Genomic DNA, 57,671 nt, shown 5'->3' with positions numbered 1-57,671 from the left:
CTACGATTATTGAGTCGGGTTTGGATATTCCGCGCGTCAATACAATCTTGATTGAGGACGCGCAGAAGTTTGGTTTGGGTCAGTTGTACCAGTTGCGGGGACGGGTGGGACGCGCGGGGATTCAAGCTCACGCTTGGCTGTTTTATCCCAAGCAAAACCAACTGTCGGATGCTGCAAGGCAGCGGCTGCGGGCAATTCAAGAGTTCGCGCAGTTGGGATCGGGCTATCAGTTGGCTGTCCGGGATATGGAAATTCGGGGCTCTGGTGATGTGTTGGGTACGGAACAGTCTGGTCAAATGGAGGCGATCGGTTTTGATTTATATGCTGAAATGTTAGAGGAGGCGATTCGCGAAATTAAGGGTCAGGAAATTCCCAAGGTTGAGGATGCACAAATCGACCTCAGTTTGACGGCGTTTATTCCTGCCGATTATATTGGAGATCTGGATCAAAAGATGAGCGCTTATCGGTCTGTGGCTTCTGCGAATACTCTCGAAGAGTTGCAACAGATTCGGGCCGATTGGTGCGATCGTTACGGGCAGATTCCTCTACCAGCGCAGCAACTAATTCGTGTTGTCGAACTCAAACAAATCGCCAAGCAAATCGGTTTTTCTCGGATTAAACCGGAAAATAAGCAGCACATTGTCTTGGAAACGCCGATGGAGGAACCTGCTTGGAATTTGCTCAAGGCTAATTTGCCCGAACATCTACATTCTCGTTTTGTCTACAGCAAGGGGAAGGTTACTATTCGCGGAATGGCTGTTTTGAGCGCCGAAAAGCAGTTGGATAATTTGATTGATTGGTTGGGTAAAATGCAGGGCGCTTTGCCGGAAGCAAAGATTTGATTTTAATATGAAATCCCGCTATTTAGCCGGCGGTCGAAATCTCAGAATCATACCGATGGAACCGGAGAAAATATTGCTGCTGCTTTAATAATTGTTTGAGCAGCACAAAGGATTAAAATCGTGAAAAAGTTAGTCTGTGTTTTTTTTGCGATCGCGCTAGCGCAAGGAGTGCCAACGGTGGTTCAATCTCAACAAATAATTGACCCGATCGACCGGGTTGTCAATGCAGGATTGATGAATAAAGATTCTAGCGGCAATTTTAATGCTGAAAGCATTATCAGTCGCGCCGATTTGGCGGTAATTTTACTGAAAACTTTTGGTTTGGAACGGCGGAAAACAGCTCAGAAACCGGATATGGAATTGCCCGACGTACCTAAAAGCTACTGGGCTTACAGTGCGATTCAAACTGCTTTGAAAACGGGAACTATGAGTGGATATCGCGACGGAATGTTTTTCCCAAATCAAAGGGTGACTCGCGCTGAGGCTTTGGCGATTTTTGCTCAAGCTTATGGGGTTTTTCAGTTTCCAGACGCCACCGTTGCCGAGATTTTAGCTAGGTATCCAGATGCAGGGGAAATTCCTAGTTGGGCTAGAAAGTCTATGGCTACTGCACTGTATGAAGGGTTTGTGAATCTTGAAGTCGGAACTAATGCAATTAATCCTTTGAAGCCGATGACTCGCGGTAATATCGCTTACGCTTTGAGCAAGTATTTGGAGCGGCAGGTAAGACCAACTTCTTTGCCTGTCCCGAACGAGGAGCCACCAAATCGGGGGATGGGAAGGTAAATATAGTAAGTTTCATTTGCCTGAGAATCGGTAATTAGTAATTGAGAAGGCCATAGCTCATTCAATTAAAAATTGCTAAGCTGTTCGACATTCAAAATGCACTATTTGTGTGCCAGATCCCATACTGTAAGGGGTTGAGGCAATAAATTTAAATGACTAACAGCTTATAGCAATCCTAACTGAGATGTGAACACAAATATGATAAAATATAAAAAAACTAAGTGCGATCGGGCAACCAAAAACTCCCCAACCACCCAAAAAAGACGACCCCAAAAACCTCGGTTACGTCTCACCCGAATTTGCCGAAAAGGTATCCCAACAGGAAATTGACCAAATCAACGCCAACGTCGAAACCCTGCTCCTAACTAAAAGCTGCATCCGCTGCGACCTCCGAGGTGTAAAATTAGTTAACCTCACCTTAAAAAATCCGATCGTTACAGGAGCAGACTTATCAGATGCTAACCTCAGCGGAGGTACTTTCGAGATATAGCGGTTCTCAGAAAGATGAGGTATGTTGTTGGGCTTCAGCCCTCTTGGTTTAAGCGGTTATATAAGCTGTCAGTCATACCTCATCTTTTTGAGAAAGGCTATAGCAGATTTTGTCAACACTAACCCTAGCACGCACTGATTTAAGTGGCTCAGTTTTAATAGGAGCGAGAATCAGCAATAGTAATTTTAGGAAAGCTAACTTGACCAATACTAATTTAGACGGTGCAGACTTGCGCTTTTCCGACTTGAGAGATGCCAATCTTTCTAATGCGAACCTCCGCAATGCGAACATGGATGGTGCTAGTCTCGATCGAGCAAGTATGGCAGGAACCACCATGTCCGATGGTCGAAAAAATCAATAATATTAAATTCGTCATTCCTGACGGCTAGCTATATTAACCACCATGCAATTAAAGCTGCTGTCTTACCTTTCGCCACTATCGGTTCGCAAGGTTCCACCGTTAGACGTTGTGACATCCCTTGATAAACAGCATCAGAAATAGTAATTGCACCACCAGGCGTGGCACTTTCTAAGCGTTTTGCTGTATTGACAACATCACCAATCACCGTATAAGTCCGAACATCTGCACCGCCAAATAGCCCTTCAATAACGCTCCCGCAATGCACTCCGCATCCCGCACCAATTCCATATAATTCAAGCATTTCTAAAGCAGCTTTACTCATAGATTTAGCCGCAGCAATTCCCTGCTGTGGCGTAGCATAAATCGCCATAATTTCATCGGCTGTAAAAGTTATTCTTAAAGGCTGAAACTTGGCGGCGGCTGGTTCAACACAACGGTAATATTCATTGATAACCGCTGCAACTGTCTCAGGGGAAGTTTTTTCGCACCAACTTGTAAAACCGCGAATATCCATAAATAAAATCGTGCGATCGCACTTTTGAAAAGCCAAACCTGCTGGATTATTAAGCGCTGTGTCTACTACATGACTTCCCATCCCCCATTCTGCCATGTTTCCCAGTAGTTGATCTGTTTTTTGTAGCTGCTTTCTTTGTTTGAAAATCTGTACCGACTGCAACCCCAAAAGCAAACCGATAAATACCATACTCCAAGTAAGAAACCAGTGCGTTGCCGTCCGTGAAAATGTCACTATCAATTCTAAATTAGCAATTAAATATTGAGACTTAATCCCAATCACAACATAAAAAGCTACCACCATCAGAGCCCGTACCACACTTTCCAGTGGAATCAGCCAATCATCAATACCCTTAGCCCAATGGAATCGCAATCCTTGCAAAGTAGCAATCATCAGAGAAAATAACCAAAAGACAACGTGACTAGGATTTTGGAAAAAATCTAGCCCGTCTATCGGCAGATCAATCAGCGTATAGATACCAACGCAGATCAGGTTTCCCCAAAAACGGTGGCATTTCGAGTTCGACAGATACCAAGCCTGAACAAGCATTGCTACTATTAGTAAATATTCAGTTGGGTCTGTGATAAATTTGAAGAAGCCAGCTAATATTAAGTCTGATAAACTCTTCAGAATTAAAAAATGACCGCTGTTACTTAATACTTCACTAAAAAATGTACTGGTGCGACTTCCTTGTAGCAGACTTTTCCATACAATTTTTGACTTAAGACTTGATTTTGCCGTTTCAATACTTCTATTTTTCATCTTAATTAAAGGTCAGCGACCAGAGAATTATTGTATAGCAGTTCCCCAAAAAAGATGCAACTGTAGAGAGAATTAAAACCACGATATTCATCAGTCATTCCCCGAAAAAAAAATCTATTAGCTATCTTCCTCTGTTGTTTGCTGGCGGCGTTTCCGAAAAATACCAGTCATATTGATTCCTGTTACCAGCAGAAAAATCACACCCAAACCTACCAAAAACACATAGATTGGCATCAAAAAATTTCCCAAATATTCTCCTTGGTGGATATTCAGAAAAACTTCTCCTACCTCTTTCGGCATCTTAAACCAACTTTTGCCAACTCGATAGATTACACCTGTGACTGTACTGACTGCTAAAGGCAAGACAATAATCGGTGTAGCAATACGGTGAACCTTACGAAAATCAAGTTTAGCACCTGGTCTTTCAGGGCGTGCGCCACCAAAAAATTTGGTCATCGTCAAACCAGTGACTATCAGCCCAATCACTCCCAAAGCCAGCAAAAGCACATAAAATGGTCTGAGTTCCTTTCCGAGATAGCTTCCTTGGTGAATATTCATAAAAATCTCGGCAGCATCACCTTCTATGCCTAACCAATCTTCTCCCAGCCGATAGGCAACTCCCGTTATGGCAGTCAATAGTAAAGGGATAAAAATAATCGGTGCAACTTGGCGGTGAAGTTTGCGAAAATTAGCGCTAGCCATCTATTTATTCTCCTATTTTTTAGATGTTTTGTTGTTTACAAATCAGATATTCTTGGACGCACGGGTAGGCAGAAACCGGGTTTTTTTGCGAAAATATTTCGTTGTCACCCGCAGATTCGGTAAAAAACCCGGTTTCTTTGGTCAAAGTGGGTAATTCATGTTGCAAAAAAACGGTTTTAGCGCCAGTATTACAATTAGGAATAAGTGAAATTAGTCGCGTTAATATTTCCAGCATTAACTCCTTTCAAGACTGCCAAATATTGACCAGTGCCTGCTATCCTCAACAGAGTATCGCTAGCATAAATTTCTGTTCCTTGAGTGATATTAATGTTAGAAAATCCTAAGCCATCTTTCAGCTTCAGTATGTCTGCGCCTTTTTGAAAGTCCGTGATGATATCAGCGATATCGAGAGTATTTGTAGCCGATCGCCCTTCCAGCTCAAATAAATCCGAACCCATACCGCCGGTCAGAATATCTTGACCCTTCCCTCCTTCGAGAATATCATTGCCTGCACCGCCATCAAGCGTGTCTTGACCCTTGCCTCCTTCTAGTTTATCGTTGCCGCTGTTGCCGCTCAAAATATCATTGCCATTGCGTCCTTTTAAAGCAACATTATTGCCAGGAATTCCTGTCAGGATGTCGTTACCATCTGTACCTTTAATTTCATTCTGATAGAAATTACCGCCGCTTTCGTATCCCTGAGAGCTGATAGACAAACTGTTTATAACTGGGGTATAACTGGAAGAAGCAACAGGTTGATTGACAGAAAACCCCATCTCGTAACCGCTTTCACCACCGCTTTCGTAGCCAGAATTGCTGTTATTAATGTTGTAACGGCTGTCATTCCCACTTTCGTAGCCAGAATTGCTATTACTAATGTTGTAACGGCTGTCATTCCCGCTTTCGTAGCCAGAATTGCTGTTCCCACTTTCGCCACTTTCGCCACTTTCGCCACTTTCGCTAATTGAGAGTTGGTATCTCTCCGATGATGCTCGATCGACATCGATAGAATTGTCTTGTGTCACATAAGACTGTCCCACACCTGTCCAAATTTTAGTTTGGTTGCTCATCTTTTAGATCCTGGTTGTTTAACTCATTTACAATTACTGTGACAAAACAAAGTAAAGAACTCGGAAAGACCTAAAATTTATTTCATCCGCTTCCAAAACCTCCTCAATAGTCCTGGACACACGACATCCATATCTGGTGTGAATCTAGGGGCAATCCCCGTGGTTGCCCCAATCCCTTAGTCTCTTGCGTAAGTCCTGCTCAACCTAAACATCAGCCCATTTTCGCAGCAAATTAGCAATGCTTTTTGATAGCAAGTCAAACTCCGCTGTCTTTCCAGACTTCTGAAAAAGGGTATCGCGAACCGTATCCAAATCAAAGAGAATTTCTCGATTATGAGCATCCCGAACTAAACTCTGCACCCAAGTCACCGCCGCTAGTCTTTCACCTTCCGTTACAGGTTCCACACGATGTAAAGTTGTAGTAGGATAAACAACCATTGAACCAGCATCAAGTTTAAAAGCTTGTTCGCCTTGGGTACTTTCAATCACTAATTCCCCGCCCGTATAAGTTGCAGGATCGCTGAGAAATAGAGTGAGAGACAAATCCGATCGCATTAGTTCTTCATCTCCCATAATCGCATTATCAATATGTGTCCCGTAGTACATTCCTCCCTGATAGCGACTAAACATAATGGGACGAATTGCTTTAGGGCGCGCCGCTATTTGGAATAAAGAATTGCGTTTTAGTGCTTGATTGACTAAATTTATGAGTTCCTGAGTTGGAGCCGCATCATTTTTTAGTTGAGCATTATTTTTTACTTGTTGGGCGTACCAACCTGCTGTTAACTTCCCATCGACAAATTCAGCATTTTTTAGGCGATCGACAATTAATCCTAATTCCTCTGAACTCAGAATATTGGCCATACAGATAATCATTTGGGACACTCCTACAGGTTGCTAATGGACTCGCATTGTAGCAATAAGGTAATGTCTATGCAAACAATTTTTAGAGGTTTTTGGTTCTTTCCGAGTTCTTTACTTTTTTCTGGGATAGTAGGAGTAATACCAAATCCTGCCTTTTTATCTCCTCTATGATTCGGCGGTTGAAACCGCTACTACACAAACGAAGTCCGCCTCCGCGGACTAAGAAATAAAGGGGATTTTTAACCCGGATTTGGTATAATCACCCAGAATAAGGCTTTTTGAAAGATGCAAAGTAAAACTAAGATTTGGCTCGGCATTGGAGCTTGCGTTTTAACCTCTGTAGCTGCTAGTGCGATCGCATCCCAGAATGATAGCAGTGTTAATCAATTTTCCCCTATTTCTCTTTTAAGTAATGCTGCTAATTCATCGATGAGCAACAGCAAGCCGGTTAAACCGATCGTTTTAATGAGTAGCAGTGGTGGCGAACAAGGAGAAAGCGGCGAAGGAAAAAAACCAAAACCCCGGAAAAAAAGTAGTTTCACTTCTGAACTTTACTTGACAGATAGTAATGTCACAATGACAGCTTCGAGGGGCGGGGAAAGTGGAGAAAAAGGTGAACAAGGAGAAAGCGGTGAACAAGGAGAATCTGGGAAGAAGAGTTAAGGTTTTCTATTAATATCAACTCTTAAGCTACTGAGGAGAATTTTACTTGAAAACAGCTACCTACTCCTAGCTGACTGGTAACGCTAATTTCTCCTCGGTGGCTTTGGACAATTGCTTGGGCGATCGCCAATCCCATCCCCAAACCCCCTGCACGGCGATTTCTCGCTCGATCTGCTCTCCAAAATCTGTCGAAAACTAACTTGACATCTTCTGGAGCAATGCCGATGCCAGTATCCTCTACACTAACAATTGTCGATCGGTTCTGTCTGCTCAGAGAAACAGTCACAATTCCGCCCGCTGGTGTGTAATGAATTGCGTTTCCGAGCAAGTTGGAAAACAAACGAGTTAGCTGTGCAGCATCTCCCATTACAGACGTATCAATGGCTAAATTTGACTTGAGAATAACTTGCTTTTCTTGAGCTTGCAGTTCCCACAAATCTAGCAAATCCTCTAATAGTTCGTCTAACGGAACCGCTATCCACTCGCGGGCGATCGTGGCTGCTGGTGCATCCATTCTAGTTAATAAAAGTAAGTCTTCAACTAACTGAGTCATCTGTTTAGTCGCAGAGGCGATCGCCACCATTTTCTTAACATCCGCTGCATGAATTCTCTCAGGATGACTCTGCATCACTTCCACTGAAGTTTTAATCGCCGTCAGCGGACTTCTCAACTCGTGAGAAGCATCAGCAGTGAATTGTTTTAACTGCTGAAAACTATCCTCAATTGGCTTGAGAGATTGCTTAGTCAGCCACAAACCACCAACCGCAGTCAAGCTCAGGAAAATAATACTCCCATAACCCAAATTCCAGCGGAGTCTGCTGAGAACTTCTTCGACTTCTTTAGTAGATTCGCTGGTGCGAATATAACCTTTTAATTCTTGCTTTTTATCATCATAAGAAATGTAAACTGGAATTGTTGCCGACCGAATTTGCCCGTTTTGTATGGTTTGGAAACCCGATTTTATCGTTACAGGCGGTAAAGTTTTGCCGGAATTTCCTAACATTTTACCTGCTTCATTAAACCATTCTACAGATTGATCTGGTTCCCGCAGATTTTGCCAGGGAATGTCTAAGTCTCCGTCTTTGTCTAACTGGCGCGTTACTTTTTCGCGATCGAGTTCAATCTGAAAGTCATCATTGCGCTGTTCACTTTGTTGATGAGATAGATCGCCTTTTTTTTCTGGATGTTCAGAAAGGTGCTGCTTTTCGATCGCAACTAAACTGTGAGAAGCTGCTTGAGCCAAAACCTCCAATCGCTGGTCTAATTCTTGATACAGACTGCTGGCAAATAATTCATAAACAGCAATAGCAGAAGTTCCTAAAATAGCTACCATCACTGTTAAGTAAGATAGCAATAAACGCCATCCCAAAGATTGAAATTGGGGATTAGAGGTTTTGGTTGAGCCGATAACCCATGCCATAAATAGTCTCAATAAAATTAGCTGGTGCGCCTGCTGCTTTCAGTTTTTGTCGCAAACCCCGGAGATGAACTTTTACGGTTTCTTCTCCTGGCGAGTCTTCAAAAGCCCATATATGGTCTAGGATAGCACTCCGTGTTAAAACGCGCCCTCCTGTTCGCAGGAATAATTCTAGCAAACTGTACTCCTTTGGTGTAAAATTAAGCAAATTATCGCGATAAGTAACTTCGCAGGTATTCGGGTTTAAACGCAGATTTTCCCACTCTAATACTGGTGGCAAAGTTGTACTTCCCCGCCGCAGTAAGGCTCTAATTCTTGCTGCTAATTCTGGCAAATCGAAGGGTTTAACGACATAATCATCAGCTCCGGCATCTAGTCCTATGACTTTATCATTGCTGGTGTCTCTGGCTGTTAGCATGAGCACGGGGGTTTTTAAACCTTGTCGGCGCAAGCCCTGACATAGGGTAATTCCATCTATTTTTGGCAGCATCACATCTAGCAGAATTAAGTCATAGGTAAAAGTTTCTGCAAAGTTCCAACCTTCTTGACCGTCGGCGGCTATGTCTACGGCATAATGTTGGTCGGTGAGGGCTTCTGCTAATGCTTGGGCAATGCGATAGTCATCTTCTACTAACAGAATTTTCATAGTTTACTGCTAAAATATTGTTGATTGTTGATTGTGATATCGCATAGTTTTTTTTCGGAATGATTAAACCTTAGTGTCAACAAACACTTCAGATCAATTTCGGCTGCGCCGGAATGATATAGAGGAGACTGCACGTGCCGTTTCCCTACCGTTATGAATTGGGAGACTGCACTGCCGTGTCCTGATTTCGGGTTAATATTAATTCCGATGCAACCGGAAATGATATGAGTCAAAAAGTCGATCGCCCGCCATGCAAAATCCCGGAGCTTTGGTGACTGTAAAAGCAGCCATCAAACCCCCAGGATTTAATGTTTTCCTCTTAAACGAGGCTCAAATTATTGCCAATGGGTATTGACTAATCAGCAGTAGCCAATTCGGTACTGGCTGCGCCGCGCTTCCGCGTCAGGGTATTGAACAGCATCTGACCGACAGCTTTAATCAAATTGCCTTCTAACTCCATAAACATCTTCATGTTCATGCCAAAAGCTGCATTAGCTTCGTCAACAATGCGCTCTGCTGTAGCTTCGTTAATCGGCAATTCATTCATTGCCTGACGGTAGTTAGCTTTGAACTCTTTTTCATCAGGAATATCCTGGAATTCGTAGAAAGCAGTGCCTTCTCCCTCGGTAAGATTCATGCCGCGCTGAGCAATTCCCTTGAGGATTTGTCCGCCGGACAAGTCGCCTAGGTAGCGAGTGTAAGACTGAGCTACTAACAGTTCTGGTGCGGTAGCCGAGATTTCATGAATCCGCTGCACGTAAGCTTTAGCTGCTGGTGACGGGGATATTTGTTCCCGCCAATTGGCGCCGTAGTAGTAGAATAAATCTTGCTCTAAACTTTGTTTGCGATTTAACTCAGAAAAGTAAATTTTTGAAACAACCGGATGCTGCTTTTGGCGTTCCATTTCCTCTTCCATTGCCGAGTAGACAAAGTACAGGTTTCCTACTAACTTCCGGTAAGAAGTTTTTTCTACAACGCCTTTTAAAAAGCATTTGACAAAACCAACGTTTTCTGCCATTGTGTGAGATTTTTTTGTTCCCTCACGCAATTTTGTTGCTAAATTGATGCTCATGCTATATTGTCCAACCTTCTATTTTTGTGGTAGCTGATGGATGCGCCAAAAATCTAAAATTTACCTAAGCATTTACCTTAAAGCAATTTGATGAGAGATTGTATTAATTTTTATAACAAAAGTTGCAGTTGGCCGGAAAGCAGTAGTCAGTTGACAGGAAAGCAGTTGACAGGAAAGCAGTTGACAGGAAAGCAGTAGTCATCAGCCACTAACTAATGACTAATGACTCATCCTCGCCAGCAACTGTCAACTGTCAACTGTCAACTAACTTAGATGTCCAAGTCGAGGAGGTTGAGTTTGGGGCCGTAGGTTTCGATGAATTCGCGGCGGGGGGCGACCCGATCGCCCATTAAGATGGTAAAGATGCGATCGGCTTCAGCAGCGTCTTCAATCTCCACCCGTTTTAGCGTCCGAGTTTCCGGGTTCATCGTGGTATCCCACAACTGCGTGGGCATCATTTCGCCCAAACCTTTGAACCGCTGGATAGTGTAGTTCGCATTGGCGGGGAATTCGTTGCGGACGAGATTGTTCATTTCGCGATCGCTGTAACAGTAGTAGTGATTGCGTCCCCGTTCCACTTTATACAGAGGAGGACAAGCAATATAGATGTAACCTTGTTCTACAAGTGCGCGCTGGTAGCGGTAGAAGAAAGTCAGCAACAGCGTGCGGATGTGGGCCCCATCTACGTCAGCGTCAGTCATGATCACTATGTGGTGATACCGCAATTGACCGGGGTCGAATTCTTCGCCTTTGATACCCAAACCCAGGGCTGTAATTAACGACTGAATTTCGTTATTTTTGTAGATTTTGGCGTCGTCGGTTTTCTCGATGTTGAGAATTTTACCGCGCAAAGGCAGAATTGCTTGGAATTGTCGATCGCGCCCTTGCTTCGCGCTGTTGTGTACAAAAACTCCCGCACCTAGTGCAAAGTTGTGGCTGTTAGGCACTTCGATGTCATAAACATCGTGCCGTTCCTCTACAGCTTCAATCTTCACAACACGGTGGTTGTAATTACGAACCGCTTGGCGAGCATATAATTCTTCACCATTAAAGTAGCGCTTACAAAAAGTCTCGTACTTCAACAAAGACTTATCATTCTTCAGGCGGCGATAAGAATTGTAATAATCTACATCAATCCAGCCCATTTTCATCTGAACAGTCTTCAATGCTTCCAGAGTTTTGCGGTAATAAGTTTCGTCCAAAGCTGCTTTGCGTTGGCGGCGAAACTCCGGTGTCCACTGTTCCTTAGTTTTCTCCCGTCGCCAGTCCAACAAATCCTGATTTTGCCACTGTTCTTTGGCCAATTGTGAATTAGCCTCCCGCGCTTCAGGATTGTTAGCAAAATGATTGCGAACCCGTTGAGACTGAGCTAAGCGGTTTTCTTCGGAACTCCAATACTCTTGTTGGGCTTGGTTGAGCAATTCATTATTTTGCTCGCGATAAGCTTCATTAGTGTCGTAAAACTCACGCCACTTGCTAGTCATGTAAGCTTTATACTCTTCATCTTCCCACTGAGCCTTTGCCTGTTCTGAGAGAATTTGCCTGGTTTCAGGCTGCTGCATCCGCTCTTTCATCATCGCCCGAAATTCATCAGTCATGTGAGCTTGACGGCTCTTTTCAATGACATCCGGCCTGTGCAATGTTTTCTCAAGGTTGGCGCGGTGTAAAGCCAAGTGTTCCTGAGCAGGTAGCCGCTGAATATTGGTCGGATTGTTGTTGAGTTTGTTGAAATCAACATGGTGGCGGTGATTGCCGTCAGATGCTTGATAAACCTCATGTTTCAGGTTGTAGAAATCCGATAACAAATGACTGTAAATCCACTTGTCACTGCTGGGATTCCAAACCATTTCGTAACCGTTAAGTCCCTGCCCGTTTTGGTTCTTTTTCGACAACTGGCGGTTGAGAGGCATTAAGGAATCGTCCGGTGTCAGCATGGCTGCTGCTTTGTAAGTGCCATCCCGCAACATGAACCGATGATCTGGAGTACAAGTAATTGTCTCCCCATTGTCTAATGTCAATTTGATAACCTCAGCATTTGCTTTAGTCATGCGAGCGTTGGTTATCCGCTCAAACCCGATGTTTCCACTCTCGCGAATGGTGTAGCAAAAGTGTTCTTTACCTTCTGCTTGTTCGTCAACTATCTCTTTGAAGGTTTTTGTTGTGCCATCAGCTAATAATATTTTCTCTGAAGAGAGAAAACAGCCGCCGGCTGAATCGCCCTCGACCAGGTATATCTCAGACAGGGCGGGGTCTCTGGAGCTACAGTCCGCTAATTTTCCGGGCAAAGGAGACGATTCTAGGACGGATTTTCGGCGGACTAAATCGCGGGCACGACGGGCGGCTTCTGCGGCTTTAAATGCCTGAATTGCTTTTTCCAAAATAGCGTCTGCTACTTGGGGCCGAAATTCCAAATATTCGGTTAATACTTCGCCTACGAGGGAATCAACAATTCCTCTGACTTCGGTATTTCCTAGCTTTGTTTTAGTTTGGCCTTCAAATTCTGGGTCTGGAACTTTGACCGAAATCACGGCTGTTAAACCTTCGCGGACGTTTTCGCCGGCGAGGTTGGGCTCGTGTTCTTTGATTTTGTTGCGCTTGCGGGCGATCGAGTTCATCGTCCGCGTCAAAACAGCCTTTAAGCCTTCTAAGTGTGTACCGCCGTCGATCGTCCGAATGTTGTTGGCAAAACCCAGAACGTTGTCGCTAAAAGCATCGACGCACCACTGCAAAGACACTTCTACATACACGTTGTTGCGTTCTCCTTGTACGTAGATCACCTCTTCGTGCAGTGGCTGCTTCTCGCGGTTCATGTACATGACATATTCCTTGATGCCACCTTCGTAACAATAGGTTTCGACGCGCGGTTCGCTACTTTTGAGCAATTCCAAGCGACGATCGCCAAAAGTAATTTTCGCACCCGCATTCAGATAAGCCAACTCTCGCAAACGTCCAGAAACCGTAGCGTAATCAAACTCAATCCCAGTGCTAAATATCTGAGTGTCTGGAAGGAAACTAACTGAAGTACCGGTGCGATTTCCTTTGCAGGGCTTGGCCACAAGTTCGCTGACGGGAAAGCCTCTTTCGTAGCGCTGCAAATGTTCTTTTTGGTCGCGCCAAACAGTAACCTCTACCCACTCGGAAAGCGCGTTAACCACGGAAATACCTACACCGTGCAAACCTCCAGAAACTTTGTAACCGCCACCGCCAAACTTACCGCCGGCGTGCAGTACAGTCATTACTGTTTCGATTCCCGATTTGCCAGTCTTGGCAACGATCCCGGTAGGAATACCGCGGCCGTCATCTGTGACAGTGACTGAACCGTCGGCGTTGAAGTCAACCTCGATGTGAGTGCAGTGGCCAGCCAGCGCCTCATCGATGGAATTGTCCACAACCTCGTAAACTAGATGGTGGAGTCCTCGCGGGCCGGTGGTACCGATGTACATCCCCGGTCGTTTGCGGACTGCTTCGAGACCTTCGAGAACTTGAATCTGGTCGGCGCTGTAGCTGCTGGTCATACAAAAATAGCTCCAATAATGAGGCCTAAAGCCCCAAAAGCTTCTAAAATGGGAAAACTCCTAAAATTATAGCACAAAACCGTTAATGGCGATGCTAGGGCTTTCTGAATGGAAATTTATCGGGGGGACGGAGGGGAAGAGTTTTGAGATTGCTTCGCGATTTCCCACCCAGGGCGGTGAATGAGTGAAGCCAGAGAAGGGAAAGTAGGGATGAATAGAGCCTGGGATAGGATTTGAGGGTTTTTCTTGGGAAATGCAATATGTTTTTTAAGTGTGCGACGGCTTATGTTTAGATTGATTACAATTTGCGGGGCGACGGCGACGGGGAAGTCTGGAGTGGCTGTGGAAGTTGCCGATCGACTGAAATCTTCGATCTTGAGCGCAGACTCCCGTCAAGTGTACCGCGAATTTGACATCGGAACGGCAAAACCGACAAAGAGCGATCGCGCTTCTGTACCGCATCACTTAATTGACATTTGCGAGCCGACAGAAACTCTAACACTCGCAGAATACCAGCAGCAAGCTCAAAAAATAATTGCTGATGTCGATTTTCCCGTTTCTCCTCCGCTGTTGTTGGTGGGAGGGACAGGCTTATATATCAAATCGATTGTCAAGGGTTTGAAAATGCCTAGGGTAGCGCCGATGCCCGAATTGCGATCGCAACTTGCGGATCTGGGCCAATCTCAATGTTATGCGATGTTGCAGCAGGTCGATCGCCCGGCCGCCGAGAAAATTCACCTCAACGATTCATTCAGAACCTTACGGGCACTGGAAGTATTTTATGTCACCGGGCGCTCTATTTCCGAACAGCAAGGCGAAAATCCTCCCAATTATCCGATTCTACAGATTGGGTTGGACTGCGAGATGGATGTTTTGGGCGATCGCATCCAACAGCGCACCGAACAAATGTTAGAACGCGGTTGGCTGGCTGAAGTAGAATATTTGTGCAAAAAATACGGCTGCGACTTACCATTGTTGAACACCCTGGGATATCAGGAAATCAAACGATATTTAGCTGGCGACATTACGCTTGAGGAAGCTAAAGAATTAACAATTTTGCACACGAGGCAATTTGCCAAGAGACAGCGGACATGGTTTAGAGCATATCCTGAAATTGAATGGTTTGATGTTAGCGTACCTGATTTACTGGAACGAGTTTGGCAAAGAATACAAAATTTTCTGGTCAAAGGTTCGTAGTGAGGACTTTAGTCCGCAGAAAAGAAAGGACTGAATTCCGAACGATCGAACCTAATAACAAAGGTTCGTAGTGAGGACTTTAGTCCGCAGAAAAGAAAGGACTGAATTCCGAACGATCAAACCTAATAAGTTTCAATTAAAGAAACTATTTGAATATAATCAAAATCATTTGCCAAAAAAGCTAAAGCCTCAGCCACAGATTCATCAAGCTTGCGGATTTGCTCTATGCAACTATCAACTTTAGCCATATCACTGAGGCTGGAAGCTGCCAATAAATCAGCCAACAATTTAGCAGGCAAATTCGCCAAAGCTGACCGACTCAAAGCAGCTTGGATATCCAGTTTCGTCAAATCCTTGTTGCTAGCAGGTTCCTCATAGATAAAATTCACCCCAATATGTTTTTGAAGCGCATCAAATATATCTGCTTCCCGGAACGGTTTGCGGATAAAATCATCGCATCCTGCCGAAGAAACAACCGCTCTTTCTTCTTCTAAAACACTAGCAGTTACAGCAATAATTGCAGTAGCTTGACCTTTAAGAGTACCTTTGATTTGTTTTGTAGCTTCGTACCCGTCCATCACGGGCATTCTCATATCCATTAAAATTAAATGCGGTTCCCAATCATTCCAAATCTCAACAGCTTCTTGGCCGTTACAAGCTTCTTTTAGTTCAAAACCGAGGGGAGAAAGCAGTTTGAGTAGCAGCAAATTATTGCTGGGTTTGTCATCAACAATCAAAATGCGATACCTAGGTTGATTCGGTGCGAGGCAAATCACTTGTAGCGCCGTCTTTTTGCCTTCTATTTCCCTGGGATCGATCGCACTAATTTTAGTATCGAATACAAAAGTTGTTCCCACTCCCAATTCTGAATAGACACTCATCTTGCCACCCATTAACTCTACAAAATTGCGGCTGATTGGCAGTCCCAAACCAGTTCCTTCTTGGGAGTTTTTACCAGTTTGGGTTTGCACAAAAGCTTCAAAAAGACTATCTAATTCATCGGCGGCGACACCTGGCCCAGTGTCGGAGATTGCAAAAATCAGGAAGTACGAAGATCCAGAATCTAAATCGTTAGGATTTTGTAGTGGGCTAATTTTACTACATTTTTCAAGACTCTGATTTGCTGGAATATTTGAATTTTCGCTATTCTCCACAATATTAACAGTTTTAGCGGGCTTTAGACTGCTTGCTTCTGGTTTGAGATTAACTTTTACTGCAACTCCTCCTTCTTGAGTAAATTTGAGAGCGTTACCGATCAAATTTATTAAAACTTGTCGCAATTTGACTTCATCTGTGCGCACGTATCTGGGAACATCAGGGCTGTATTCTACTACTAATTGCAATTGTTTGTCGTCAGATTTGATATGGAACATATCTTCTAGATCGTCCATAAATTGATACAAATCAAAATTTTTATAGTTGAGAATAGTCCGACCAGCTTCAATCTTTGATAAATCTAAAACCTGGTTGATTAAAGTTAGTAAATGGTCGCCGCTGCGAGTAATAATTGCGACATTATCTTGATGCTCTTTGGGTAGATTTTGGCTGCGGAGCATGATTTGAGAAAAGCCGAGGATGGCGTTGAGGGGAGAGCGCAATTCGTGGCTCATGTTGGCTAAAAAACTGCTCTTCGCTTCGTTGGCTACTTCGGCTTTTTTCTTGGCAAGAGCGAGCTCCGATGTGCGTTCTTCTACTTTTGTTTCTAAGGTGCGGTTGGAATCTGCTAGATTAGTATAAAGTCTGGCATTTTCAATGGAGATGGCTGCCGAAGCCGATAAGACTTTCAGCAGTTCTAATCTGTCTGATGTAAATGCTCCAGCAATCAGGTTGTTTTCTAAGTAAATTATGCCGATAAGTTGACCTTGGTTCAGGAGTGGCGCGCACAATATTGATTTGTTTTGATGCTGTTTGATATAGGGGTCGCTGTTAAAATTTTTGCTGGCAAATGCTTGGCTTAAAACTACTGTCTCTCCTGTACGGGCAACATAATTAACAATCGATACTGGTAGGTTATTATCTATAGAAATTGACTGCAATACCGCAATACTCTCCGAATCGATCGCACCCGCAGCTTCGATTAGCAATTCCCCGGAATTGTTGTTGGCAGAATCTGAGGGGGAATGGAAAATTAAATAGCCTCGTTGTGCTCCGGCATTTTCAATCAGTATTTTCATCAAAGAAGCCAGCAACTTATCCAAGAGTATTTCGCCAGAAATGGCTTGGCTGGCTTTCACTACCGCAGCCAAATCTAAAGCTGAACTTCCTAAGCCAGGGGTGTTTAATTGGCTGGCTATAGTTACTGTACTGGCATCATGAAATTGAGTTTCTGATGTGGATTTTATTAATAATTTTGGGTGAGTTGCTTCTAACTTTTCTTGTTTGCGTTTGGCGCCCCAAATTAGATAGTTGTAGTGCGCTTTTTTTAGGTAAATTTCGGCAAATTCTGCTTTACCTTTGCTCAGCCAGAAATTGGCTGCTAATTCTGCGGCTAATGCTTCATTTTGGATAAAATAGCCGTCTCTGGCTGAAGTAATCGATCGATCGTACAAATCGATCGCCTCCATCTCCTTACCCACAATCCGCGCCATCTCCCCAGCTACCAATAAGTATTTATGCTCAAAGGTCTCCGGACAGCTATCAGCCCAGATTTTCATCTGTTTTTGGTTGGCTTTGAGCTTTCTCAGATATTTTTGGCGATCGCCCTTGGAAGCTTGCGGGTAAAGCGCAGTTAAAATTAGAGAATAATAAAAATTATGTTCGGCTACAATAATTGTGCCGATCGCCAAACTCAATTTTTTCTCAGCTTCCACAGCATAGCTGAAAGCTGCTGCATACTCTCCGTACAAATACAAAACCTGGCATTTCAAAATTTGATAGCCGCAGATTGCCAAAAAACTGCCGCGATCGGCACACCGCTCTAAATATTGTCCTTCGCTAATTTCGCCATTAGAAAATACCTCACAATTAGAAGTTTCTCCCAGTAAATTAAACAAAGCTATCTGACAGCCTAGTAAGTAATCAGTAGCAATTTGATTGTTAGTTTTAAAGTTAAATAGCAAAAAATTCCACACTTCTACACGCAGAGATTCGAGATTTTTGCCCTGGGGGATAGAATACATCAATTTGTAAAGCTGAATGTAACCTGCAAATTGCAATTCGCCGGATTCTAAGCCAGCTTGATAGCCATTATGGCTAATCGAATCCGACAGTTTCAGAGGCTGTATCCAGTGATTTAAATGAGCGACAAGCATTTCCGATGCCTTGCATTTTTGCGTCAAATCGTGAAAGCGATCGCTCAAATTGAGAGCTAACATCCCAAACTCGTATCCCGAGCGATAATCAGCCATCGCAGCCGACAAAACCAAGCCGTAGCAAGCATAGCTGTAAGATGATTCCGGCACCGGGCCGTATTTCAGAGAAAGATTGACAGATTTTGTAACAACTAATTGGTAAAGTATCGGATTGGAAAATAAACTCGCGGGAATAATTTTATCCAGAAGTTTCATCGCGGTTCTTTTTTCCGAAATCTTCATTTCCGGTACGTGCAGCAAAGCACCAATTGCCCGATCGCCCAATTGCGCTGTTGCTTCAGCAAATTCGGCTTTGCAAGCTTGCTGCAACTGCTTTTGGGGCAACTCAACCCCCAACAAACGCAAGCCCTGGCGCCCAAATTTAATAGCTTCCTCGTATTCCCCCAACATGGTATGCAGCGTAATTAGGCGATCGAAAAATTCCGCTTTTTCCACCGCCAATTGCAACTGCGATAGTGCCGAATGAATCAAAAATTGCGATTGCTCGAAATTGCCAATCAGATAATTCAATTCCGCAGCTTCCAGGTACAACTCTCGCGTCAAATTATATTCAGTTTCCCAGCTATCCGCAGCCAAAAGTTCGATCCCAAAACAGACATACTTGACAGCAGCCGCATAAGCTGTAGCAGCTTTGGCTTTTTTCCCAGCCAAAAGATTGAGTTTGGCAATTTTATCTCTTTCCGTGCGATCGATCGCCAAGGGCAGCTCCCCTGCTGTCGCCATTTCTATCGCCCCTATCGCCTTTCCTGCCGCCAGATTTAACTGATCGACAATTTCAAAAAGCTCCTCCGACAAATCTTCACCATCGCTATTATCCAATAACAAGCGACCGATTTGCAAATGAACCGCTTTTTTCTGCCCTTCGTCAATCAAAGCATAAGCAGCTTGTTGGACGCGATCGTGCAAAAACTTGTACTCTTCAAACAACAGTTCAATATCCAACTCAGACACCGGAAAAATCAAACCAGCTTCCAGTGCGGGCTTCAAATCTGAGAACACCAAATCCGGAGATCTTTCACAAATTTTTGATAAAGTAGTTAAGTCAAAAGATGCCCCAGCACAAGCTGCGAAACGCAAAATATTTTGAGTTATTTCCGGCAATATTTTTATTTTTTTTACCATCAAATCAACCACATTATCAGTGATATCCCTTGCTTCAATTTGAGCAATATCCCACTGCCAAAATCCTCCACAACCTCTATTTTTTAGAGCCTTTGGTTCCCGAATCGATAGCTCGGAAGATTCCAGAAAACTAAAATTAATCAATTTCTCAGAATGCAGCATTTTGAGAAATTGATTGACAAAAAACGGATTTCCATTAGTTTTGCATAACACCAAGTCAGCCAAAGATTGCACAGACATAGCATCGCTATGCACAGTGTCAGCTATTAAATTACTAACATCTTGGATGGTTAAATTAGCTAAATAAATAAAATCAATTGTAGCGCCTTCTTTTTGCATTTCATCCACAGTAATCATTAAGGGATGATGGGCGCTAACTTCATTGTCTCGATAGGCTCCAATCAGCAATAAATATTGTGTATCACTATCCACTACCATCAATTGAATTAAATTGAGAGTAGCTGCATCTACCCACTGTAAATCGTCAAGAAAAATTACCAGTGGATGTTCCGCCGAACAAAACACGCGAATAAATTTTTCAAACACAAAATAGAAACGAATTTGCGCTTCATTTGGTCTCAACTCTGCTACCTGGGGCTGTTTGCCGATAATTAATTCTATTTCGGGAATTACCTCAATAATTACTTGACCGTTTGCACCCAATGCAATTAAAAGTTTAGTGCGCCACTCATCGAGTTTTGCGGAACTTTCGGTTAGCAGTTGTCGCGCCAATCCCGAGAAAGCGCTAATAATCCCTGAATAGGGAATATCGCGCTGAAATTGGTCAAATTTGCCGGAAATAAAATAGCCGCGTTTTTCAGTAATTGGTTTGTAAATTTCTTGTACCAGCGATGATTTCCCCATGCCCGAATAACCGGCAACTAGCATCATTTCGCTTCCAGAAAAACTATGTTGTGGGTTCGCAACTCGCTCGAATGCTGCTAGCAAAGCCTGGACTGGCGCCGCCCGCCCGTATAGTTTTTGAGGGATTTGAAATCGATCGGAAATATCTTCTTTAGCTAAAGCAAACTCTAAAATAGTTCCTGTTGTCTGTAATTGACGCAGACATTCTTCTAAGTCTGCTTGAATTCCCCAAACACTTTGGTAACGGTTTTCAGCAGTTTTTTCTAAAAGTTTCATGACTATTGCTGACACAGCCGGAGGAATTTGTGGATTGATTTTGTTGATGGGCAATGGCTGTTTTGCAATGTGACAGTGTACCAATTCCATTGCATCTTTGGTCTCAAAAGGCAATTGGTTGGTTAGCAGTTCGTAAAAAGTAATGCCGAGGGAATAAAAATCTGTACGGTAATCTAGAGAACGGTTCATTCTCCCTGTTTGTTCTGGTGAAATGTAGGCTAAAGTTCCTTCTAAAATATTGGGATTTTTTATGGTAGGAGTTTCGCGGGTTAACAGGGTGGAAATTCCGAAGTCAATAATTTGGATTTTTCCTGTGGCTGGGTTGAGAATAATGTTGCCGGGGTTGATGTCTTTGTGGATGATGTTTGCTGCGTGAATTTGTCCTAATATTGCGGCGGCTTGAATGCCGATATTGAGAAATTCAAACAGGCTAAAGCTTTGCTGTTCCTGCATTTGTTTCAATGAGAAACCGCCAAAATCTTCTAAGATTAGAAGGAGAGTGTTGCGATATTTTTGTAAGTCGTAAGCTTTGATGACTCCTGGCAGGTTGAGGATTTGAAGAATTTTGTATTCCTGTCGGTAGCGGACTATTTCGCCGGGAGTTGGATAGTCTTCGTTGAGCAGTTTGAGAATAATTGGCTGTTGATTTTGTTCTCTAATACCTCGATAAACTGTTGAAATAGAATTTTCGTGTATTTTATTTAATGTTTGAATGCCGGGAATTTCAAGCATTGCATATTTTCCTTTTTTATTAACTGGAAATTAACTTAGAATAAGACTGGGCGGTTTCAACCGCGTCTGTAAAGGCAAAACCCGGATGGTGCGCGGGTTGAAGAGTCGGCGCGGTTTCAACCGTACGTCTTATCTGAGTGTGAAATTTTTCTAACTGTAAAGACTTGCGACATATTCGCCGTAACCGTTATAGGGCAAAGTTGGGCGAGTTTCCCACGACCAACTGTTACCGGGCCCGACTACCCGTTCGCTGGCTTGCGACCATCTGGGGTGCGGTTTGTCGGGTTCGACATTGGCTTCAAATGCGTATTCGTTGGGGCCGATGGTATTCCAAAAAGTGGCGGGCTGTTTTTCGACAAATTCAATTTTAACGATCGACTTTGCGCCCTTAAAACCGTATTTCCACGGAATCACCTGCCGCAGGGGCGCCCCATTTTGCTTGGGTAGCCGCCGCCCGTACAGCCCTGTGGCAAAAAATGCTAAATCGTTGGCCATTTCCTCGATTCGCATACCTTCGGTGTAAGGCCAGGGATAAAATTGGGACATTAAACCGGGGCCGGGAGTGATTTTGGAATCGTAAAATGAGGTGAAGCGAACAAATTTAGCATTCGATTGCGGTTCGACATCAGCCATGAGTAATTTCATGGGAAATCCGACCCAAGGAACTACCATCGACCAGGCTTCTACGCAGCGAAATCGATAAACTCGTTCTTCGATGGGGAATTTTTTCTGGAGGTCGTCTATATCGTAGGTGCGGGGATTTTTGACTAAACCAGTTACTTCTACTTTCCAGTTTTCGGTTGGTAAAGCTTGGGCGGCTTGCCAAATAGATTTTGTGCCTCCGTATTCGTAAAAGTTGTTATATTTGGTAGCTAGGGCTTCGTCGGTAATTGCCCGATCGACTTTCGCAAAGGTAGGATTCCGGGTCAATCCAGCGTAGGCTTGGGTTGAGCCTTTATCCAGAGCAGTTTTTGAGCCTGTATTGCTTTGACAGCCTGTCAGTGGTAGCAGCGAAGCAGTGACGCCGGCGCCGATTAAATTGGTCATGAAACGGCGGCGGTTGAGAAAGGCTGTTTCTGAGGTAATTTGTGAGTTGGAAATTTCCCAAGGTTTGGGAACGCGAATTAAGGGCATAGTTCAGTTGACAGTTGACAGTTGACAGTTGACAGTTGACAGTTGACAGTTGACAGTTGACCGCTTGAGGGCTACCTCTCCATAAAAGGAAGAGGATTGAAACAGTGAATAATTTGGTTTTATTTCCCCCGTTTAGGAGGAGGCTTTAAACCATTATTCTTCGTAATAGTTAAAAGTTAGTAGTTAGTTTGGCGAAAGTTGCCAAGATTTCAATTTTTCAGTTGATTTGAAATTTGAAATTGACTCCCTTGCCGCAATTACTGGATCTACAATGACAGTATACCGTAATTCGTTGACAGCGAGTCCAGCCGAGCAATCAAGTTCGGTGCGATCGACTTATTCAACTAAATGAGCAGGAGTCCCGGGTTCTACTTCCAGGTGAGCGTGGGGAGGAATGCGCGTGAGTGAAGAGATCCGCCCCGAACCAAAACGATAGCTTTAGACGCCGGAAGGTGAGGGGCGGCCGACTCACTGTGTAAATTATTTTGCATCACTACTTGCATCTTCTGTGTTCACGAGATACAATCTTATCAGAGTTTGTGAAGAATAATGCCCCAAGTAATCACTGCCAAACTAAAGTTAAACTTGAACGCCGAACAAAAAGCTTTGGTATCGATGACTACTTTGGCTTATCGTGATGCCTTGAATTATACTTCACAAATTGCTTTTGATGCAGGCAAAACCAGTAATGGTCTTAGGTTGCAAAAAGCAGTCTATAACGAATTGCGATCTCGATTTGGACTCGGTGCTCAGATGGCTTGCAACGTACCAAGACAAGTGTCGGCAACCTACAAAACCCTCTGGACTAAAGTCAAGCAATCTAACGATGCTATTGCCAAAGGATACACCAAGAAACGATACAAAGGACTAGACAAAGTTCCTAAGTATGTTTCTAGAACCTGCACCTTGAACTATCAGCGTGACTACTCCTTTAAGGCCGAGCAACGTGTAAGTATTATCACCCTACAAGGTCGAGTTGTAGTTTCGTATGACGGCTATAACAAGCACTTGGCATTGATTGCCGGCGGTGCCAAGATTGGGGCGGCAAAGATTGTTTATCAGCGCTCTTCCAAGACTTACTATTTAATGGTGAGTATTGAAGTAGCAGCCCCGGAAATTGACCCATTGAAAATGACTAGAGTTTCTGGTGTAGATGTGGGGATGCGCTACCTTGCGGTAGAAACAGACTTGCAAAATAAGTCGAAGTTCTATTCAGGGAAAAATGCTAGGCATAAAGCTAACCGCTATCACAAGGCTAGACAAACTCTTCAGCGTAAAGGCACTCGCTCGGCAAAGCGCAGATTAATCGCTTTGTCAGGAAGAGAAAGACGGTTTATCGCTGACGTGAACCACCAAATTAGCAAGGAAATTGCTAAGCCTAACAGTTTGATCGGGCTGGAAAACTTGACCGGAATCCGGGAGAGAACCAAGTCTAAGTCTGGCAAAAAGGCGAGCAAAAAACAGCGGAAAGCTAATCGGAACAAAGCTAAATGGTCTTTTGCCGAATTGCATGGCTATATTGACTACAAAGCTAATCTGAATGGTTCTTTGGCTACTAAAGTGCCAGCGCATTATACTTCGCAAAGTTGTCCGAAATGCGGGCATACTTCGACAGATAATAGACCGAAGAAAGGACTATTGTTTCGTTGTGAATGTTGCGGACACGAGCTTCATGCTGACTTGGTAGGTGCGCGAAATATTGCCATGAGAACGTTGCTTGTTCGGCAAGACTGGACGAGTACGGGGAGCGTGTCAGCATCCCCTGATGTGTCGGGCTGTGAAACTAAAGCTGAGATTCTCCAGAGATTCTCGGAATTGCGGTGGAGCTCAGATACAAGCCCACATCTCGTGCGGTACTCCGCTTGATGCTGGGTAGTTGACATTATTTAATTTGTCCACAGGAAGCGGCACGCACCGCCCCGCTTTCCTCCCCCACTCCTCCCTTTAAATCGGACGGGGGTCTCCAGCGGCAAGACAAATGAGTTACTGCATAAATCCCAATTGCCAGAATCCCAAAAATCTCGATCGCGCGACAGCCTGCACAAATTGCGAGTCGAACTTGCTGCTCAAAGGGCGCTACCGAGTCTTTCACACCCTCGGTCAAAGTATCGCTTGCCGCACCTTCCTAGCAGCCGATGAAGACCAACCAGCGCAACCCCGCTGCGTCATTCAACAGTTCTGCGGCCCCATGCCGTCAATCGCCGACGGTCAAAACCAGTTCAACCGGACATTTTTGGGTTCTGCCTCAGTTCTCGACAAGTTGGGCAAACACCAGCAAATACCGAAACTGCTGGCATCTTTTGAAGTCGAAGGCTGCCAGTATTTAGTGCAAGAATACATTGAAGGGCGCAATTTAGCCGATCGGCTTTCGGAAAAAGGCGTTTTTAAAGAAATTCACATTTGGTATCTGCTGAGCGAGTTGTTACCAGTGCTGGAATTTGTCCACGAAAATCAACTGATTCACCGAGATATCAAACCGTCCAATATTGTTCACCGCAAATCTTCCCAAACGTCGGCAGCAATAGTCGGGAAAGAGCATCTGGATTCTTGGGAGGAGGAATCCGGGCTAGTTTTAGTCGATTTCGGCTCCGCAATTCCTGCCAACAGCGGGCCGCTGAAAACAGAAACAGTGACGGGTTCTGCCGAATACGCGGCGCCGGAACAAATTAAAGGTGAAGCAATTAAGAGCAGCGACATCTACAGTTTGGGCGTCACCTGCATTCACTTGTTAACGGGAATGTCGCCCTTTGATTTGTTTGACATCAAAGCCGACGCTTGGGCCTGGAGGGATTATTTGAAAGTACCAGTTTCGGCCAGACTCGGCCGCATCCTGGATAAAATGGTGGAGCGAGAACCATCAAAACGCTATCGATCGATCGAAGCAATTCTCACAGACATGAAATACGGCCCGACACCGATAGAGGTGATTGTCAGCAAACCCAAGTGGACTTTAGCTATGTGGGGGGGAGCCGCAGTTGCTCTGATTTCATTGGTGCTCGGTTCTCGCTTGCCATCTCCGGTATCGGAGGCTTTCACTTCCAATGAGCCTGTTTCTAGCATTCCCGACATTCGGTTCGACCCGCCCCCCATGCAGAATTTCAGCAGCGAGCCATCGCTGTCACACCCCGCAGTGCGGACTTTGACAGAGCAAGACAAAAATCCGGTGTGGGCGGTAGCAGTCACTCCCAACGGCCGCGTGATAGTTAGTGGCAACAACGATGGGACAATTCACCTGCTGCACAAGCGTCACGGTAAAGTGCTCAAGGTTTTGGCGGCACATTTGGGGCCCGTGTGGTCAGTGGCAGTGAGTCCCGATGGCAGGACGATCGCCAGCGGTGGCGCTGACGGTACGATTAAACTGTGGAATTTCTATTCTGGCCAGTTAATTCGGACATTGGACGGACACACAGACGGCGTGTTCTCGGTGGTGTTCAGTCCCGACGGCAAAGCCCTCGCCAGTGTAGGCAAAGATAATGCTTTGAAGTTGTGGCAAGTCGAAGGCGGGGCCGAGTTGCAAACACTCAAAGGGATAACCGACGAAGTGCATTCGGTAGCTTTCAGTGCCTATAAAGACACTTTGTTTGCTGGCAAAGGCGACGGTAGGATCGAGATGTGGAATTGGAAAACAGGGGCATTCCAAGCCACTCTGACTGGTCATGTTGATGCTGTTTCGGCGCTTACGATCAGCCCCGACGGTACAATTTTGGGCAGCGGCGGCTGGGACAATACCGTGAGGATTTGGGATATCACCACGGATCACGGGCCCGAACCGTCCGGTGAGGTGACTTTTGCCGGTCATACCGATCGAATTCAGTCTGTAGCTTTCAGTCCCGACGGGGCGACGCTAGCCAGCAGCGATTTGAGCGGAACTATCAAGCTGTGGGCGATGGATGGCGGGGAGCAAGGCACGCTGAAAGGTCATTCTACTTGGGTGGAATTGGCTTTTAATCCTCAGGACAAAACTCTGATCAGCGGCAGTTATGACGACACGATCAAGGTGTGGCAACTGTCTCCTTGATTGTGGCGATCGATTCTCGGTGCGATCGAATTAAATCAAGGTATGTAGTTGCGCTTAAGCGCTCTTTCTTAGCGCTTTTGAACAAATCGAAGAGCGAAGACAGCGCAACTACGTGCCTAAAAATCTACCTCAATAAAACCAAATTGCCGATCGCACTACCGCTTTCCTGCAATTCATGAGCGGCCGCAATCTCGTCTAAACCAAAGCGCCCAGCAATAACGTGTCGCAAAACTCCAGCTTTCAGACAAGTCGTAATATCTGCCGCCGCTTGTTGGTGCGCTGCTTTGTCCATAGCATAAACTAGGACGTAATGAACGGTAAGATTTTTGTAAATTAACGAGTACACAGGAATTTGAGGCGTTGCATTTGAATCAGAAGCATAGGTGGCGATCGTGCCGTTACGGGCGATCGCTTTGAGATTAATTTCCAGATTTCCGGCAAAATCAACTTCAATTATGCGATCGACCCCTTTACCGCCCGCAATTTCCTTAATCCGCGCCACCACATCTTCAGCTTTATAATTAACAATATAATCAGCTCCCGCAGTTTTAGCAATTTCTGCTTTTTCCGCAGAACTTACCGTCGAAATAACCGTCGCGCCACCCCATTTTGCCAATTGGATCGCATAATTACCAACAGCGCCCGCCCCGCCCGCAACCAATACAATTTTCCCAGTAACAGCACCATCTTTAAAAACACAATGGTGTGCAGTCATAGCCGGAACTCCCAAACAAGCACCCGCTGCAAAATCTGTATTTTCCGGTAGAAAAACCGCTTGTTCGCTGGGAACAACAACATACTCCGCCGCCGTACCAAACTGGCGGGGCAAAGTGGCTTCATAAATCCAAACACGTTCCCCAATTCGAGACTGTGGCACGCCTTCTCCTGCTGCTTCAATTATGCCCGCACCGTCGTTGTGGGGAATGACTCGCGGGTATCGCATTGTGAGTCCGCCCCAACCGCTGCGCTGCTTAACATCGGATGGGTTAATTCCGGATGCGCGTACTTTAACCAGCACATCATTTGCGCCCAATTCTGGAACATCGATTTCGCCAATTTTGAGGACATCTTTCGCGTTGCCGAGTTGTTCGTAGTAAGCAGCTTTCACGGTTTTTTTCTCCTGATGTTTTCAATCTCGATCGCTCCGCCCCGCGTTACTTTATCACAAATAATTGCTTTAAAGCCGGAACCTTTTTTGGAAGAAATAAAAAAAAATATTCATTACTCCAATCCTCTTCCTTCCTTTGTCAAGTGCTGTCAACTGTCAACTGTCAACTGTCAACTGAATCAAGCACTTCCGCCGTTAACGCGGATATTTTGTCCGGTAATCCATCGGGCTTCTTCACTGCACACAAACGCCGTCACATCGGCAATATCTTCAACTTTTCCGAGTCTTCCGAAAGCAGTCATTTGCGTAAATCTTTGAATTTGTTCGGGGGTTTTGCCGACAGTGAAAAGTTCTGTATCCGTGGGGCCCGGAGAAATGACATTGACTGTAATTTGCCGATCGCCCAATTCCTTCGCCAGCGATCGAGTTAGCTGTTCCACCGCGCCTTTTGTCGCCACGTAAGCCCCGTAAGTTGGCATCATTATCGCCGTTGTCGAACTAGAAAAGTTGACAATTCTGCCTCCATCTGCCATGCGTTTAGCAGCTTCTTGACAAGCAAAAAATGTGCCTTTGACGTTAACTGCAAACAGATTATCAAACTCTGCTTCGGTAACTTCTGCTACAGGTTTGTAAAGAATTACTCCCGCATTGTTGACTAAAATATCGATTTGTGAATAGGTTTCGAGAGTGCGATCGAACAAATCGCGAATTTCTGCGGTTTTGCTGACATCGGCTTGTACGGCTAATGCTGTGCCGCCTGAGAGTGCGATCGCGGATACAACCTCTTGAGCGGCTTCTGTTCCTCTGGCGTAGTTGACGACAACCGATGCGCCTTCTTGGGATAATCGGAGGGCGATCGCGCGTCCAATTCCCCGCGATGCACCAGTCACAATTGCAACCTTTCCTGCTAGTGATGCCATGAGATTTACTCCCCAATTAGCGTTGATGCTGCTTCTAAACAATCATACTATTTTTTTAGGAAGCCGATACAGACTGACCTCAGAAATCGGGTTTCTGCGGAGATTTCTCGTAACTCAATTCAAAATTCGTAGAAACCGGGTTTCTAGCCCCCATGCGTAGTTTCAGATTCAGGTACAGAAACAAATTTAAAATCTCAAACAGTCAGAATATCTGTAGGAATTGCACTTGCTAGCCAACACCTGTGGTAAAGTAAACTCGGCTGTTAAACTAAAAATATATGACCGTAAATTCCGAGTTAACAGAGCAGTATTTGTCAGCGGGCGAGAAACTCCAGCAATCAGGAAAATTTGAGGAGGCGATCGCCCAATACCAAAAAATACTAGCACTCGAACCGGATGTGGCGGTGGCACGCAGCAAGATAGCCGAAGTTTATTATACGCAACAGAGATATGTAGAGGCGATCGCCCAGTGCTACCAAACCCTGCGCCAGCAACCCAATTTCGCCCCCGCCTACAAAACTCTCGGGAATATCCTGCAAGCCCAAGGGAAGACAGACGCAGCGGTGCGGGCGTACTCAAAGGCGATCGAATGCGAGCCTAGATTTGTCGCAGCCTATGTTAACTTAGGCAGTATGTGTTACAAACAAGGCTTGCTGGATGAAGCGATAACATACTACCAAAAGGCGATCGCCATGCAGCCAGACTTAGCAGCCGCTTACTGGAACTTAGGCAAAGTATTAGAACAGCAAGGGCGAACCAATGAAGGTTTAATTTATCAACAAAAAGCTTTAAACTTACAGCCAAATTTAGAAAAACCAGGCACATAAATCAATAGCCAAAAACGAGCAACAAAACAACTTCTAAATCTCTCTTTTCTCTGACTCTGCGCCCTCTGCGCCCTCTGCGGTTAAAAAGCATTCTCTTTATTATAAAAATTATAAAATAAGATTGTTCAAGCAAAATTTCAGTAGATATACCAGGACAAACAATATGGATTTAGACACAAAAAATCAAGACCAACAGCACCCGCAATACAAACGCGATCGAGCCACAGTCGATAGTTTATTAGGCAAAGAACCAACCGACAACAATTTATCAGAATTAGCAAGATTAATCATTCGCTATAAAGGATTTCCCGGCGCTAGAGATATCCAAGCAGACTTAAAAAAAGCCCTGCAACAATGGAATCATACCGAAGAAACTCTGTACGAACAAACCCGCAAAATTCACGCTAATGGTGAAGTTTACAGGAAACAAAAAAGCGATCAAGAAGATTGGGCTTAATACAGTCTTCAACCCGCGGAGGCGGGTTTTGTTTGTGTAGACGCGGTTTCAACCGCCGTCTTATCTTAGTCTAGATCCCCCTAAATCCCCCTTAAAAAGGGGGACTTTGAGTGCTTCTTGTCCCCCCCGACCTAAGGGGGGCTAGGGGGGATCGGGTCTAGTCACAAAACAGCAGTTTATGACTGCGTTTGACGTTTGTTTGGCACCAACGAACATTGTTGTGTCCCGACAAAATCCCTCTAAACCATCTCAGCCGAAACAGGCATTGCAGGCTGCGGCTGGAACTGGAACAGCGAATAAACCACGTTGCGGCGGATATCCGTCATCATGTCCAAAAACAGCTCGTAACCTTCCGTTTTGTACTCGATCAGCGGGTCTTTTTGTCCGTAACCGCGCAATCCCACAGACTCGCGCAAAGCATCCATTTGCTGCAAGTGTTCCCGCCACAAAGTATCAATTTGCTGCAAGATAAAGAACCGTTCCGCATCTCGCATCAAATCGGCACGGATGGCATTAACTTCCGCTTCCTTCATGTCGTAAGCATTGCGGACTTGTTCGTGGAGGAAAGTTTTGATTTCCTCAACTGACAAATCTTCTAATTGATCCGGAGTCATGTCAGCTAACAGATAAACAAATTCCTTCACCTTGCTGACAAGTTTGTCGAGTTCCCATTCTTCCGAAGGCAAATCGGGATTGATGTATGCTCCCACGATGTCGTCCATCGTTTGTTCGGCATACTTGATTACCTGTTCCTTCGAGTCCAAACCTTCCAAGACTCGGCGGCGTTCCGCATAGATGGCTCGACGCTGATTGTTCATCACTTCGTCGTATTCAAACACCTGTTTGCGGATGTCGTAATAGTAGGTTTCGACTTTTTTCTGAGCGCCTTCGAGCGATCGAGTCAGCATTCCAGATTCGATCGGCATATCCGCCTCAACACCGAACATATTCATCAAAGTACCCACCCGTTCGCCGCCGAAAATCCGCAGCAAATTGTCTTCCAAACTCAAGAAAAACCGCGTAGAACCGGGGTCTCCTTGGCGTCCAGCGCGGCCGCGCAACTGATTGTCAATCCGGCGCGATTCGTGGCGTTCAGTACCGATAACGTGCAAGCCACCCAACTGCACAACTTCATCGTGTTCGGTGCTGGTAAAAGCATCGTATTCGCTGCGAGTACGATTGTAAGCTTCCCGCAATTTTTGAATTACGATGTCTTTGGTCGGCGCTTTTTCCGAGGCTACAGCCACGATATCATCGGCTTGCAATTCCGAGAGCGATCGCTCCCCGTACTCCTTCACCGCCAATTCCACAGCCGCCTTGAGCATTTGCTCAGCAGTTTTCGATAGCTGCGTCGGGAAAATCTGCGCCGAAGCTTTCCAAGACTTGACTTTTTTAGCAGTTTGACCAAAACCTTGAGCTGCGGGGCGGGCGCCCATACCGGGCGCTTGTACCAGCGAAAACCCGTCTTCATCATCGGGGCGCACGATCCGGGGCATCAAATACTCGCGCAACTTCAGGCGTCCCATGTACTCAGAATTACCGCCCAGAATGATGTCGGTACCCCGTCCGGCCATGTTTGTGGCGATCGTCACAGCGCCTTTGCGTCCGGCTTGAGCGATAATTTCCGACTCCCGTTCCACATTTTCCGGTTTCGCATTCAGCAAATTGTGAGGAATCTTGAGTTCCCGAAGCAGCCGCGACAGCAACTCGGATTTTTCCACACTGGTAGTACCCACCAGCACCGGTCTACCGATTTCGTGCATTTCGGCGCATTCTTGGGCGATCGCCTTCCACTTGCCGGCCTCTGCCTTGTAAACCATATCCGAAAGGTCGCCACGGCTGGGAATCCGGTTAGTCGGAATCAGCGTCACTTCCAGACTGTAAATCTTCTCAAACTCGGTTTCCTCAGTCTTCGCCGTCCCAGTCATCCCCGACAGCTTCGGATACAGCAAAAAGAAATTTTGATAAGTAATCGTCGCCAGCGTCTGAGTTTCTGGCTGAATTTCCGCGTGTTCTTTGGCTTCGATGGCTTGGTGCAAACCGTCACTCCAGCGCCGTCCCGGCATCACCCGCCCTGTAAACTCATCGACAATCACCACTTCGCGATCGAGATTGACGATGTAGTTAATATCCTTAATAAACAATTCCTTCGCCTTAATCGCATTAAAAATGTAATGCGCCCAAGGGTCAGCCGGATCGTATAAGTCCTTCACTCCCAACAAATCCTCAGCTTCGCCAAACCCTTCATCGGTCAACAGCACATTCCGCGCCTTTTCGTCAACCTCGTAGTGTTCCTCATTTTCCTTTCTCAGGGAAGCAGCCACCTCAGCCGCCCGGATGTACTTCTCGCTGGGGCGTTCCACCTGACCCGAAATAATTAGAGGTGTTCTGGCCTCATCAATCAGCACCGAGTCAACCTCGTCAATCACGCAGAAATTAAAAGGACGCTGCACCACATCTTCCATGACAGTAGCCATGTTATCGCGCAAATAGTCAAAGCCCACTTCGCTGTTGGTGGCGTAGGTAATATCGCAGTTATAATTTTTCTTGCGTTCCACCTGATCCATGCCCTGCTGGATCAGTCCCACAGTCAATCCCAGGAAGCGGTGCACCTGCCCCATCCATTCCGCGTCCCGCCGTGCGAGATAATCGTTGACGGTGATGATGTGCACGCCTTTACCGTTGAGGGCGTTGAGGTAAGCCGGCAGCGTCGCTACTAGAGTTTTGCCTTCACCGGTTTTCATTTCGGCAATTTGGCCTTTGTGCAGGATGATGCCGCCGAGGAGTTGGACATCAAAGTGGCGCATTCCCAAAACTCGCTGTCCCGCTTCCCGCACCACTGCAAAAGCTTCGGGCAAGATTTCATCGAGGATTTCTTTCTCTTCGTTGAGAGATTTAGCTTTGGCCAGACGTTCTTTAAACTCCGCTGTTTTGCCTCTGAGGTCGTCGTCTGAGAGGGCGCGTAAGTCTTCTTCCAAGATATTGATATCAGCTACCCAAGGCTGAAATTTTCTCAGTTTGCGAGCGTTGGGGTCGCCGAGTAGATTTTTAAACATGGCAGGAGAGGCAGATTTTTAATAATTTAGCTAGTAGCTTGCAGAATTAGGGGCTGTAGTGTCAGCCACAACGTTTACCTTCCCCGATTGTAGCAACCATTTGCCGTCCTAGGCGGTCGAAGGCGCCCTTGGGGGCGATTTGGGATTTGGGATTTGGGATTTGGGATTTGGGATTTGGGATTGAAGAAGTGACTTCTCTTGTCCCTTGCTGATTCAGCAAATCATTTCCACAAACTATTGAGTAAGGGCGTTATGCGGGCAGTTTGTGGATTAGGTGTATAGCCCGAAGGCGGATGAGGAGATTTTAGAGCAACGGGAAGTCATTGTAATTATGTCCTTCTGAATCCTTCGCAAGGCTCAGGACTGCGAAGAATCGAGCGAGATTCTTCCCGGAGTTTACTTGCAGAACCCTTCACTCCGTTCTGCAAGTAAACTCCGGGTCGGGATCGGAATGACAGACAATAGATGCGTAAGTCCTGTACTCAACAAAACGGTTACTCAGTTTTACTGACGAACTTATAAGCTTGATAACCTCCGTAGGTTAAAAGTGCCCCTGCTGCCACAATTCCTGCAACTGGGAGAGTCACAGGAGCAGCCACAATAGTTGTTGCTGTCGTTGTCAAGCCCAACCAACCTGCGACACCAGCAGCAGGCACTGTTGCAGTAGTGGCTATAGGTACAGTGGCAATTGTAATTGAACCCAATGACGAACCACCAAGTGCAGCGATTCCAGCGATCAACTCGTTTTTCATTTCTCTAACTATTGTGATAATTGTATATTTTATCTCATAATTTACCGCATATTTTTTTTTCTGTCAATATCGAATCAAAAAAAAAATTAGGATTTTCCAGTGTCTATACCGGGCTGCAACGCAGGATTTTAAAAAATTGATAATCTCAACTATCCTTAAATTTAGGAGACACTTCAAACGCTAATTGTGACCCATAAAAACAAACATCAAACTCAGTAAAAAAATTAGTTCGCCCTAAAAGAATGGGAATATTATTCACCCTACTCCAGGCAAAAACTAACTGAACTGGATCAAAGTCCCCTATTTTTGCCAAGACTAATAACCCTTTCGTTTCAGCACTCGCTAAATTTCCCGCTAAAGTAACAGAAAATCTTTGCTCTTCCCAAATTGCCCCTAATTGCACCCCAACATTATAGGGCAAAACATTTACGCTAGCTCCTGTATCCAGTAAACCCATAACCTCAACAGAACGATTTTGATAAGTTAGTGTTAAAGGCAGATACGGAACATCAGCTAAAACACCTGACTCATCTCGTTTAGGTTGAAAAGAATATCGCCTACCATTAAACATTTTGAGTTTGTTTTTGTTCTGTTTCTAGTAACTGCATTAATTGCTCTGCTGCACTATTAGAAGTATGCACGGAATACATAATTTCAGCAGATTCATTGCCCATGACAATTCCTTCTTCTTTCGCCAATTCTGCTATTAAAAACAGCATTATTTGAAATTTATCAGTGCGGGACAATTGCTGAAGTTGGGCTAATAATTCAAGATTTGACATAAAACGCCATTGAATTCGTTTTTCCATTTTATCACACCCTTGAGATTTAAACTACTCCACAACAGCAGTGTGAATCCCTAATTCCTGAACAGGCAAGATGCCTGTTCCACAAAGAATGAATTTGATTGTGGAACAGGCATCTTGCCTGTTCTTGAGAATGGTGTAAGATGTGAGATTAACCCTACTCTTCAACAGGCCTGGGGACTTCGTAAGTCAAAAAGTCATAGGCCATTTTCGTATTTGGAAAAATTGCCTGGGCTTCTTTGAGCAAGTCATCCAGGACGATCGCATTTCCGGGAGCATAGCGCGGGCTAAAATGCGTCATGATCAACTGTTTCGCCCCAGCGAGCAAAGCTACTTGAGCCGCCATCGTCGAAGTTGAATGCAGGCGATCGAACGCCATTTGAGCATCTTGATGGGCAAAAGTCGCTTCATGCACTAACAAATCGGCATCCTTTGCTAAGTCCACCGCGCTGTCACAAAAAACCGTGTCTGTACAGTAAACAAACTTCCGCCCGACTTGATCCGGGCCGCAAAAATCACTACCTTTAAACTGTCGCCCGTCCGATAATTTTACCGTCTTTCCTTGTTTTAATTCACCGTAAACTGGCCCCGACGGAATACCCACAGCCTTCGCTTTTTCTACATCGAAATGTCCCGGACGGTCTTTCTCAGTTACTCGATAACCAAAAGCAGTAACTCGATGCTTTAAAGGAGCGCAGCTAACAATATATTCGTCATCTTCATAGACAACTCCCTCGTGACTTTTGTGCACCTTCACCGGGTAAGAAAAATGAGTTTGAGAATAGCGAACGCCAGCTTGCAAATATTCTTCAAGTCCCGGAGGCCCGTAAAGATCGATGCGCTTGACATTCCCCGCCAAACCGCAGCTAGCCAGCAAACCCATTAAGCCGAAAATGTGGTCGCCGTGCAGGTGAGTGATGAAAATCCGGCTCAGTTGGCTGACTTTTAGCTCGCTACGGAGGAATTGGTGCTGGGTTCCTTCGCCGCAGTCAAACAGCCAGAGTTCCGCTCGCTGGGGCAAGCGCAGGGCGATGCTGGATACGTTGCGCGATCGCGTGGGGACGCCAGAGCTAGTTCCGAGAAATGTAATCTGCAAGAGTTAAATCACCTCAATTAAATGTTAAAAAATATGTTACAAATATCCAGGTGCGGCGAATCCGACATAAAGGAAATATTCGCAGGCAGGAACCGGGATAAATCGCTGTTCCTGCGAGCATCTAGTCGTTCCAATCATTGCGGCGCACAAAGTGCCAAACCTAATTCTAACGTTTTCTTTCTGTCGTTCTCCTTCCTTTTTCCCGAACCTTCCCCAATTCTTAAAAATTCTCAAACTCATACAGCACAGGAGGAAAATTTTCAAATGCAGTCAGGAGTGTTCTTTACTTCCGTTCTTTCGACATTAAAAAAACGCTACTTTTGGATTTCGCTGTTGTTTTGGCTGGTAATGGTAGCCCCAGCACAGGCGGCGCTGATTTTGCGAGTTGCGGTACAAGACGGGACGAGTCAGATCAAAGTCGGCAGTTCTACTAAGGCTGCAATCCGCGACAGCAGCGGGCGCAATTTGGGGGAACTGCCCGCCAACAGTTCTCAGTCAGCTCAATTTCGATCGGGAACTGTGGCAATTGGCCGCTGGGCTGCCAATCAAATTTGGATCGAGCCGACCGGAAACGGTTATGTTTGGATTGGCGATCGATGGTATCGGGGACGCACGCTTCTAGTTCCCGAAAAAGGAGCCTTGACCGCCGTCAACTACGTCGATATCGAACAGTATCTCTACAGCGTTCTCGGCGCCGAAATGAGTGGCAATTGGCCTCAAGAGGCTTTGAAAGCCCAAGCAGTCGCCGCCCGTTCCTACGCTCTCCACAAGCGCCTCAAAAGCGAAACCGACCTTTACGATGTGGACGACACTCAGTCTTCCCAGGTTTACAAAGGATTGCAAACAGAATCTTCGGGTACTTATGCCGCAGTCGATGCCACCGCTGGTCAAGTTCTCACCTACAACGGTCAGATTATTTTAGCTGTTTTCCACTCTGCCTCTGGCGGACATACGGAAAATGTCGAGGATGTTTGGACGGAACCCCTGCCTTATTTGCGGGCTGTTCCTGACTTCGACCAAGGGGCGCCGGTTTACCAATGGAAAGAAAATTTTTCCCGCGCTCAAATCAGCAGCAAGATTTCTGGTGTGGGTAATGTAATCTCGATGAAGCCAGAACGTACTACCGCTTACGGCAGCGTTTTGTCCATGAAAGTAGTCGGGGATGGCGGTTCTAGGGTGATGACTGGCGCGGATTTGCGTCGGGTTCTAAATTTAAGGAGTACCCGCTTTACTGTGATTCCTCAGTACGGCGGGATTTTTAGCGGCCAAAATAGGGGGAAGCCTCCTACGGGTTTTCAAGTTGCTGGCAAAGGTTTCGGTCACGCTGTGGGCATGAGTCAGTGGGGGGCTTACAATTTGGCTAGGCAGGGATACGGCTACCAGCAGATTTTGTTGCACTATTACCGGGGTGCTGCTTTGGCTAGAATTGCTGTGCAGTAACTGTTGGGAATGGGGGATGGGGCATGGGGCATGGGGCATGGGGCATGGGGCATGGGGCATTGGTAAGAAATAACAAATAACCAATAACAAGTAATAACGAATAACTAACTAACTGTCCACTGCCAACTGCCAACTGCCAACTGACTACTGACTAACTAAATTAAGGATTGCTATGCAAAAGTGGGAGTATTTATTTGTGGATGCGAATATGTATCCTTTTGGAAATAAGCTAATTAGTTTATATGTAAATGGTGAGGAGCTGCGAGATTGGAAACAAGGCTCGCTACATCTATTTGTCAATCAATTGGGGGAGGATGGGTGGGAACTTGTGGCTCTGCGACATGACTCGAAATACGACCAAAATTGTTTGATTTTTAAACGCCCTAAGATTGTTAAAAAGATGAGAAAAACAACAGATTCTAGTATTCAAAATAAATGATTTTGGCGTTGTTTAATCAGGGGATGAAAATGGGTAACTTGAAAATTCAGCTATATTGACTGACTGGTTTGTTTCATTTTTTCACATTGAGTCGTTCATACTGTTGCAGCAGCAACGCCAATAGAAGGTATGTAGTTGCACTTGGGCGCTCTTTCCTAATATAAGCTAAGAGCGCTGAAGCGCAACTACGTACCTAAGATCAATTCTCAGAAGACTTCTCGTCTCCGGCGGTTAGAAACCGCGACTACAAAAACAAAGTCCACCTCCGTGGACTAAGAAAAAATCTGTGTGCTGCATTCCTGATTCTTCGGGTTATAAATTAATTGTCCGATCGCCCAATTCGCCGCTGCCATTCAGCATCTATTTTTGCTGACTGTTCTAGTTCTTGTTGAGTTAATTCGCTTTCTGTGGTATAAGCTAAGTCTTCTCCACTCAGAACGTTTTCGCCTGCAAATTCCTGGGCGTAGGCCAGTTTTTGCTGCAAGTTGGCATCGGGTTGGTTTAATAACATGGCTCGCTGCTGCCGATCGTGATTCCGAGCTTCTATCCTGCTATTTTTCCACTGAATCCAGAAGTACCTGATTAAGGGAATTGTCAGAAATCCGACGCCGTAAATCAGCAGCAGTGGATAAATACCGCTGACGAAGCCGATGAATCCACCTGCGATCGCACTTTTCGTTAATAAATTCCCCAAAACCAGCGCACCGACAAGATTGACGGCTCCTAAACCTGCTGCGAGCATGATTTGGCCGGAGTCGGCGTGACTGAAACGCCACAGCATTTCTCGCAAATAAGTTCCTGTTGGTTGAGGATTTTGCAGGAGGGCTGTGGTTTGCAATTGCGGAAAATGATAGATGATTTGCCCTTCGGGACTGACTTCGGGGCGGCCGTCAAAACGGGCCAGGGCTGGTAACATATATTCTTCGTATTCTCGGGCGTATCCCTGTCCGAGATTGTCGAGATAGGGCGCAATTTGTTCGGCTGCGACTGCGCCTCGGTTGTTGCGAATTGCGGTGGCTATATCGCTCCACTTGCGCTCTTCTAGATTTTTATTGGGATTCCCGTCTCCAAATATAAATGAGAAAACTGCTTCCAGAAAACTCATCTGGGGTTTTTGACCGCGATCGCGCGATCGCTGCTGGTAGTATGGTTCATCATGGTTCCAGTAAAAGATCCAGATTAAGTCGTTCCAGAAGTAGGGAAAAAAGAAAAAGCCTCCGCCGCCACCTCCACTTTCGCCTCCGCTTCCGCCTCCTCCACCGTTATTGTCGCTGTTCATGCTGGAGAGTAAAAGCGTAATAGCAACAACAATTAAAAGGATGGAAGCTACCAGCACTAAGCCAAAAGATATTCTAATCAAGTAAAATAGAACTCGCCAGATTTTTTGCCACCATTCCTGCAACTGCAAGCGCAAGAATTTGTTTCGCAAAATATCTCGAAAGTTGTTGGGAAATATGTAGGCAATGTCGCCGGATTCTGCTACTTGCAGGTTGCCGCCTGCTTCGGAGGCCAGCGTTAACAGTTCTCGCTGGGCAAAATTGACATCTAGTCCAGCTTTTGCCGCCACGTCTCCAACCGTAACGCGGTAGCCAAGTTGCTCGACGGCTTGCATAATCCCGGGATTTGGAGCCATGTGTTTCTCTTTGTGAAAATTACGCGGTTATTTTTAATTATAGGTTGCGGGCATTAAAGCTGGTTTAGACCTGGAGAATTTAGGCTTTTTTTGTGGCTGACCTTGATTTTGGGGCAAAACATTGCTACTTTTGGCATGGTTCAAAAATGGCAGTTTTAAGGTAGCACTGCACGGCAAATTCTGCCATCATTAAAGGTACATCAAAGCTGATAGCGATTGCTGTCAGCTTTGGGTCGAGAATACCGGCGATCGCCAGTAATTCGTCGCGTCGATCAATTGAAAACATCTACTTGATTCTCATTTGTTTCTGAGTGGTATTTGTATTCTTGGATCAGAGTCAAAATTGAACTAGATACAGGGGGTGTCGGAATATAACCACCTGCGACGAATGCCATCTTAATAAAAAATATCAGCTTGCATAATTAAATTAGTGAATAGTGAGTAGTGGATAGTGGATAGTGAATTAGATTGTTTCTAAGAACTCAAACAAATAGTTTTCATCTTTTAAGTTAAGAAAATTTTCTTTACCATTGAGAACATCTTCATAAGTCATTTTATCCAATTCATCTTTGCTCAGGTTGAGATCGATATCAGGCTTTCCTTTCATAACTATGCCTAAGCCAAAATCGCAATCCAACACAAAGACTCGCAAATCTTTGCGATTACTTCTTAGATAACAAATCGTTTTCCAGACATCACCACACCAGTTGCCATCCCATCCAGGTAAATTCATGTCGATCGCAGCTTGCAGAGACTGAGCTGGACAGGCTGCGAGGACATGGGGTGGTTTGCAATCATGCATGACTATTACGCCATTTTCATTGAGGTTGTCCAAGGTATTCAGGACATCTTGCAATGATTGTTCGTAGGTATGCAATCCATCGATAAATGCTACATCAAACCGTTCGATCGGATTGGCACTTGCAAAAAAAGCATCGCTAGTGGCGTCTATATATTCCGCTGTTGCATTACATAGATTTTTACTAGCCCATTCCAATTTACGTTCTTCAGAAAATGCAAAACTAGGATCTACTCCCACCTTTTGAGCGATCTCGATCGGGAAAAAACTATCGCCATTATTTACGCCGATTTCTAAATACCTCAGGGCTTTTTTCTTGTCGATTATTTTTTGAATTACATCGGTTCTGAGCATTTCGGTTTCCTGAGATAATAGACAACAATTTGAAACCTAACTATTTAGGCTGACTGTTTACTATAACATATCTCACGCATTGCCCCACGTATTTTTGTTACTGCTGTTGGGGGAAGGGGGAAGGGGAAGGGGGAAGGGGTAAAGAGTACAGGACTTACGCAAAGAATCTATCTGTAGGGTGCGTTACCTCTGGTAACCGATCGCCAACGCTACTAATAGTGTGGGTGCGTACTTTGTCTTTGCCAATATCACGATCGCTATTTTCTGGCGAGCATCAAGCGGTAAACTGGCTGCGACTGATTGGCTCGGACTCATTCTTGTAGATTATACCCAGGTTTTTCCTAAGTTCCCTCTGAAACCATCATAAGTTCCGCGCAGACAAGCCCAAATTTTCAATCTTCTTGATAAGTTTTCTAATAGCAAGATTTTAATAACTAAATTAATCATAATTTTAATTCTATGAATACTAAACATAATCAATAGTTTGTTCTCCATAGCGAGACTAAGTTCGACAAAGGTGTTATTCCTGCATCGGTAGTAGTAACGCAACGGAGAACAATTCAATCGCATTATTTTTATTTTAGGATAAAATAAATTAACTTCTTGAGTCTCTCCAAATCGTTGTTTTAGAACAATATTTCTATTGACAAATATAGAATAATTTTGTTTCTTTAATTTTAGACAATATTCCCAATCAACTGCTTCAATAAATAAATTTTCATTAGGAAAGGGAGTATTGTAAGCGGCTTGAATGGAAATAAGAGAACCTGCTGTAATAACGGCATCACATTTATAAATTTCAGGGATTTGATCGTTTATAAGAAATTGTTTTAGTTGATACTTATCTAAGATCATTCCATTCCATTGTTGTCCTGTGACTCTATCAACAGGAAGTGGAGCAATAATTCCAATTTTTTGATGAGCTTCTTTGAGATTATCATAGGTTTCAATTAATCTTTTTAAAGCATCTGGTGAAGGTTCAGTATCTTGATCGAAAGTCCAAATAAAATCAAATTCATTTTTAATAGACCATTCAATACCCACTCGTAAACCGCCAGAAATGCCGATGTTTTGGGGATAAGATTTGACGATAATAGATTCGTCTAATTCTTCAGGAGACAACAAAACATGAGGCGAGTTATCGACTATTAAGATTTTCTCGATCGAATAAGTTTGACACTTAAGAGAAGCGATACACCGCTCAAGGGCAGTTTTATCTGAATAGGCAGTGATATAAGCAACAATACGATACGACATTACCTAATTAATACTTCCAACTTATTTTTACTACAAATGAATACAATTACCCCGACTGCTTAGTCCTGCTTGAAAAATTAACATTTTTTACGCTGGAATAGTCTGACATTACCATGCTAATTAGCAATTGTCAACAACTGTCTCAAATTGTTGTTGGAGCTGAAAAATATCTCCATGACAAGGAGTATCAGGCAGGACTTCTTTCTGACCTGCTCTCAATCCCGTCCCGACATCAGCAATGGTGAAATCTGGCTGAAACCCCTGCGCCATCGCATCTAGCAAATGCCAACCCCAAGACTGATTGGCTCGGACTCATGCTTTGGGGGGCGAATTAGGACTAAGGCGACAGCCTTCACCTTACACCGATCGCTCGCAAACTGTTACCCTCAATTGAACCGTACCCTACTTTTTTCCCAAAAGCTTTTCAGTGTTGGCTGAACTTTGAAAACTTAATAAAAGTTTAAATATGTAAAAAAAATATGTTTTTTTTGCAAGTCTTGCAATAGTTATCTACAATAGATAGGACTTGCGCGTGTTGTCAAGTTTGTCCTTGTGTCTCACAAGTCTTTTTCGCATTCTCAGCACAACTCTAAACTAAAATTGTTGTGCAAGTATTCATAGGAAAACTTTACCCGCTAATTTTTGAGATTAGCCACTAACGAAAAGAATCGCATATGCCAAGAACTCAACGCAACGATAACTTTATTGACAAAAGTTTCACGGTAATGGCTGATATCATCCTGAAGATTATGCCCGCGAAAAAGAAGGCGAAGGAAGCTTTTGCTTATTATCGGGATGGTATGTCGGCTCAAGCTGATGGCGAATATGCTGAAGCGCTGGACAATTATACTGAAGCGCTGAAGCTGGAAGAAGATCCTTACGATCGCAGTTATGTATTGTACAATATGGGTCTGATCCATACTAGCAACGGCGAACACGATAAAGCTTTGGAGTATTACAGCGAAGCGCTTGAACTGAATCCCAGAATGCCGCAAGCGCTGAACAATATTGCTGTGATTTACCACTATCAAGGGGAAAGGGAAAAGGAAGCTGGCAATGTTGAAGGGGCGGAAGGGCTGTTTGATAAAGCTGCGGATTACTGGAAGGAGGCTATTCGTTTGGCGCCGAACAATTACATTGAGGTGCAGAATTGGCTGAAGACGACAGGGCGATCGCAAATTGATGTGTATTTTTAACTATGATGGGAATGGGGAATAGGGAATGGGGAATAGGGAATGGGGCATCGGGCATAGTTAATAGTTAGTAGTTAATAGTTAGTAGTTTCTCTAATAACAAATAACAAATAACAAATAACACATAACTTGTTTGGCCTCTTTGCCCCATGCCCCATGCCCCATGCCCCATGCCCTATGCCCTATGCCCTATGCCCAATTCCCAATTCCCAATTCCCAATTTTTATGATTGACAAAGAAGAAGTTCGGAAAGTAGCGAATTTAGCCCGATTGGAATTAACGCCGGAAGAAGAAGAGCAGTTTACTGGTCAACTGAACGGTATTTTGGATTATTTTGAGCAGTTGAGCGAACTGGATACGAGTAAGGTAAAACCGACAACTCGGGCGATCGATGTTAGCAATGTTATGCGATCGGACGATTTGCAACCGTTTGCTAACGGCGAGAGTATTTTGGCGGGTGCTCCCGATCGCGATGGGGAGTTTTTTAAAGTGCCTAAGATTATGTAGAATTTCCGCTGTGTACCTGACTCGATCGCCCTAACCCCCCTTAATCAGCAGGGTGGTTTTATTGTCGTCAGACAAATTAGGTACGTAGTTGCGCTTCAGCGCTCTTTATAATATTAGGAAAGAGGGCTGAAGCCCAACAACGTACCTAAGGGTGCTTGTGGCGTACCTTACGATCGCACTAAATTCTCACTCCAAAAGATGCGGCCAATTCCCGTTCTGGCTGCATACCAACTGTCGGCGGCATCGATCGACTTGCAACCTGCTCGATTAGTTGTAATTGCTGCGGTAACATATTAGCTAAACTGTAGCGTTCTAGGGCGGTTTGACGGGCCTTGACCCGAATTTCTGCCATGCGGGTAGGATGGTCTAAAACTTCGTCAATGCGATCGGCTACTTGTTTCGGCGAGAAGTAATCGACGATTAAACCGTTTTCTCCATCGCGGATAACTTCTCTCACCGGGCCCGTATCGGAACCGATTACTAAACATCCTGCCGATAGAGATTCAATCATCGACCAAGATAGCACGAAAGGTCTGGTTAAATAAACGTGTACGTCGGATGCTTGAATTACTTTTAAATACAGTCCGTAAGGTAGCGGCCCGACAAAGTGTACTCGCGACATATCTAGCGGCACTTTTTTGAGCATATGGTCTTTGTAAGACTCGCCATTTGGTAAAGAACGGCCGTAACAAACTCTGTCTGAACCAACAATTACAACGTGACAGTTGGGGCGGCGTTCTTGCACGTAGGCGATCGACTCAATGAACTCTGGAAAACCACGGTAAGGTTCCATTCCCCGCGATACGTAGGTGACAATTTCATCAACGCCGGACAAATCTAAGTTCGGTAAAATTAGTTTAGCACCGGGATCTGGTTTAAAATAATCGGTGTCTACGCCGTCGTGGAGTACGGATAATTTTTGTTGTAATTCTGGCGGAAATTGCGATCGCTGCCAATAAGTCGGCGACAAACCCCAATCGCAAGAATATAAATCGATCAGAATCGGCGCATTTTTGATTCTAATTCTCGCCATATCGTCAACACTTAAAGGTTCCGCCGGATCGAAATCTGCGTCGGAACCAATGGCGTGATAAAACCACTCGAAATAACACAAAAGTGGCGTATTTGGAAAAGCTTCTTTGACAAATAGTGTCGGCCCCCAACCTGAATGTCCGCAGATCACATCGGGTACAAAACCGTCAGCTTTGAGTTGTTCGGCCATTCTAAATACGGCTTGTCCGTAGATGACGGCACTTTCTAAAGGGCGCACGTATTGGTGAGTCTGGGCGTGGGGTTCGCGGCTGGGGGTAAATGCTGCTTTGCGAACTCCGGGAATGTCCCATTCTGGACGCTCGTTTTTAGTGCCGAAAACAATTTGATTTTTGGGATTGGCGCCTAAAGCCGTGATAATGTGGCGGTATTGGGCGGGGAAGTTGGGGTGGAGAAATAATGCTTTCATTTTAGAAGGAAGAAGGAAAAAGGAAGGAAGATGAACAGGATTTACATGATGTTCGATCGATTAGTTATAATTCCAGCAGGTGTGAGACTGCTTTAAAAACATCGCTGTCAACTGTCAACTGTCAACTGTCAACTGTTTAATGGTGCTTTGCAAATCCAGACGCAATCTCGCGGTACTGAAGATGTATTTTTCAGGAGGATTTCATAGTTTAAATGGTTGAGAAATTTTTCCATAATTGTATCTGTCATTATTGAGAATGCAGTGCCATCTCTGCGTCCCAGCAAGTTTTTGTCCCACTCGCCGGCGAATTTTTGCCACCCTAATTCGCTGAGAATATTGCCGTGGTGGAAGACGCAAATGCGATCGCCCCGCAGCAGTTTTGGAATGCGAGTTAGGTAGTTGAATATGTCTACGGCTTCTACGTGTACCATGGTATCGTAGCAAAAGCAGACATCGGCTGCACCCTCGGCGATGCCGTCTAATGTTAAACCGTCGAGTTTGACGTAGGAAACGCGATCGACTCCCAAGCGCGATCGCGCGGCTTGCAGCATTTGACTGGAAATATCGGCGCAAATTAGGCGATCGCAATATTTCAGCAACAGCGAACCAGTTTTTCCGCCACCGATACCAATTTCTAAAACCGTATGTTCTTTTTTGATGTACGGTGCAACAAACTCCTGTTCTATCAGTGCTTCGTATTCGGCTAAGGAGTTGGCCGCACCAGCAGCTTTACCTATCCATTCGTCCCCAATATGGGAAAGTTCGGGATTAGTTTCTTCCCACTGTTGGGCGTAACTGTCCCAGGCTGTTTCATAATCTACTCTTGGGCGATCGGTCATTTTTTCATCGTTCATTTTTGATTATTTTATAGTATAGATGTCTGGATTTTGAATATGTTCCGCAAGTCTTCGTTTCTCCTTGCCCTGTGCTACCAATTATATCAAATCCGGTCTTCATTGGAATGATTCATCTCTCCATTCTCTTCCTCTGTGTCCTCTGTGTTCTCTGCGGTTTAATAATTCCGGTACAGCCAGATTTGATATTACCAATTACCTGTTCTACCAATGCCCTGTTTGCCCAATGACCTGTTTGGCCAATGACCTGTTTGGCCAATGACCTGTTTGGCCCATGATTAATGACTGCTGAAATATGCTTCGCAGAAAATGTCTGCATAAGCTTGAGTCATCTCCTCAAAAGTATTGAGTGAATCCAAGACATATTTAGCATTTCCAGCTAACTGCTGGCGCAAAGATTTATCCTCCAACAAACTAATCAAAGCTGCAAGTAATTGATCCGGACGATCCGGCGTATAAAACAAACCGTTAATTCCCGGCCTCACTTGTTCCTTAATTCCAAAGACTGGCGATGTAATAATTGGTAAATCGCAGGCCATCGCTTCCAAAATCACTCGCGGAAAACTTTCGACACGAGAAGTGCAAACAAAAATATCCGCCGCTTTGTAATATTTTCCTGGTTCCCCGGTTTCCGGGACTACTGTCACCCTTTGTCGCAACTCTTCCGGCAATGCGTTCACCATATCGGCTAATTTATTGCTGTAAATACTCGGCCGATCGCCCACAATGAAACACCTAATCTTATTGTGCCATTTTTCAGGCAAAAGTGAAAGTGCTTGAACTAAATCTTGCTGGCCTTTACGTTCGCAGACGGTTCCCAGCAGCAACAATACCACATCTTCCGCTGCCACACCTAAAGTGTTTCTAGCGTCTTCAGAATTCTCGGAATTTTCCAGTTTGCTCAAATCTAAGCCGTTGTGAATCACTGTAAAATTGTGGTGGCTGTTGAGAGGCAAATACCTGTCACGCGTTGCATCCGCCACAAAAATCACCTTGTAAGGAAAGCGGAAACACTCCAAAGCTCTCGCCGCAATCTCCGAGCCAAACCTGTTAAAATAAGTTTGCCAAGGTTCGCTTTCGTGCACGTTCCACACCGCCGGAACTCCGATTTCTCGCGCCGCATCAACTACAAAGAAGTTTTCTAAAGTATTGGCATAAATTGCATCTACTTTTAAACTTTCAATTTCCTTACTAAAACTCCGGATAGCTTCATCGTAAGCATCGCGCTGGTAGATGTGTTCGAGGGGATTGTCGCGTACAATGACTTCAATTCCCTGTTGTTCGTAAGCTTGGCGCAGGGGGCCGTCTGTCGTGCAAAGTACGATCGGCAAAATCACACCCTCAGCCGCCAATTTCACCGCAATCTCATACTGATGCAGCGGCGCGCCCGTAAAATCCAGCGAATTGCTGCACATCAAAACCTTAAGAGGATGAATAGAATTGTTTGTATTGGCTACCAACAAACCAGAATCCGAAACTTCCAATGTATAACCCTCTTCCTTTTTCCCTCTTTCTTCTTCCTTCTTCCCTCTTCCTTCTTCCTTCTTCTTTCCCTCTCCTTTCATAAAAACCCGTCGGGGTTGAATATGAAAATACTCATCTTCTAAAGACAAATGAGGACTGTAAAAGCTGTCATTTTTCCCCGCATACTTGCGCCGAAAAGCCGCAACTTCTTGAGGATTGTCAGTAAAACCTCTCGAAGTTCCCTCCTTGTGCAACAACTCCGCATCGGGACAATACACGCACCGATAACCCCGTTCTAACAATCGATATCCGTAATCGACATCATTGTAAGCAACAGCAAAATCATCCTCATCAAAGCCGCCCAATTCTAAGAACAATTGACGGGGAGTAATCGTGCAAGCAGCAGTTACTGCCGAGTAATTTCGCGTTACCATCGCTTGAGAAAGATAGCCTCGATTCTCCTTATCCATCAGCTTAAAAGCGTGACCGGCCAAACCGTGATGGAGGCCGTGAATTACTCCCGCGTGCTGAATTCTACCGTCGGGATATAACAGTCGCGCGCCGACTGCACCAACGCCGCGAATTTGAGCGTATCCCACCATTTGACTCAGCCAGCGCGGGTTGATTGCTTCAGTATCGTTGTTCAAAAACAATACATATTCGCTGTCAACTTTCTCGACGGCGCGGTTGTTGATTGCTGCAAAACTAAACTTGCCACCAGGATTTTTGATTCGCAAAACTTGGCAAGTTAATTGCTTTAAATATTCTAGAGTTTTCGGATCGTCGCTTTCATTATCTATGACAGCAATTTGAAAGTTTTTGTAGATTGTAGTTTCCAGAGAATCTAGACAGGCTTTCAGCAATTTCACCTGATTTTTAGTAGGAATAATTACCGTTACTGACGGGCCGTCATCCGGGAAATCTTGGGCAAAGATGCCCAAATTTTCTTTGGTAGCCCAGGCGTGCTGAGCGACATTGCCATTAATTTGTCGGCGGTTTAGTGCATCTTGGATTGCTTTTTGACCTGCGCCAAAACTGGCGGGTTTTGCGGCCCCAGATATGGCTGTAGAACCGGGTGCAGTTCGCCAATGATACAGCACTAAAGGCAGGTGCGCGACGTGGCGACAAATTTCGGTTGCTCTTAAGGCAAAATCGTAATCTTGCGAGCCTTCAAAACCGAGGCGCAAGCCACCTATTTCTTCAAAAATCTGTTTTCTGACGGCGCACAAATGACCGAGATACATATAGGAAAGCAGCAGTTCTGGCGACCATTGCGGTTTGAATTGTGGGGCGAAACGGCGACCTTTGGTGTCGATTTTGTCGTCGTCTGAGTAGAGAAAATCGGTGGTTGGATGGGTGGCAAAATATAGCGCTACTTCGCCTAGGGCGTCGGGAGTTAGTTCGTCGTCGTTGTCTAAAAATAGGATGATGTCGCCTGTGGCGAGGGCGGCTGCGCTGTTAGTTGCGGCGCTGATGTTGCCGTTTTCTGTGCGAAATTGTATGCAGATACGATCGTCCTTTTCGGCCCAATTTTTCAAGGTGTCAGCAACTGTGGCGTCGGTACTGCGATCGTCAGCGATGCAGAGTTCCCAGTTTTGATAGACTTGATTGATTACACTGTCGATCGCACTTTCGAGAAAATCTATCTGCGGATTGTACACTGGCATGACCACCGAAATCTTGGGCAGCGCTTCCCCACAGGATTTTAACCGAGAAATCAAGTAATCGCGCGATCGACTATTCCACTGATTCACCTCCAACCAAGCGTCATACCTATCAATCGGTTTCGGCACCACAAAACCCGCAGGCGGTAGCAAATCCCCCGGCGCAGTCAACTGTTTTTGCTGTTGGTAAATCTTCCCCAACTGGCGCATCACCTTGACAATTTCCCAAGGCATCGGCACAATTCTGCCCAGACGCTGTTTTCTCTCCCTAGCCCGCTGCCGGATTGCCTCTACAAAACTCGAAAACTCCTCAAATTTATCAGCACTTCGCTGCCAAATATGGTAGCGCCGCACAGTCAATATTTGTGGCGCTTGAAAATACAAAATTTCCTCGGTATCTAACTCAGCTTGCAGCGAAACTTGCCATTCCCCTGGCGGCAAATCGACAAGTGCCTCAAAGCCGCTTTCCGAACTGTTAACCCAGTCGGGAAACACTTCGCCGACATCTTTTCTCCGCAAACCGTAGGCGCATTCTACAGAAATATCTCCGCACACAAAGCTTAATTTAGCAATTTTGCGATCGTGGTGACAGCACCAACCTGCGAACAAAATTTGACCCTGACGCTGTTCCCACACTACGGGTACATCTAACGATGCTTGAATTGTTGAAACCAACAGCGGATAAGTTGCCAAGAGATGCCAATTTCCGCCTGCTTCTTGGGCTTCTAGTACCACTTCGTGCCGTCCGGCAGGCGCTTGCAATTCAATAGTAAAACCCGCTTTCCTCGCAGCCAAAATATTAGAATGTGCTAGCGCTATATCGCTTCTTTCTATGCCGTAAACGCCCGAAAATATTTTGTCATCAATTCGGACACGCACTGCTTTAATCTCAATCTTTGTGTTAAATACCCAGCCCACAATTAGGAGATTGGAATCGCTAATTTGCCAAGTAGTGGGTTGGTCTAACGAAAAAATATATTTCGGGAAGAGGTCACGGATTCGGCGCCTAAAACCCCACAAATTTTCTCGGATTTGCCACCAGTCAGAAGACTTGATTGCCTCAATTTCTGCCCGCACTCTTTCTGTTTCCTGGCGCGATTTTTCTAAGTCTTCCCGACTTTCATTTAATTTTTCCTGAGTTTGACTCTGTATTGTTTCCAACCACAGTAACTCAGCTAACTTTTGCTCCAATTTGAATTCTTTTTCTTCGTATTTTACCTGACTCTTCCCTAATTCTGCTTCTAATTCCAAGACTTTTGCTAAAGCTGTTTGAAATTGCGATTCTTTGCCGGCAAGCTGTACCTGAGTTTGTCCTAATTCTGCTTCTAATTCCAAGACTTTTGCTAAAGCTGTTTGAAATTGTGATTCTTTGCCTGCAAGTTGTACCTGAGTTTGTCCTAATTCTGTTTCTAACTTCAGGACTTTTGCTAAAGCTTCTTGAAATTGCGATTCTTGACCGGCAAGCTGTGCCTGAGTTTGTCCTAATTCTGTTTCTAATCCGAGCAGTTTTGCTAAAGCTTCTTGAAAATTTGATTCTTTGCCTGCAAGTTGTACTTGAGTTTCTCCTAATTCTGCCTCCAATCCCAACACTTTCGCCTGGGCTTGGTGAAATTCTTCTTGCCACTGTTTGATTTCGGAATTGCTGGTTTTTTGCTGTTTTTCCAGCAAGCGGATTTTTAGCCAATCTTCAAAAGGCCCGACAGAAGATGCTGGAAAATGAATAATTTTATCGCTGGCAGAATTCGATTCGCTGCCCAGATTGCCAGCTTGGGTTTCCAAAACTTGATATAGTTCTAAGGCTTCGGGAAAATATTGTTCTATTAAACTTGGTCTGTGACTTTTGACAATATCGTTGACTAATAAAGATTCTTCAAAATTGTCGGCAGGTATCGCCCCTAAATTAACGTTAAATTTGTCGTTGACTCGATCGATAAAAAATTCCGGAGTGTTGCCGATCGGGTAAACGTTGGCCAACAGACAGCGATCGGGAAAACGTTCGGACAATTCTAAGACTTTTTGGTTGTAGTGAATCCACATTTTTACTGCCATTTGGGGATTTTGCAGCAAGCTGACATCGGTTCCGCGGCGGTACAGCGAATCCACGACTTCCCAGGGCGATCGATAAACGCAGATGAAATTGGCTGTGGGAAGCAAATTTAGCCAAAAATCCCAAAACAGGGCGGTTCGCGGGTCTTTCCAGCCCCAATGGTTGTCAGTTTGTTGGTTTTGCGCGATCGCCCGTTTGGCAATTTCCACATATTCCGCTGCTACCGGAATCGTTTGTTCAAACGTACAGCCGAGTTCATCTATGCCGTGCGATCGTAAAACACTCTTGTGAAACTCAACAAAATCAACATTCTCGAAATGACCTTTCACATTTCCCACCGCCGGGCCCACCAACTGTTTGCCAATATCAACTCCGACTTTCTGAAACAAAGAAGCCGTTAAAGATGTACCGGAACGGTGCATTCCAGTAACAATAAAAACCGACGGTTTGCTGTCATTCATATTCACAATTTCTCTCCCTCGCCCTAATTCCCACACCATTTTTACTCGCTACACGATTTAGCCCAAAATGCAACTTATAGGTAATATCCCAACACTTAGTCCCTCATCTCTCCCAATCTCCAATCTCCAATCCACAATCTAAAATCCAAAATCCAAAATCCAAAATCTAAAATGGTCTTGTCTTATTCTCCCGCTAAACCGAGCGCTCGCCTGACTTGAAACCACGTGCTTCTCAGCTTCCAGAACTTGCTACTTTCCATCGCCACAACTCGACATTGCGATTTCTCTAGTTCTTGCTTGACATTCATCAACTGATTTTCAGTCTTCTCCAACTGCATTTGCAGAGACACTAACTGACTTTGAGTTTGTTCCAACTGCGAGTGAACTGAAATTAATTGATTTTGAGTTTCTTCCAACTTAGTATGAGATTCTTCTAACTGAGTTTCAGTAATCATTAACTTACTTTGACTTTGCTCCCATTCTATCTTAGCCCCAGCTAGCTGAGTTTCAACCAATTGAAGTTTGAGTTGAGTAGACCCCAACAAAGACCGCGATTGCTTTTGCCTTACCAGCGATTGCACAGTGCAAGTTTCCAAAATCCATGTCAAACCGCAGTTATTGATTGCTTTAACGGTTAACACATCCTGCGGCGCCACAGAGTTTTTCGGTAAATAACAGTTCCAACCCGACTGCAAAGCCACATCAGTTTCAAAGTGTCCGGCCACATCCGGGCGATCGTAAAAAGGCTCGCACCTCTGCACAAACTCACCGTTTACCAGCACTTGCAAATCCTCAATTTTACCGCCGCCATTCAGATCTGCCGCCCATCCTTCCAGATACAAATTCTCCTTATTTGTAAAAGCAGCAACATCAACATATCCTTCCGGGTGCTGATTGAATTTCAACTCCGAAAAATCTCTAGATAGTTGATTTGTGACAACATACAAATCCTGAAACCTGCATATACCTTTTTCGATGCGGTGAACAAAAGCCTTACCTGCGCTAACTTTATCGACAACTTCTCTGACAAACTTTTCAGTTACATAAGTTGTGCCGTATTCCTCCTTATCTAAAGACTGACTTTCGCTGAGGGCGCTGAACAGAATACCATTAGCAGGCATTTCTACATTAGGAGCTCGCAAACACTCATCGTGAACGCTGAACATCAAAATACCGTTAGGAGTCAACAAATCGTACAAATTTTGCAACCAACTTGTAAAAGTTCTTTCCGGCATATGGCTGAAAAAAGAATTAGCCAGAATGCAGTCAAATTTGCGATCGATTAAATAATTTTCTGGTTTTCCAGTCGAAACAATACCGCTAACGCCGAAGTATTCAGTTTGAAACTTAACCGCATTAGCATAAATATCAGAAACCCAAACTTGTTCCGGCGGTATTTCCTGAATCAAAAACCGTGTAAATCTACCGTAACCGCAGGCAAAATCTAGAAAAGACGGTACATTCTCAAAACTGCCAAAATGCCAATCCACAACCTGTTTAACAGTATCCAAGATGCGGCGCCCCAGCGAATAATAGCGCACCAAAGCCCGATCGCGATCGTCCTTGACATTGCTCAACGCAAACAAATACATTTCATCGTTTTCGCAGATATTTAGTTTAAAATCTTCGGGAAACTTAGTTTGCTCTCGAATAAATGCTTCGATTACCGGATTTTGGACTAAATCTAAATTGCTCTCGCTCATTGTTTTCACAGAATTTTAGATGACTTCGGTTGACGCCTTTTTCACCAGAGAATCAGAATTAACAACAGTTAAACACGGTTCGATCAGCAAGTCAACGATGCCGTTACCGCAGGACTCAGTACAAGACTGAACTCTAAACATCGCCACATCAACGCAGCGATCCAGATAAGTTAAATCCTCATCTACCGTTCCCACAACCCCCGCATTCAAAAAATAAACCCCAGGATTTAGCAAACATTTAAACTGAAACTTCACGACAATTGTCGTTCCCGCTTCCACATACCTAACGGACTGACTGGAAGCCTTTAAAGAAGCACCAGCTAACTCAAAACCGCTAATCGTTTTAATCAACATTCCAAACCTCACCTTGGAAGTTGACCGCGAGAAAGTGACAGAGTAAGTGTAAACATAATCTTGACGACCAATCAAGTGATTTACCACAGTTCCCGACCGAGTCTCGATGTGGGGGTTGATAATTTCCGCTCCGCGAGACGGATACCTCACCGTATTCGACGGTATCATCCCCGGATCGTAAAATTCATCATAATGTTCCTGGGATTTCGAGTGATATTGCTCGGGTTTCACCTCCGTCTTTGTGCTTTCTAAATTAGCATCCTGAAGATTGTTGTCACTTTCTTGCTTTGTGAGTTGATTTAGCGATCGAATATCTGACTTCAGCCCCAACACTTTATCTGGATCTGCATAGATCAACTTTTGATACTTAGAAATTACCACCTTCGGCGTGTGAGCGAGCAGCAATTCTCCGCTATCCATTAAAATTGCTGACGTACAAAGTTGCACCACCGAAGTAGCAGCGTGAGAGACAAATAAAATCGTGCCGCCACCTTCTTGAATGCTTTGCAAGCGGGCAAAACACTTGCGCTGAAAAGCTTCGTCGCCTACCGAAAGTGCTTCGTCAACCACCAAAATATCCGGTTCGACGCTAGTCGCAACAGCAAAAGCCAGCCTGACAAACATACCGCTGGAATAAGTTTTGACTGGCTGTTCGATGAAATCTCCAATATCAGCAAAAGCAGCTATTTCGTCAAACTTTGCTTCAGTTTCTTTTTGACTGAATCCCAGTATTTGAGCGTTGAAGAATACATTTTGCCGCCCGGTAAATTCCGGGTTAAATCCGCTTCCAAGTTCCAACAAAGCGGAAATTCGTCCTTTCACATCCACGCTGCCGGTGGTGGGCGTCAGCGTCCCCACAATTATTTGCAAAAGAGTGCTTTTTCCCGAACCGTTGCGGCCGACTATTCCTAGAGTTTGTCCTTGAGGAATTTCCAGATTGATGTCGTGGAGAGCCCAAAATTCGTCAGCGAGTTTTTTGCTGGGGTAAATAATTTCTTTTAAGCGGTCTCCTGGACGATCGTATCGCTTAAAGCATTTAGAAACATTTTTTAGTGAAATTACATTTTCTGTCATCCGATTTTAGATTTTAGATTTTAGATTTTAGATTGATATTATGTCCGATCTCACTAAAAATAGGTTTGTAGTGAGGACTTTAGTCCTCAGATTTTTATGAGGAATGCGAGTCCTCACTACAAACCTTTATTGGAATTTTAGATTTTAGATTGACTTGCGATCTCAAATAAGTTTACCAGGAGAAATTGGTTTAAAGCCGGAACCCTTGTAGGGAGAAATCAAAAAAAGACGATTCATTACTCGAATCCTCGGACTTCCAGGTAGAGGTCGCCCTCAACTGTCAACTGTCAACTGTCAACTGTCAACTGTCAAAGCACGTCAGCAAAAGCGGGGCGCAAACGGCGGTAAACTGCAAAACCTGCACAAAATATAGCAGCAGAAATCAGCGTGGCGACACCCCATTCACCCCAATGCTTGACTTCTCCAAGCAGTATCAGATCTCGGTAAATCTCGGAGATGGCGGCCATTGGATTGAGCCAAAATATCCACGCTCGCCATTCTTCGGGGATGATTGATGCTGGATAGACGATCGGCGTCAAATAAAACCAAAAATTTAGAATAACACCTAATGTCTGAGGAATGTCTCGCAAAAACACTGTCAAGCCCGCTGTCAAATATCCCAAGCCCGCTGTTAGCAGCAACTGAGGCGCCCAAACCAGTGGTAGCAAGAATAAAGTAGCGTTGAGCTTTTGCGTGGACACTGCTACGATCAAAATCAAAGCTGCTAAACCGAGAGAACTTTCAATAAAAGCGGTCAAAATCGGCACTAGCGGCAGCAAACCGAGGGGAAATACCACTTTTTTGACTAAATTTGGCTGCCCAACCACGGATACTCCCGATTTAATCAAACCGCTGGTGAAGGCACTCCAAGGCAATAAACCTGCAAACAGCCAGACTCCAAAGGTAATGTCACTGTTTTCGGGGAACCCTGCAAGTTGGAGCTTGACCTTGAGGACGATCGAGAATACATAAGTGTAAATCACCAATTGCGATAGCTGATTCAGCAGCGGCCACAAATTGCCCAGAATCGAACCTTTGTATTGAGCTTCCAAGTCCCGGCGCACCAATGTTGTCAGTAGATGCAGCTTCGTCCACCGTTGGCTGCTTGCGGGCATCCTGCCGCGAGCCGATCGGGCTTTTTGGGCAACTCCTTTCACCGTTCTCAGCAATTTTTTCGCCCTCGTTCACTAACCTTCACACCTAAATCAACTCCAGCTACGATTGTGCAGCTTTTGCTAAACCGCAATTATTCCACAGCCCCGCCGCTTTGATCAAGCATCTGCTGGCAAAGATCGGACTCGGCGGTTGAAACCGCGTCTAGACAAACGAAGTCTGCCTCCGCAGACTGAAGAAAATAAGAGACAAAATTGCAAAAGTCCTTTTAATCAATTTTTTGATCGGGACTGTAGCCCATCCTAGCTATTTTTGCTAGAGGTCTACTTTAGCCGATCGCCTGACTCACTGCTGAACGTATCGCCAGTTTTTGCTCGTCGTCGTAGCCCCACCGTTCAAAAAATTCCTCGTACTCGCCGCTAGCATTCTGCAAACTTTCCAGCATTTCGGACGCTACAGCTTTACAGGCGGGCATTTGCAGGATTTGAATCAAATTGTGCGATCGCCCCTGCACTCTAGCAGAACCCGCGGCTCTTTCCTCGCTTTGATGGCGCGAATGATAGACAACCATCGCCGACGACATCGCTAAATTTTTCACCAGCAGTTCTGCTACGATCTCAGGAGCCGATCGCAGCGCCTCGATAACTCCGGGTGAAGGCCGGTCTGCCACCTGTCCCTCGTCCGTCAGATAAGTAACAAAAAAACCCCGAGCACCGTTCTTAGTTTTCACCAGAGAGGCCACTGCTTGCTCGATCTGGGCCTCTGAAAGTCGTGAACCCTCAATTTGGGGCAATAAAGATTGAGTCAGCTCGATCGCCCCCTCAAAAGTTATGCTTTCCGACGCTAATAAAGAAGATGGAATACTCATAGCGAACTCAATACTGGTAATGATTCCGCTCACAATTGTAAACAATTCCCATTGCCCGATCGCAAATAACTATGGCAATTATCTCCTCCAAACAACAACCACCCGACCCAAATCTACCCGAAGACATAGCCCCGGCACCCCGGAAAAAAGCCGCCAAACCCGAGACGGAATCGCTACTAGAATCGCAAGAACTACCCGACGAAATCAACAGCAAACAAGAAGACAAAATCCGGCCCCAGCGGTTAGCTGAATATATCGGGCAAAAAGACTTGAGAGAAGTTTTGGCGATCGCAATTGCAGCAGCCAAATCCCGCGGCGAACCGATGGATCACCTGTTACTCTACGGCCCGCCGGGATTGGGCAAAACCACAATGTCGCTAATTCTAGCCGCAGAAATGGAAGTAGAATGCAAAATCACCACAGCCCCAGCCCTCGAAAAACCGCGAGATATTGTCGGATTGCTAATCAACCTGAAAGCAGGCGACGTGCTGTTTATCGACGAAATTCACCGATTATCGAAAGTTACAGAAGAAATCCTGTATCCGGCGATGGAAGACTGCCGCTTAGATATTACGATCGGTCAAGGAAAAAGCGCCAAAATCCGCAGCATTCCGCTGAAACCCTTTACCTTAGTAGGCGCCACCACCAAAGTTGGGTCGCTGACATCTCCATTGCGCGATCGCTTCGGCTTGATCCAAAGACTGCGATATTACGAAATAGACGAACTTAGTCTAATTGTCCAAAGAACCGCCCAAGTTCTTGACACTCAAATCACCCCAGAAGGAGCCGAAGAAATTGCCCGCCGCGCTCGCGGAACACCCCGGATTGCCAACCGTTTGCTGCGCCGAGTCAGAGACTACAGCGAAGTCAAAAATTTAAAGCCAATCAATGCCGAAGTTGCCTCCGTCGCCCTCGAATTGTTCAACGTCGATCCGCTAGGTTTGGATTGGACAGATCGGTCTCTTTTGACAGCAATGATCGAAAACTTTAACGGCGGCCCCGTGGGTTTAGAAACCCTCGCAGCTTCTACAGGAGAAGACACTCAAACAATTGAGGATGTGTACGAACCTTATTTAATGCAAATCGGATTTTTGCAGCGAACAAGTCGGGGTAGAATTGCCACAGCCGCTGCTTGGAAACACCTAGGTTTTGTCTCACCTAAATTATTGTAGGGTGCGTTAGATGGAGCGTGCTTAAATAATTGCGATGGAACAGTCGTAGGGTGCGTCGCCCTCGAAAATTCCCAAAGAAATATCGATAATCTTACAGCGACGCACCTGACAAACAGCGCTACAGTGCATCAGGAAAGGCAATTCTCAATCATCACTGAAAATTCTATCACAAAGCCCTGCACGAAACTCGTCATGTTGTTGATTGATACATTATATCGTTTCCGGTTGCATCGGTATTCTTTAAACCGTAAACAATTAGCAGTCAACAGTTAACATTCAACATCACCTGACAGTACAACCGAAATTGATATAACTTGCTATCTAACAAATTTTAAGAGGGCTTAAGCCCAACAACATACCTTTCTTGGTACGTAGTTGCGCTTTAGCGCTCTTGGGGCTTAAGCCCAACAACATACCTTTCTTGGTACGTAGTTGC

Annotated in this window: 44 protein-coding genes and 1 pseudogene (1 of these 45 cut by a window edge); 16 read left to right on the top strand and 29 right to left on the bottom strand. The window is 45.0% G+C overall.

The genetic code is table 11. The annotated features are described in order from the left end of the window. The 5 genes and pseudogenes from mfd to JGK14_RS33950 form a co-directional block, all read left to right on the top strand. A protein-coding gene (gene mfd / locus JGK14_RS02395) for a transcription-repair coupling factor (protein WP_293218088.1) crosses the window boundary here: on the top strand, positions 1–842 show its final stretch. It extends 2,719 nt beyond the left edge of the window; the window shows 842 of its 3,561 coding nt (coding positions 2,720–3,561); its start codon lies beyond the left edge, outside the window; the stop codon is at positions 840–842. Between the two features lie 120 nt (positions 843–962). Beyond that, on the top strand, positions 963–1,628 hold the full coding sequence (locus JGK14_RS02390) for an S-layer homology domain-containing protein (RefSeq protein ID WP_293186565.1): 666 nt from the start codon (positions 963–965) through the stop codon (positions 1,626–1,628). A gap of 208 nt (positions 1,629–1,836) precedes the next feature. Beyond that, the gene (locus tag JGK14_RS02385) at positions 1,837–2,118 is read left to right on the top strand and encodes a pentapeptide repeat-containing protein (protein WP_325314724.1); all 282 of its coding nucleotides are present in this window, start codon (positions 1,837–1,839) and stop codon (positions 2,116–2,118) included. A 109-nt stretch (positions 2,119–2,227) separates the two neighbouring features. After that, positions 2,228–2,302: pseudogene (locus tag JGK14_RS33955) on the top strand (hypothetical protein); the annotation flags it as partial. A 15-nt stretch (positions 2,303–2,317) separates the two neighbouring features. Further along, positions 2,318–2,479, top strand: a complete 162-nt coding sequence (locus tag JGK14_RS33950; RefSeq protein WP_442921420.1) for a pentapeptide repeat-containing protein — start codon at positions 2,318–2,320, stop codon at positions 2,477–2,479. A 28-nt stretch (positions 2,480–2,507) separates the two neighbouring features. On the opposite strand, the gene JGK14_RS02375 is transcribed toward JGK14_RS33950, so the two are convergent. From JGK14_RS02375 to JGK14_RS02360, 4 genes are all read right to left on the bottom strand, one after another. Beyond that, on the bottom strand, positions 2,508–3,755 hold the full coding sequence (locus JGK14_RS02375; protein WP_293187168.1) for an adenylate/guanylate cyclase domain-containing protein: 1,248 nt from the start codon (positions 3,753–3,755) through the stop codon (positions 2,508–2,510). Positions 3,756–3,872: 117 nt separating this feature from the next. After that, positions 3,873–4,457: a PepSY domain-containing protein gene (locus tag JGK14_RS02370; RefSeq protein WP_325314722.1), complete on the bottom strand. Its 585-nt coding sequence runs from the start codon at positions 4,455–4,457 to the stop codon at positions 3,873–3,875. A 194-nt stretch (positions 4,458–4,651) separates the two neighbouring features. Then, on the bottom strand, positions 4,652–5,527 hold the full coding sequence (locus tag JGK14_RS02365) for a calcium-binding protein (RefSeq protein WP_325314721.1): 876 nt from the start codon (positions 5,525–5,527) through the stop codon (positions 4,652–4,654). Between the two features lie 204 nt (positions 5,528–5,731). Further along, complete coding sequence (locus tag JGK14_RS02360) at positions 5,732–6,403, bottom strand: Fe2+-dependent dioxygenase (protein ID WP_293212695.1); 672 nt, start codon at positions 6,401–6,403, stop codon at positions 5,732–5,734. Between the two features lie 273 nt (positions 6,404–6,676). Here JGK14_RS02360 and JGK14_RS02355 point away from each other — a divergent pair, with 273 nt between their 5' ends. After that, positions 6,677–7,054 carry a hypothetical protein gene (locus tag JGK14_RS02355; RefSeq protein ID WP_293212697.1) on the top strand — a complete coding sequence of 126 codons (378 nt, stop codon included), beginning with the start codon at positions 6,677–6,679 and terminating at the stop codon, positions 7,052–7,054. 22 nt (positions 7,055–7,076) lie between these two features. On the opposite strand, the gene JGK14_RS02350 is transcribed toward JGK14_RS02355, so the two are convergent. The 4 genes from JGK14_RS02350 to gyrB all read right to left on the bottom strand — a co-directional run bounded on the left by JGK14_RS02350 (position 7,077) and on the right by gyrB (position 13,704). Further along, complete coding sequence (locus tag JGK14_RS02350; protein ID WP_293206171.1) at positions 7,077–8,474, bottom strand: ATP-binding protein; 1,398 nt, start codon at positions 8,472–8,474, stop codon at positions 7,077–7,079. Next, positions 8,440–9,117, bottom strand: a complete 678-nt coding sequence (locus JGK14_RS02345) for a response regulator transcription factor (RefSeq protein ID WP_293212699.1) — start codon at positions 9,115–9,117, stop codon at positions 8,440–8,442. Before JGK14_RS02345 ends, JGK14_RS02350 begins: the two co-directional genes overlap by 35 nt. Before the next feature lie 355 nt (positions 9,118–9,472). Next, on the bottom strand, positions 9,473–10,189 hold the full coding sequence (locus JGK14_RS02340; protein WP_293190508.1) for a biliverdin-producing heme oxygenase: 717 nt from the start codon (positions 10,187–10,189) through the stop codon (positions 9,473–9,475). A 269-nt stretch (positions 10,190–10,458) separates the two neighbouring features. After that, on the bottom strand, positions 10,459–13,704 hold the full coding sequence (gene gyrB, locus JGK14_RS02335; RefSeq protein WP_293184901.1) for a DNA topoisomerase (ATP-hydrolyzing) subunit B: 3,246 nt from the start codon (positions 13,702–13,704) through the stop codon (positions 10,459–10,461). 285 nt (positions 13,705–13,989) lie between these two features. On the opposite strand from gyrB, the gene miaA reads away from it, so the two are divergent. Beyond that, positions 13,990–14,901: a tRNA (adenosine(37)-N6)-dimethylallyltransferase MiaA gene (miaA, locus tag JGK14_RS02330; protein WP_293184899.1), complete on the top strand. Its 912-nt coding sequence runs from the start codon at positions 13,990–13,992 to the stop codon at positions 14,899–14,901. Positions 14,902–15,023: 122 nt separating this feature from the next. Here the strand turns inward: miaA and JGK14_RS02325 are convergent, their stop codons facing one another. After that, complete coding sequence (locus JGK14_RS02325) at positions 15,024–21,206, bottom strand: AAA family ATPase (protein WP_325314720.1); 6,183 nt, start codon at positions 21,204–21,206, stop codon at positions 15,024–15,026. 150 nt (positions 21,207–21,356) lie between these two features. Beyond that, positions 21,357–22,340, bottom strand: coding sequence for a protein-methionine-sulfoxide reductase catalytic subunit MsrP (msrP, locus tag JGK14_RS02320; RefSeq protein ID WP_293196646.1), 984 nt, complete (start codon positions 22,338–22,340; stop codon positions 21,357–21,359). Between the two features lie 549 nt (positions 22,341–22,889). On the opposite strand from msrP, the gene JGK14_RS02315 reads away from it, so the two are divergent. Continuing rightward, positions 22,890–24,206 (top strand): RNA-guided endonuclease InsQ/TnpB family protein, encoded by a 1,317-nt coding sequence (locus JGK14_RS02315; protein WP_293229924.1) that lies wholly within the window; start codon positions 22,890–22,892, stop codon positions 24,204–24,206. Between the two features lie 112 nt (positions 24,207–24,318). Next, on the top strand, positions 24,319–26,358 hold the full coding sequence (locus JGK14_RS02310) for a protein kinase domain-containing protein (protein ID WP_293229921.1): 2,040 nt from the start codon (positions 24,319–24,321) through the stop codon (positions 26,356–26,358). A 124-nt stretch (positions 26,359–26,482) separates the two neighbouring features. Here JGK14_RS02310 and JGK14_RS02305 read toward each other — a convergent pair whose 3' ends face one another. Together JGK14_RS02305 and JGK14_RS02300 are read right to left on the bottom strand one after the other, a co-directional pair. Further along, entirely contained in the window at positions 26,483–27,466 is a 984-nt protein-coding gene (locus tag JGK14_RS02305) for an NADPH:quinone reductase (RefSeq protein WP_293184893.1), read from the bottom strand. Between the two features lie 179 nt (positions 27,467–27,645). After that, on the bottom strand, positions 27,646–28,386 hold the full coding sequence (locus JGK14_RS02300) for an SDR family oxidoreductase (RefSeq protein ID WP_293206177.1): 741 nt from the start codon (positions 28,384–28,386) through the stop codon (positions 27,646–27,648). Between the two features lie 278 nt (positions 28,387–28,664). Between JGK14_RS02300 and JGK14_RS02295 the strand changes: the two genes are divergently transcribed. Both JGK14_RS02295 and JGK14_RS02290 read left to right on the top strand, forming a co-directional pair. Continuing rightward, positions 28,665–29,213: a tetratricopeptide repeat protein gene (locus JGK14_RS02295; protein ID WP_293184891.1), complete on the top strand. Its 549-nt coding sequence runs from the start codon at positions 28,665–28,667 to the stop codon at positions 29,211–29,213. Between the two features lie 163 nt (positions 29,214–29,376). Beyond that, a complete protein-coding gene (locus JGK14_RS02290) occupies positions 29,377–29,670 on the top strand; it encodes a DUF3288 family protein (RefSeq protein WP_293184890.1) in 294 nt (97 codons plus the stop codon). A gap of 239 nt (positions 29,671–29,909) precedes the next feature. Here JGK14_RS02290 and secA read toward each other — a convergent pair whose 3' ends face one another. The 5 genes from secA to JGK14_RS02265 all read right to left on the bottom strand — a co-directional run bounded on the left by secA (position 29,910) and on the right by JGK14_RS02265 (position 35,380). Next, positions 29,910–32,726: a preprotein translocase subunit SecA gene (gene secA / locus JGK14_RS02285; protein ID WP_325314719.1), complete on the bottom strand. Its 2,817-nt coding sequence runs from the start codon at positions 32,724–32,726 to the stop codon at positions 29,910–29,912. Positions 32,727–33,220: 494 nt separating this feature from the next. Further along, positions 33,221–33,478 (bottom strand): hypothetical protein, encoded by a 258-nt coding sequence (locus tag JGK14_RS02280; RefSeq protein ID WP_293190502.1) that lies wholly within the window; start codon positions 33,476–33,478, stop codon positions 33,221–33,223. Between the two features lie 145 nt (positions 33,479–33,623). Beyond that, on the bottom strand, positions 33,624–34,049 hold the full coding sequence (locus JGK14_RS02275) for a retroviral-like aspartic protease (RefSeq protein ID WP_293190501.1): 426 nt from the start codon (positions 34,047–34,049) through the stop codon (positions 33,624–33,626). Beyond that, positions 34,042–34,287, bottom strand: coding sequence for a hypothetical protein (locus JGK14_RS02270; RefSeq protein ID WP_293203051.1), 246 nt, complete (start codon positions 34,285–34,287; stop codon positions 34,042–34,044). Before JGK14_RS02270 ends, JGK14_RS02275 begins: the two co-directional genes overlap by 8 nt. 154 nt (positions 34,288–34,441) lie before the next feature. Continuing rightward, the gene (locus JGK14_RS02265; protein ID WP_293211774.1) at positions 34,442–35,380 is read right to left on the bottom strand and encodes a ribonuclease Z; all 939 of its coding nucleotides are present in this window, start codon (positions 35,378–35,380) and stop codon (positions 34,442–34,444) included. Between the two features lie 264 nt (positions 35,381–35,644). On the opposite strand from JGK14_RS02265, the gene JGK14_RS02260 reads away from it, so the two are divergent. Together JGK14_RS02260 and JGK14_RS02255 are read left to right on the top strand one after the other, a co-directional pair. After that, complete coding sequence (locus JGK14_RS02260) at positions 35,645–36,820, top strand: SpoIID/LytB domain-containing protein (protein ID WP_293251305.1); 1,176 nt, start codon at positions 35,645–35,647, stop codon at positions 36,818–36,820. A 172-nt stretch (positions 36,821–36,992) separates the two neighbouring features. Then, positions 36,993–37,259: a hypothetical protein gene (locus JGK14_RS02255; RefSeq protein WP_293183330.1), complete on the top strand. Its 267-nt coding sequence runs from the start codon at positions 36,993–36,995 to the stop codon at positions 37,257–37,259. 319 nt (positions 37,260–37,578) lie between these two features. On the opposite strand, the gene JGK14_RS02250 is transcribed toward JGK14_RS02255, so the two are convergent. The 5 genes from JGK14_RS02250 to JGK14_RS02230 all read right to left on the bottom strand — a co-directional run bounded on the left by JGK14_RS02250 (position 37,579) and on the right by JGK14_RS02230 (position 41,302). Further along, on the bottom strand, positions 37,579–38,892 hold the full coding sequence (locus JGK14_RS02250; RefSeq protein ID WP_293190497.1) for a hypothetical protein: 1,314 nt from the start codon (positions 38,890–38,892) through the stop codon (positions 37,579–37,581). 124 nt (positions 38,893–39,016) lie between these two features. Continuing rightward, positions 39,017–39,178 (bottom strand): hypothetical protein, encoded by a 162-nt coding sequence (locus tag JGK14_RS02245; RefSeq protein ID WP_293183326.1) that lies wholly within the window; start codon positions 39,176–39,178, stop codon positions 39,017–39,019. Between the two features lie 177 nt (positions 39,179–39,355). Continuing rightward, on the bottom strand, positions 39,356–40,045 hold the full coding sequence (locus tag JGK14_RS02240; protein WP_293152513.1) for a class I SAM-dependent methyltransferase: 690 nt from the start codon (positions 40,043–40,045) through the stop codon (positions 39,356–39,358). Positions 40,046–40,228: 183 nt separating this feature from the next. Continuing rightward, positions 40,229–40,360 carry a hypothetical protein gene (locus tag JGK14_RS02235; protein ID WP_293152510.1) on the bottom strand — a complete coding sequence of 44 codons (132 nt, stop codon included), beginning with the start codon at positions 40,358–40,360 and terminating at the stop codon, positions 40,229–40,231. 9 nt (positions 40,361–40,369) lie between these two features. After that, positions 40,370–41,302, bottom strand: coding sequence for a glycosyltransferase (locus tag JGK14_RS02230; RefSeq protein WP_293183324.1), 933 nt, complete (start codon positions 41,300–41,302; stop codon positions 40,370–40,372). A gap of 674 nt (positions 41,303–41,976) precedes the next feature. On the opposite strand from JGK14_RS02230, the gene JGK14_RS02225 reads away from it, so the two are divergent. After that, positions 41,977–42,498: a photosystem I assembly protein Ycf3 gene (locus JGK14_RS02225; protein ID WP_293183322.1), complete on the top strand. Its 522-nt coding sequence runs from the start codon at positions 41,977–41,979 to the stop codon at positions 42,496–42,498. 222 nt (positions 42,499–42,720) lie between these two features. Beyond that, the gene (gatC, locus tag JGK14_RS02220; protein WP_293128462.1) at positions 42,721–43,002 is read left to right on the top strand and encodes an Asp-tRNA(Asn)/Glu-tRNA(Gln) amidotransferase subunit GatC; all 282 of its coding nucleotides are present in this window, start codon (positions 42,721–42,723) and stop codon (positions 43,000–43,002) included. A gap of 178 nt (positions 43,003–43,180) precedes the next feature. Here gatC and JGK14_RS02215 read toward each other — a convergent pair whose 3' ends face one another. The 7 genes from JGK14_RS02215 to JGK14_RS02185 form a co-directional block, all read right to left on the bottom strand. After that, positions 43,181–44,461 (bottom strand): glycosyltransferase family 4 protein, encoded by a 1,281-nt coding sequence (locus JGK14_RS02215; protein ID WP_293183320.1) that lies wholly within the window; start codon positions 44,459–44,461, stop codon positions 43,181–43,183. 128 nt (positions 44,462–44,589) lie between these two features. Next, complete coding sequence (locus tag JGK14_RS02210) at positions 44,590–45,315, bottom strand: class I SAM-dependent methyltransferase (protein ID WP_293190496.1); 726 nt, start codon at positions 45,313–45,315, stop codon at positions 44,590–44,592. A 278-nt stretch (positions 45,316–45,593) separates the two neighbouring features. Further along, positions 45,594–50,957, bottom strand: a complete 5,364-nt coding sequence (locus JGK14_RS02205) for a glycosyltransferase (RefSeq protein WP_325314718.1) — start codon at positions 50,955–50,957, stop codon at positions 45,594–45,596. Between the two features lie 176 nt (positions 50,958–51,133). Continuing rightward, positions 51,134–52,654 (bottom strand): methyltransferase, encoded by a 1,521-nt coding sequence (locus tag JGK14_RS02200; RefSeq protein ID WP_325314717.1) that lies wholly within the window; start codon positions 52,652–52,654, stop codon positions 51,134–51,136. A 15-nt stretch (positions 52,655–52,669) separates the two neighbouring features. Beyond that, a complete protein-coding gene (locus JGK14_RS02195; RefSeq protein ID WP_293183314.1) occupies positions 52,670–54,082 on the bottom strand; it encodes an ABC transporter ATP-binding protein in 1,413 nt (470 codons plus the stop codon). Positions 54,083–54,390: 308 nt separating this feature from the next. Continuing rightward, the gene (locus JGK14_RS02190; RefSeq protein ID WP_442921419.1) at positions 54,391–55,239 is read right to left on the bottom strand and encodes an ABC transporter permease; all 849 of its coding nucleotides are present in this window, start codon (positions 55,237–55,239) and stop codon (positions 54,391–54,393) included. 284 nt (positions 55,240–55,523) lie between these two features. After that, a complete protein-coding gene (locus JGK14_RS02185; protein ID WP_293183312.1) occupies positions 55,524–56,063 on the bottom strand; it encodes a hypothetical protein in 540 nt (179 codons plus the stop codon). 71 nt (positions 56,064–56,134) lie between these two features. On the opposite strand from JGK14_RS02185, the gene ruvB reads away from it, so the two are divergent. Then, positions 56,135–57,235 carry a Holliday junction branch migration DNA helicase RuvB gene (ruvB, locus tag JGK14_RS02180; protein ID WP_293196652.1) on the top strand — a complete coding sequence of 367 codons (1,101 nt, stop codon included), beginning with the start codon at positions 56,135–56,137 and terminating at the stop codon, positions 57,233–57,235. Positions 57,236–57,671 lie beyond the last annotated feature (436 nt).

It is taken from the genome of Microcoleus sp. PH2017_28_MFU_U_A (assembly GCF_020738035.1).
GTDB lineage: Bacteria > Cyanobacteriota > Cyanobacteriia > Cyanobacteriales > Microcoleaceae > Microcoleus.
This window is presented reverse-complemented; position numbering and strand designations above follow the sequence as displayed.

Coding starts and splice junctions, on each gene's coding strand:
- msrP (WP_293196646.1), bottom strand. CDS start 22,340: ATGCCCTTAATTCGCGTTCCCAAACCTTGGGAAATTTCCAACTCACAA.
- JGK14_RS02280 (WP_293190502.1), bottom strand. CDS start 33,478: ATGAAAAACGAGTTGATCGCTGGAATCGCTGCACTTGGTGGTTCGTCA.
- JGK14_RS02295 (WP_293184891.1), top strand. CDS start 28,665: ATGACCGTAAATTCCGAGTTAACAGAGCAGTATTTGTCAGCGGGCGAG.
- JGK14_RS02260 (WP_293251305.1), top strand. CDS start 35,645: ATGCAGTCAGGAGTGTTCTTTACTTCCGTTCTTTCGACATTAAAAAAA.
- JGK14_RS02340 (WP_293190508.1), bottom strand. CDS start 10,189: ATGAGCATCAATTTAGCAACAAAATTGCGTGAGGGAACAAAAAAATCT.
- JGK14_RS02355 (WP_293212697.1), top strand. CDS start 6,677: ATGCAAAGTAAAACTAAGATTTGGCTCGGCATTGGAGCTTGCGTTTTA.
- JGK14_RS02325 (WP_325314720.1), bottom strand. CDS start 21,206: ATGCTTGAAATTCCCGGCATTCAAACATTAAATAAAATACACGAAAAT.
- JGK14_RS02300 (WP_293206177.1), bottom strand. CDS start 28,386: ATGGCATCACTAGCAGGAAAGGTTGCAATTGTGACTGGTGCATCGCGG.
- JGK14_RS02215 (WP_293183320.1), bottom strand. CDS start 44,461: ATGAAAGCATTATTTCTCCACCCCAACTTCCCCGCCCAATACCGCCAC.
- JGK14_RS02185 (WP_293183312.1), bottom strand. CDS start 56,063: ATGAGTATTCCATCTTCTTTATTAGCGTCGGAAAGCATAACTTTTGAG.
- miaA (WP_293184899.1), top strand. CDS start 13,990: ATGTTTAGATTGATTACAATTTGCGGGGCGACGGCGACGGGGAAGTCT.
- JGK14_RS02275 (WP_293190501.1), bottom strand. CDS start 34,049: ATGTTTAATGGTAGGCGATATTCTTTTCAACCTAAACGAGATGAGTCA.
- JGK14_RS02315 (WP_293229924.1), top strand. CDS start 22,890: ATGCCCCAAGTAATCACTGCCAAACTAAAGTTAAACTTGAACGCCGAA.
- JGK14_RS02235 (WP_293152510.1), bottom strand. CDS start 40,360: ATGAGTCCGAGCCAATCAGTCGCAGCCAGTTTACCGCTTGATGCTCGC.
- JGK14_RS02350 (WP_293206171.1), bottom strand. CDS start 8,474: ATGGCATGGGTTATCGGCTCAACCAAAACCTCTAATCCCCAATTTCAA.
- JGK14_RS02290 (WP_293184890.1), top strand. CDS start 29,377: ATGGATTTAGACACAAAAAATCAAGACCAACAGCACCCGCAATACAAA.
- JGK14_RS02345 (WP_293212699.1), bottom strand. CDS start 9,117: ATGAAAATTCTGTTAGTAGAAGATGACTATCGCATTGCCCAAGCATTA.
- JGK14_RS02310 (WP_293229921.1), top strand. CDS start 24,319: ATGAGTTACTGCATAAATCCCAATTGCCAGAATCCCAAAAATCTCGAT.
- JGK14_RS02365 (WP_325314721.1), bottom strand. CDS start 5,527: ATGAGCAACCAAACTAAAATTTGGACAGGTGTGGGACAGTCTTATGTG.
- gyrB (WP_293184901.1), bottom strand. CDS start 13,704: ATGACCAGCAGCTACAGCGCCGACCAGATTCAAGTTCTCGAAGGTCTC.
- JGK14_RS02250 (WP_293190497.1), bottom strand. CDS start 38,892: ATGGCTCCAAATCCCGGGATTATGCAAGCCGTCGAGCAACTTGGCTAC.
- JGK14_RS02360 (WP_293212695.1), bottom strand. CDS start 6,403: ATGATTATCTGTATGGCCAATATTCTGAGTTCAGAGGAATTAGGATTA.
- JGK14_RS02270 (WP_293203051.1), bottom strand. CDS start 34,287: ATGGAAAAACGAATTCAATGGCGTTTTATGTCAAATCTTGAATTATTA.
- JGK14_RS02240 (WP_293152513.1), bottom strand. CDS start 40,045: ATGCTCAGAACCGATGTAATTCAAAAAATAATCGACAAGAAAAAAGCC.
- JGK14_RS02195 (WP_293183314.1), bottom strand. CDS start 54,082: ATGACAGAAAATGTAATTTCACTAAAAAATGTTTCTAAATGCTTTAAG.
- JGK14_RS02225 (WP_293183322.1), top strand. CDS start 41,977: ATGCCAAGAACTCAACGCAACGATAACTTTATTGACAAAAGTTTCACG.
- JGK14_RS02375 (WP_293187168.1), bottom strand. CDS start 3,755: ATGAAAAATAGAAGTATTGAAACGGCAAAATCAAGTCTTAAGTCAAAA.
- gatC (WP_293128462.1), top strand. CDS start 42,721: ATGATTGACAAAGAAGAAGTTCGGAAAGTAGCGAATTTAGCCCGATTG.
- JGK14_RS02255 (WP_293183330.1), top strand. CDS start 36,993: ATGCAAAAGTGGGAGTATTTATTTGTGGATGCGAATATGTATCCTTTT.
- JGK14_RS02370 (WP_325314722.1), bottom strand. CDS start 4,457: ATGGCTAGCGCTAATTTTCGCAAACTTCACCGCCAAGTTGCACCGATT.
- ruvB (WP_293196652.1), top strand. CDS start 56,135: ATGGCAATTATCTCCTCCAAACAACAACCACCCGACCCAAATCTACCC.
- JGK14_RS02230 (WP_293183324.1), bottom strand. CDS start 41,302: ATGTCGTATCGTATTGTTGCTTATATCACTGCCTATTCAGATAAAACT.
- JGK14_RS02210 (WP_293190496.1), bottom strand. CDS start 45,315: ATGAACGATGAAAAAATGACCGATCGCCCAAGAGTAGATTATGAAACA.
- JGK14_RS02245 (WP_293183326.1), bottom strand. CDS start 39,178: ATGTTTTCAATTGATCGACGCGACGAATTACTGGCGATCGCCGGTATT.
- secA (WP_325314719.1), bottom strand. CDS start 32,726: ATGTTTAAAAATCTACTCGGCGACCCCAACGCTCGCAAACTGAGAAAA.
- JGK14_RS02200 (WP_325314717.1), bottom strand. CDS start 52,654: ATGAGCGAGAGCAATTTAGATTTAGTCCAAAATCCGGTAATCGAAGCA.